Source organism: Streptococcus sp. oral taxon 431, assembly GCF_023115445.1.
GTDB lineage: Bacteria > Bacillota > Bacilli > Lactobacillales > Streptococcaceae > Streptococcus.
Genome location: NZ_JALDUI010000015.1, coordinates 1 through 57,389 on the forward strand (window position 1 = coordinate 1; position 57,389 = coordinate 57,389).

The window sequence follows — 57,389 nt, forward strand, 5'->3', positions numbered from 1 at the left end:
GTTTGTCAAGCGACGTCTAGCGCCAAAGAGCCCTACGACTTTACAAGACACCTCTACTTTAACATAAAGAAAAAGTATTGAGTACTCTCTCCCGTCGGAGATTTTCTCACTACTAATCTTAGTATGTTTTCTACACAAAAATAGGTTCCATAATATCTATAGGGGATTTACCCACTACAAATATTATAGAGCCGATAATATGCGTTTGATCATAGACAGATCTATTTCATTTTTTACTATAGTTGATTGAAATAAGATATGAACAAAGAGGTTAGGAAAGTCAAATTAATTTTTAAAAATGTTTTAGAATCCATGACGTGCTACTCTAAGTTCAATCCACTATAAAATTAAGTTTTTAACTAGCCTCTGAATGATTACTGAAGATTAACCTTGTTTTTCAAGATGTAGTAGTTTCCGAGATAGAAGACTGCGATAAGGATTAGGTCTTTGAAGATTTCATAAGTAAGCATCATATTGTAATGGGTACCAAAGTTTAAGAAGAGATCACTGAATCCAAGGACAACATGAATGACAATATAGGCTAAAACTGCAAGAGCTGTACGGTATTCATTAAAGAGTTGTCCGATTGAGATTGCCAAGTAGATGCATAGTATGCCTGCTACAGTGCTGAGGATGAATGAAATCAGAGATAAGCTGATACTGTCTAGGTACTGTTGGAACAAGTCTTTAAAAGCAAGGAAATCAACAGAATTAGGCTCAATTATCACAAGAATGATATAAATGCTCAGAACCAATACTGCTGAACTGATCAGAGACCAAATGAAGGCCCCCAAGAGTTTGGCTAGGATAATCTGGTGTTCGGAAACTGGCAAGGTCAAAGTGAGATAACCTTGTCGGTCATAGACACTACCTTTGAAGCGACGGATGATCAAAATCAAGGTTGAAATCCCAAGCGTAATCATCAAGCCACCAAATACGAGTGCAAGAAAAACAAGTAGAATAGGTTGACTTTCTTTGATGGGTAGATTGTTATAGGTCTTTGCTTGAATTCCGATAAGACCAGAAAGTGCTAACACAGCACCATAGAGGGCTAAATACCATTTGTTAACATTTTTAAATTCATAACGAACTAAATTCCAAAACATAATAATCTCCTTTATCTAGGCTTTGAATTCGTGGCGGAAGAGCTGGTCGATAGACTCTCCAGACTCATAGCGAATATCATCAACATTTCCTTGACGGACGACTTTTCCATCCTTTAGGAAGATAATCTCATCCAAGATTGGTTCGATATCTGAAATCAAGTGAGTTGAAATCAAGACAGTCGAAGTTGGAGAGTAGTTGTTAATGATGGTGTTCAAGATATAGTCACGAGCTGCGGGGTCGACACCACCGATTGGTTCATCAAGGACATATAGACGAGCATCACGACTCATGACAAGAATCAACTGAACCTTTTCTTTGTTTCCTTTTGAGAGTTTCTTGAAACGGCTGTTCTCATCGATGCCAAGGTCACGAAGGAGACCTTGAGCACGTTCCAGATTAAAATCTTGGTAGAAGGTCTTGAAATAAGTGAGAGCTTCCTTGACTTTCATTTGCTCGTTTAGATAGGTCGTATCAGGCAGATAAGAAACAATCGCTTTAGTTGCTGGACTTGGTTCCATGCCATTAATAAGGATACGCCCTTCCTCTGGCTGTAGCAAGCCGTTGATTAGTTTAATCAAGGTTGTTTTTCCAGAACCGTTTGGGCCAAGGAGGCCAACGATTTTTCCAGCTGGAATTTCAAGGGAAACATTTGTAAGAGCAGGGCTTGCTCCATAGGATTTTGACACATTTTCAAATGCTAACAAGGTCATAGTTTAAACTCCTTCAATATAATCTCTCAAAACAGTCGGTAGTTCTTCTTTTTCATAGCCGAATTCTACCATGCCTGTTACAAACTGTTGCAGCTGTTCTTCTGACAGTTGCTTACGGGATTGGAGGATCAAGTCCAAATCCTCTGTGACAAAGCGTCCAGATGTTCGCTTGGTATAGACAAAGCCTTCTCTCTCCAAGTCCGATAGGGCGCGCTGGATGGTGTTGGGATTGACACCTGCCTCGCTAGCCAATTCTCTAACGGTTGGAAGCTGTTGATTGGGCTCGAGTTTATGGGAAATAATCTGCAATTTGATTTTCTCCATAATCTGCACATAAATGGGTTTATTGTTATCAAATGTCCAAGACATCACGATCTCCTTTCTAATCACCTTTGTGTTAATTCAATAATACAACAAAACAAAAAACTTGTCAAGCCAAAAGGAGAATTATTTTGGGAATCTCTTAAAAAATGGTATAATGAAAAGAAAACGACAAGGAGGGAAAGGTATGCGTTGTCCAAAATGTGGCGCTACAAAATCAAGTGTGATCGATAGTCGCCAGGCTGAAGAAGGAAATACAATCAGAAGAAGACGTGAGTGTGAAGAGTGTCAGCATCGTTTTACAACCTATGAACGTGTTGAAGAGAGAACACTAGTTGTGGTCAAAAAAGATGGTACACGGGAACAATTTTCAAGAGATAAAATCTTTAACGGGATTATTCGTTCAGCCCAGAAACGTCCAGTGTCCAGTGATGAAATTGGCATGGTGGTCAATCGCATCGAACAAAAACTCCGTAGTCGCAATGAAAATGAAATTCAGAGTGAGGTTATTGGCTCTTTGGTTATGGAAGAGTTGGCAGAGTTAGATGAGATTACTTATGTACGTTTTGCCAGTGTTTACCGTAGCTTTAAGGATGTGAGTGAGCTTGAAAGCCTACTCCAGCAGATTACACAATCCTCTAAAAAGAAAAAGGAAAAATAAATGAAGCCAAATGACCGTTTTTCTTTTGTAAAGAATAATCGGGTGTCGCAAGATACCTCATCAATGGTGCAGTGCTACCTCCCGATTATCGGTCAGGAGGCGCTGAGCCTCTATCTTTATGCTGTGACTTTTTGGGATGATGGTCAAAAGGAGCACCTCTTTGCAGCCATGCTCAATCATCTGAATTTTGGGATGGATACCCTGTTAAAGGCTTTTAAAACTCTAACAGCCATGAAATTGGTGACTCTCTATCAGCAGAGGGAGTCCTATAACTTGTTACTTCATCCTCCCCTATCGACTCAAGAATTTTTACAACATACAGTTTATCGGACCTTATTAGAAAAAATGATTGGGGATAGTGCGGTTGCAGCCATGAGACAGGAAAGTGTTGAAGGGGAACTTATCTCGGTGGCCTTGAGTCAAATCTTTCCTCAGTTATCCGAGTCTGCGAGTCAAGAACCCTCTAGCAGTCAGCCCGCAGCAGATGATTTTGATTTGGAGCATTTCCGTCAGCTCATGGCCCGTGATGGTCTTCGTTTTCAAGATGAGACTTCGGATGTTTTGACCTTGTTTGCAATAGCAGACGAGCAGAGGTGGACTTGGTTTGAAACTTATCAAGTAGCTAAAGCGACAGCAGTGTCGCAAGTGATTTCTGTCAAACGCATCCGTGAAAAGATAGCGCAAAAGCCTGTGACTTCTGACTTTAGTCCCAAGGAGGCAACCATTATCCGAGAGGCTAAGAAAAAGACAGCCTTGCAGTTCCTTGCTGAGATTAAGCAGACTCGCAAGGGAAGTATTACCCAGACTGAACGGGACCTGCTCCAGCAGATGGCGGCCTTGGGCTTGCTGGATGAAGTAATCAATGTTATCTTGCTCCTGACCTTTAATAAGGTTGATTCGGCCAATATCAATGAAAAATACGCCATGAAGGTGGCTAATGACTACGCTTATCAAAATATCCGTAGTGCAGAGGAGGCAGTTCTACGTATTCGTGAACGTGGCCAAAAAGCAAAAACGCAAAAGCAGAATCAGAATGCCCCAGCAAAAACCAATGTGCCTAAATGGAGCAATCCTGAATATAAGAATGAAACTAGCGAAGAAACTCGCTTAGAACTAGAACGTAAGAAAAAAGAAATGTTAGCTCGATTAGAAAAAGGAGGAGACTAGATGGAAAGTGTCGGAGACGTACTCAAGCGTCAACCAAGCCGATTTCAGTATCAGGATTTAGTCCAGCAAATTGTGAAGGACCCTGATGTTGCAGCCTTTATCCAGAAAGAATCTCTCAGTCAGGAGGAGTTAAACCGTAGTATTTCCAAGTTTAACCAATACATTACCGAGAGAGATAAGTTCCTCCGAGGAGATACAGACTATATCGCGCGTGGGTACAAACCTATCCTAGTCATGAACCATGGCTATGCAGATGTTTCCTATGAAGAGACTCCCGAGCTAATCGCAGCAGAAAAAGAAGCAGCAATTAAGAACCGTCTCAGACTGATCAATCTTCCAGCTAGTCTAAAAAAAGCTAGCCTAGCTCAAGTTGACTTAGATGATGAAGGGCGCTTGCCAGTTTTTGAAAAGTTATTCGCCTTTGTTGACCAATATCCTGCCATCCGTAAGGGTCTCTATCTCTATGGAGATTTTGGGGTTGGGAAGAGCTTTATGGTCGCTGCCCTAGCCCATGATTTGTCAGAAAAACGTGGTGTTTCATCAACGCTCCTCCACTATCCTAGCTTTGTCATCGATGTCAAAAATGCTATCGGTGATGGTAATGTCAAGACTTTGGTGGATGAGATTAAACTAGCTGAAGTCCTGATTTTAGATGATATTGGTGCTGAGCAATCAACAGCTTGGGTGCGTGACGAGATCCTGCAGGTCATTCTCCAATATCGCATGCAGGAAGATTTACCGACCTTTTTCACCTCCAACTTCAACTTTGAAGATTTGGAGAAGCATTTCGCTAAAGGGAAAAACGGAAATGACGAAACTTGGGAAGCTAGACGCGTCATGGAACGCATCCGTTATTTAGCAGAGGAAACAAGACTTGAAGGAGAAAACCGCCGATGACAGAAACAATCAAATTAATGAAGGCTCATACTTCAGTGCGCAGATTTAAGGAGCAAGGGATTCCCCAAGAAGATTTAAATACCATTTTGTCTGCAGGACAAATGGCTTCTTCTTGGAAAAATTTCCAATCGTATTCTGTGATTGTAGTTAGAAGTCAAGAAAAGAAGGATGCTTTATTTGAGCTAGTTCCTCAGGAAGCGATTCGCCAGTCTGCAGCATTTTTGCTCTTTGTTGGTGACCTAAACCGTGCAGAAAAAGGAGCTCGTCTCCATACGGATGTTTTCCAACCTCAAGGGGTGGAAGGACTCCTCATCACTTCAGTAGATGCTGCGCTTGCTGGGCAAAATGCCTTGCTTGCGGCAGAAAGTCTAGGCTATGGTGGAGTGATTATCGGTTTGGTGCGTTACAAGTCTGTTGAGTTGGCAGAATTGTTCAAGCTTCCAGACTATACCTATCCAGTCTTTGGGATTGCACTCGGTGTGCCAAATCAACAGCATGATGTGAAACCAAGACTGCCCCTAGAAAATGTTGTCTTTGAGGAAGAATACCAAGAACAGTCAACTGAGGCAATCGAAGCCTATGACCGAGTACAGACTGAATATGCAGGTGCGCGTGCCACTACAACTTGGAGTCAACGTTTGGCAGAGCAATTCGGCAATCCAGAACCAAGCTCGACTAGAGAAAATCTTGAGCAGAAGAAGTTATTGTAGAAAGTGAGAAAACATGGCCTTACCAACTGTTGCCATTGTGGGACGTCCCAATGTTGGGAAATCAACCCTATTTAACCGTATCGCGGGAGAGCGCATCTCAATCGTAGAAGATGTTGAAGGTGTAACGCGAGATCGTATCTATGCCACAGGTGAGTGGCTCAATCGTTCTTTTAGTATGATTGATACTGGGGGAATCGATGATGTCGATGCGCCTTTCATGGAACAAATCAAGCACCAGGCAGAAATTGCCATGGAAGAAGCAGATGTTATCGTCTTTGTCGTGTCTGGTAAAGAAGGAATTACAGATGCGGACGAATACGTTGCCCGTAAACTTTATAAAACTCATAAACCAGTCATCCTAGCCGTTAACAAGGTTGACAATCCAGAGATGCGAAATGATATCTATGATTTCTATGCTCTAGGATTGGGTGAACCGCTACCGATTTCATCTGTTCATGGTATCGGGACAGGGGATGTACTGGATGCTATTGTGGAAAATCTCCCACATGAAGTCAAAGAAGAAAATCCAGATGTTATTAAATTTAGCTTGATTGGTCGTCCAAATGTTGGAAAATCTAGCTTGATTAATGCTATCTTGGGTGAAGACCGCGTCATTGCCAGCCCTGTAGCTGGTACTACTCGTGATGCCATTGATACCCATTTTACAGATGCTGACGGCCAAGAGTTTACCATGATTGATACTGCTGGTATGCGTAAATCTGGTAAAGTCTATGAAAATACTGAGAAATACTCTGTCATGCGTGCCATGCGTGCTATTGACCGTTCAGATGTAGTTTTGATGGTCCTCAATGCCGAAGAAGGTATTCGTGAGTATGACAAGCGTATCGCTGGATTTGCCCACGAAGCTGGTAAAGGGATGATTATCGTGGTCAATAAGTGGGATACTCTTGAAAAAGATAACCACACCATGAAAAACTGGGAAGAGGATATCCGTGAGCAGTTCCAATACCTGCCTTACGCACCGATTATCTTTGTTTCAGCTTTAACCAAGCAACGTCTCCACAAACTGCCTGAGATGATTAAGCAAATCAGCGAGAGCCAAAATACCCGTATCCCATCAGCAGTCTTGAATGATGTGATTATGGATGCCATTGCTATCAATCCAACGCCGACAGACAAAGGGAAACGCCTCAAGATTTTCTATGCGACTCAAGTGGCAACCAAACCACCAACCTTTGTTATCTTTGTGAATGAAGAAGAACTCATGCACTTCTCTTACCTACGTTTCTTGGAAAATCAAATCCGCAAGGCCTTTGTCTTTGAAGGAACACCGATTCATCTGATCGCAAGAAAACGGAAATAAAAAAGCAGAATCTGGAAGGATATTTCCAGATTTTTTGCTATAATAAAATAAGGAACGCGTTGGAGAGGTAAGGAGATGGAAAAACTATTAAAATTCTTGATTTTGGCACCCTACTTCTACTTTTTTCGTTGGCAAGGGAAGGTACAGCCAGGAAGTAAGTACTTTTCTGTCTTTTACTATTTTTATTGGTTTTATATGCCTCTAGCAGCCTTGTTTAGTCTAGTTTTCACTCTTTTTTCGCTAGTCTTATTTAACTTTATTTTACAAGAACCAAGGGATCTTGCTAGATGGATGATATGGCTACTTTTAGTCCTTTTATCCTTAGTCAATGACTGGAAAATCTATGCTTGTCTAAAATTTATGAATAAGCTACGATTGGAAAAGAAAAAATCCAGTCTTCCTTGAAAGAAATAGGCAAACTTGTATCTGATAGAAAATGATGGTCAATTTTTCATGGAAAAACTAGCTAGAAGCATTAATGAAGAAAACTAGCCTCGGAATAGGAATTTTAAGGGAACTAATCACCTTGGTTAGCCCTTTTTTCGTCCTAAGGGAAAACGGAATATTTCTTGAAAAAATTGGGCAAATATGCTACAATAAAAAGAACATTCTAAAATATTCAGAATTTAAAGTAAGGAAAAAAATGGCAAATTTACTAAAAACAATCATCGAAAATGATAAAGGAGAGATTCGTCGTCTGGAAAAGATGGCGGACAAAGTCCTAAAATATGAAGATGAAATGGCTGTGTTAACTGACGAGCAATTGCAAGCAAAAACAGAAGAATTCAAACAACGCTACCAAAATGGTGAGACTCTTGACCAACTTTTGTATGAGGCGTTTGCTGTTGTACGCGAGGGAGCTAAGCGTGTTCTTGGTCTTTTCCCGTATAAGGTTCAGGTTATGGGGGGAATCGTTCTTCATCATGGTGACGTTCCTGAGATGCGTACTGGTGAGGGGAAAACCTTGACAGCGACTATGCCTGTATACCTCAATGCTCTTTCAGGTAAAGGGGTTCACGTAGTTACGGTCAATGAATACCTTTCTGAACGTGACGCGACTGAGATGGGTGAGTTGTACTCATGGCTTGGCTTGTCAGTAGGGATCAACTTGGCAGCCAAATCTCCAATGGAGAAAAAAGAAGCCTATGAGTGTGATATCACTTACTCAACCAACTCAGAAATCGGATTTGACTACCTCCGTGATAACATGGTCGTTCGTGCGGAGAATATGGTTCAACGTCCACTCAACTACGCCTTGGTCGATGAGGTTGACTCAATCTTGATCGACGAAGCTCGTACTCCTTTGATCGTTTCAGGAGCCAATGCAGTTGAAACCAGCCAACTCTACCATATGGCTGACCATTTTGTGAAGTCTTTGGATAAGGATGACTATATCATTGATATTCAGTCTAAGACAATTGGTCTATCTGATTCTGGTATTGACAAGGCTGAAAGCTACTTTAAACTAGAAAATCTCTACGATATCGAAAACGTAGCCTTGACTCACTTTATAGACAATGCCCTTCGTGCTAATTACATCATGCTTCTCGATATTGACTATGTGGTCAGCGAAGAGCAGGAAATCTTGATTGTCGACCAATTTACCGGTCGTACCATGGAAGGTCGTCGTTATTCTGATGGTTTGCACCAAGCGATTGAAGCTAAAGAAGGTGTGCCAATCCAAGATGAAACCAAGACTTCAGCTTCTATCACCTACCAAAACCTCTTCCGTATGTACAAGAAGTTGTCTGGTATGACAGGTACTGGTAAGACTGAGGAAGAAGAATTCCGCGAAATCTACAATATTCGTGTTATTCCTATCCCAACAAACCGTCCAGTTCAACGTATTGACCATCCAGATGTACTTTATGCTAGTCTTGAAGCTAAATTTAAGGCTGTTGTCGAAGATGTAAAAGCTCGCTATCAAAAAGGTCAACCTGTCTTGGTTGGTACGGTTGCTGTTGAAACCAGTGATTATATTTCTAAAAAATTGGTAGCTGCAGGTGTTCCTCACGAAGTATTGAATGCCAAGAACCACTACAAAGAAGCTCAAATCATCATGAATGCTGGCCAACGTGGTGCAGTTACAATCGCGACCAACATGGCCGGTCGTGGTACTGATATTAAGCTAGGTGAAGGTGTTCGTGAACTTGGTGGACTTTGTGTCATTGGTACAGAACGCCATGAAAGTCGTCGTATCGATAACCAACTTCGTGGACGTTCAGGACGTCAAGGAGATCCAGGGGAATCTCAATTCTACCTTTCTCTTGAAGATGATTTGATGAAACGTTTCGGTTCAGAGCGCTTGAAGGGTGTCTTTGAACGTCTCAATATGTCAGACGAAGCGATCAAATCTCGTATGTTGACACGTCAGGTTGAAGCAGCACAAAAACGTGTTGAAGGAAACAACTACGACACCCGTAAACAAGTCCTTCAATACGATGATGTCATGCGTGAGCAACGTGAGATTATCTACTCACAACGTTACGATGTCATCACTGCTGATCGCGACTTGGCTCCTGAGATTCATGCAATGATTAAACGCACTATTAATCGTGTTGTTGATAATCATGCGCGTGCTAAACAAGATGAAAAACTAGAAGCTATCTTGAATTTTGCAAGATACAACTTGCTTCCAGAAGATTCAATTTCACTTTCAGACCTAGAAGGTTTGTCAGACCAAGCAATCAAAGATGAACTTTACCAACGTGCCTTGAAAGTCTACGATAGCCAAGTTGCTAAGCTTCGAGATGAGGAAGCTGTTAAAGAATTCCAAAAAGTCTTGATCCTACGTGTTGTAGACAACAAGTGGACAGACCATATCGATGCTCTTGATCAGTTGCGTAATGCTGTTGGCCTTCGTGGTTACGCACAAAACAACCCTGTCGTTGAGTATCAAGCAGAAGGTTTCCGTATGTTTAATGATATGATTGGTTCGATTGAGTTTGATGTGACTCGTTTGATGATGAAAGCACAAATTCATGAACAAGAGCGTCCACAAGCAGAGCGTCATATCAGTACGACAGCGGCTCGTAATATTGCTGCACAACAGACTGAGCTTCCTGCAGATTTGGATCTTAGCCAAGTGAAGCGTAATGACTTGTGTCCATGTGGTTCTGGTAAGAAATTTAAAAACTGTCACGGTAAACGACGTTAAGAATGACTAATTTTCAGGCGGATGCCTAGTGAAAAGTGAATTTTCGCTTGGCGTCCGTTTGCTTTATAAGGAGGATGAATCATGGTATTTACAGCCAAAAGCCCTAAAATTAATATTGAAGAAGTTCGTAGTTTGTCTAAATTAGAAGGACAAGCACTTGCCAATAAACAACAACGCGATCAAGAACTTGAAGCGATTATTCGTGGTGAAGATCAACGCATTTTGTTAGTGATTGGTCCGTGTTCGTCTGACAATGAAGAAGCAGTTCTTGAGTATGCCAAGCGTTTGGCAAAACTGCAAGAAGAAGTAAAAGACCGCGTCTTTATGGTCATGCGTGTCTACACTGCTAAACCACGTACTAATGGTGATGGCTATAAGGGCTTGATTCACCAACCAAATGCTAAAGAAGCACCTAGTCTCATCAATGGGATCAAGGCGGTTCGTCACCTGCATTACCGTGTTATTTCTGAAACAGGAATGACGACAGCGGATGAGATGTTGTACCCAGAAAACCTTCCCTTGGTAGATGATTTGATTTCTTATATGGCGGTTGGAGCTCGTTCGGTTGAAGATCAACAACACCGTTTTGTAGCTAGTGGAGCAGATTTTGCGACAGGTTTTAAAAATCCAACGTCTGGAAATCTCAATGTCATGTTCAACGGTATTTATGCGGCTCAAAACAAACAAAGTTTCCTTTTCCTAGGGAAAGAAGTTGAAACGACTGGAAATCCTCTATCGCATGCCATTCTCCGTGGTGCTCTCAATGAATACGGGAAAAACATTCCGAACTATTACTATGATAATTTGATGGATACCATTGCCCAGTATGAAAAGATGGGCCTTGAAAATCCATTTATCATCATTGATACCAACCATGACAACTCAGGTAAGCAGTACATGGATCAGATTCGTATCGTACGTCAGACCTTGATTAACCGCGACTGGAATGAAAAGATTAAAAAATATGTCCGTGGTTTCATGATTGAGTCTTATCTAGAAGATGGTCGTCAAAATGAACCAGAAGTCTTTGGAAAATCCATCACTGATCCATGTCTTGGATGGGAAAATACTGAATCTCTTGTTCGCGAAATCTACCAAAGACTAGGAGAATAGTATGGCATTTATTGAAAAAGGTCAAGAAATCGATATTGAAGCGATTAAGGCGGAAACCCAGCTGTCTGCAGAAGCCTTGCAACATAAGGAAAGCCGAGACCAGGAACTGGCTGATATCCTATCTGGTAAGGATGACCGTATCCTTTTGGTCATTGGACCTTGTTCATCTGACAATGAAGAAGCAGTGCTTGAATATGCTCGCCGTTTGGCAGACTTGCAGAAAAAAGTTGCAGATAAGATTTTCATGGTCATGCGTGTTTACACAGCCAAGCCACGTACCAATGGAGATGGCTACAAGGGTTTGGTTCATCAGCCAGATACTTCTAAAGCACCAAGTTTGATTAATGGTTTGCAGGCTGTTCGTCAGCTTCATTATCGTGTTATTACAGAAACTGGATTGACTACAGCGGATGAAATGCTTTATCCATCCAATCTAGTCTTGGTTGATGACTTGGTGAGCTACCATGCAGTGGGTGCGCGTTCAGTAGAAGATCAGGAACACCGTTTTGTAGCTTCAGGGATTGATGAACCAGTGGGTATGAAAAATCCAACCTCTGGAAATCTGTCTGTTATGTTTAATGCCATCTATGCTGCACAAAACAAGCAAACATTTCTTTACCATGGACAAGAAGTTGAGACTTCAGGTAATCCCCTAGCTCACGTTATCCTTCGTGGAGCTATGAATGAATATGGGAAGAATGAACCAAACTTCTACTATGAAACTCTCTTAAATGCTATCGGGCGTTATGAGTCTATGGGGCTTGAAAATCCCTTTATCATGATTGATACTAACCATGATAATTCAGGGAAACAATATATGGAGCAAGTTCGAATTGTTCGCCAAGCACTGCTCAATCGTGACTGGAATGAAAAGATTAAGAAAACAGTTCGAGGTTTCATGATTGAATCCTACTTGGCAGATGGTCGCCAAAATCAACCAGAAATCTTTGGTTGTTCCATTACAGACCCATGTCTAGGATGGGAGAACACAGTAGCCCTGGTAGAAGAAATCTATACTACCTTAACAAAATAAGTGAAAAGGATGGAGTTGGGGGTATCTCAACTCCTTTTGACGAAAATGATAGTTGGACACGGAATTGATATTGAAGAATTAGCTTCCATACAAAATGCAGTTGAAAAAAGAGAAGGATTTGCACGGCGTGTCTTGACAGACAAGGAAATGGAGCGCTTTGCCAGTCTCAAAGGTCGTAGACAAATCGAGTATTTGGCTGGGCGTTGGTCAGCAAAAGAGGCTTTCTCAAAGGCTATGGGAACGGGAATTGGGAAATTAGGTTTTCAGGACTTGGAAGTTTTGAACAATGAAAGAGGGGCTCCCTACTTCAGCAAATCCCCATTTTCAGGAAAAGTGTGGCTATCGATCAGCCATACAGATCAGTTTGTGACAGCTAGTGTTATTTTGGAGGAAGATTATGAAAACTAGTCCACATAGACCAACCAAGGCCCTCATCGATCTGGGTGCTATCCGCTACAATATCCAACAAATGGGAGAGCACATTCCCAAAGATACCCTAAAATGGGCGGTTGTGAAAGCCAATGCCTACGGACACGGAGCGGTAGCTGTTGCTACGGCTATCCAGGATGATGTCGATGGTTTTTGCGTTTCTAATATCGATGAAGCCCTCGAACTCCGTCAAGCAGGAATTTCTAAGAAGATTCTTATTTTGGGAGTATCTGAGGTTGAATCTCTTTCATTGGCCAAGGACTTTGATATTACCTTGACAGTGGCAGGATTGGAATGGATTGAGAATCTCCTTGCTACTGATTCAGATTTATCAGGCTTAACCGTTCACCTTAAAATTGATTCAGGTATGGGACGAATTGGTTTTAGAAGTGCAAGCGAGACGGCACAAGCCCAAGCTTTACTCAAGGAACATGGAGCAAATGTTGAGGGAATCTTTACCCACTTTGCAACTGCTGATGAAAAGTCGGATAGCTACTTTAAGCAACAGTTAGAGCGTTTTAAGGAAATACTTGCTGGCTTGCAAGAAATACCAGAACTAGTCCATGCTAGTAACTCCGCAACGACTCTATGGCATGCGGAAACTATTTTCAGTGCTATTCGCATGGGAGATTCCATGTATGGTCTCAATCCAAGTGGACAAGTTTTAGAATTGCCCTATGAACTAAAACCAGCCCTGACTTTGGAAACAGCCATCGTTCATGTCAAAACAGTAGATGCTGGGGCTTGTATGGGCTACGGAGCGACTTATCAGGCAGACGGTGAGCAAGTCATTGCTACTTTGCCGATCGGTTATGCTGATGGTTGGACACGAGATATGCAGAATTTCTCAGTTCTGGTGGATGGACAATTGTACCCTATCGTAGGGCGGGTATCCATGGACCAAATCACGGTTCGTTTACCTAAGCTGTATCCATTAGGTACCAAGGTAACCTTGATTGGCTCAAACGGTGACAAGGAGATTACTGCAACAGATGTTGCGGTTTACCGTGGAACCATCAATTATGAGGTAGTTTGTCTCCTCAGTGATCGAGTTCCGAGAGAATATCATTAAAAGAGAGAAGGAAAGGAGAGGAGCATGAATTTACATCAACCCTTGCATGTCTTGCCTGGAGTGGGACCAAAGTCAGCAGAGAAATATGCCAAACTAGGAATTGAAAACCTGCAAGATCTCTTGCTCTACTTTCCTTTCCGTTATGAAGATTTTAAGACCAAGCAGGTGCTAGAACTAGAAGACGGTGAGAAGGCAGTCCTATCTGGTCAGGTAGTAACACCAGCTAGTGTTCAATATTATGGTTTTAAGCGCAATCGCCTACGCTTTAGCCTCAAGCAGGGAGAGGTTGTATTTGCAGTTAACTTCTTTAACCAACCTTATCTGGCTGACAAAATCGAGCTAGGAGCGACTCTAGCTGTCTTTGGAAAGTGGGATCGCGCTAAGGCTAGCCTCACAGGGATGAAGGTTTTGGCCCAAGTGGAGGATGATCTTCAACCAGTCTATCGTTTGGCTCAAGGAATTAGTCAAACAGCCCTGGTTAAGGTGATTAAGACTGCCTTTGATCAAGGATTGGATCTTTTGATTGAGGAAAATCTCCCCCAAACTTTGCTAGACAAATATAAGCTCATGTCACGTTGCCAAGCTGTTCGTGCTATGCACTTTCCTAAGGATTTGGCAGAATACAAACAAGCCCTTCGTCGAATCAAGTTTGAGGAACTTTTCTATTTCCAAATGCAATTACAGACCCTCAAGTCTGAAAATAAGGTTGATGGAAGTGGATTGGTCCTGAATTGGTCGCAAGAAAAACTAACTGCGGTTAAAGAAAATTTGCCTTTTGCCTTGACCCAAGCCCAAGAAAAGAGCCTGCAAGAAATCCTGACAGATATGAAGTCGGACCATCATATGAATCGACTCTTGCAAGGGGATGTTGGTAGTGGGAAAACAGTGGTAGCAGGTCTAGCGATGTACGCAGCCGTAACGACTGGTTATCAGGCTGCCCTCATGGTTCCAACAGAGATTCTCGCAGAGCAGCATTTTGAAAGTCTAGAAAGTCTCTTTCCTGATTTGAAACTAGCTCTCCTAACAGGTTCATTAAAAGCTGCAGAAAAACGCACGGTTTTAGAGATCATTGCTAAGGGCGAGGTCGATGTGATTATCGGAACTCATGCTCTGATTCAAGATGGGGTAGACTATGCTAAACTCGGCTTGATTATCATCGATGAACAACACCGCTTCGGTGTGGGACAAAGACGTATTTTACGTGAAAAAGGAGAAAATCCAGATGTCCTCATGATGACGGCGACTCCGATTCCACGGACCTTAGCCATCACAGCCTTTGGGGATATGGATGTTTCCATTATTGACCAGATGCCTGCTGGGCGCAAACCAATCGTAACTCGCTGGATCAAGCATGAGCAATTACCACAGGTCCTGACTTGGTTGGAGAATGAGATTCAAAAAGGCTCCCAAGCCTATGTTATTTCGCCCTTGATTGAAGAATCTGAAGCCCTAGATCTTAAAAATGCTATTGCTTTATCGGAAGAATTGACGGCTCATTTTGCAGGAAAAGCAAAAGTTGCTCTCTTACACGGGAAGATGAAGAGTGATGAAAAAGACCAGATTATGCAGGAGTTCAAAGATAGAAAGACTGATATTCTGGTCTCTACAACGGTTATCGAGGTTGGGGTCAATGTGCCAAATGCGACCGTCATGATTATCATGGATGCTGATCGTTTTGGTCTTAGTCAACTTCATCAGCTCAGAGGGCGTGTAGGTCGTGGTGATAAGCAGTCCTACGCAGTTCTCGTTGCTAATCCTAAGACTGATTCTGGGAAAGACCGCATGCGTATCATGACAGAAACGACCAATGGTTTTGTCCTTGCAGAAGAAGATTTGAAAATGCGCGGTTCGGGTGAGATTTTTGGAACCAGACAGTCAGGTCTACCAGAGTTTCAAGTGGCTGATATTATCGAGGACTTCCCAATACTTGAAGAAGCACGTAAGGTGGCTAGCTATATCAGTACCCTTCCTAACTGGCAGGAGGATCCAGAGTGGCATATGATTGCCCTAAATCTAGAAAAGAAAGAACATTTAGATTAATACTCTTCAAACCACGTCAACGTCGCCTTGCCGTATATGTAGGATACTGACTACGTCAGTTCCATCTACAACCTCAAAACAGTGTTTTAAGCTAACTTCGTCAGTTCTGTCCACAACCTCAAAACGGTGTTTTGAGCAACCTGCGGCTTGCTTCCTAGTTTGCTCTTTGATTTTCATTGAGTATAAGCTTTCTCTAAGGAAAAATTAAGCTAGCTTTCAGGTTTGGCCCTTATACTAGAGTCATCAAAAAGAAACGAGGACTCTCACATGACAATGACAATTAAAGTAAATTATCAAAAAACGTTTCAACAGGAGCAAGCACCTTCTCCTAAATACTAAGTAAAAGAGCGATAACGCTCTTTTTGTCTGGGAATTCTCAGGTAAGGGATTCTGATAAATTATTCATTGAATGTATAACCTTAAACATCGTTCCAAACGAGGTCTTAGTCTATCTGGTGAACTGAAAGCAGTGTTTTGAGAAAGCTGTGACTAGCTTTCTAGTTTGCTCTTTCGTTTTCATTGAGTCGAAAGTTACTTTTAGTTTTTTCTAAGGAAAATATAAGCTATGTTTTAGGAAGGGATTTTATACTAGGTTCATCAAAAAGAAACGAGGACTCTCACATGACAATGACGATTAAAGTAAATTATCAAAAAAACTTTCAAGAAGTAGTAGAGGCAGACAAGCTTGCTACAAAATAGTAGTTATTAAGGGCGATAGAGCCCTTTTTAAATACTTGCTTTAGGTGAAATATAATAGACTTTTAGTATAAAGAATCAGTAGAATCACGCTATACCAATTTTTACTCTTGACAAGTGAAAGAAACAAGTATATACTGTTTTTGCTGATTCTATAAAAGAGAAATCAGACTATACCAATTTAAGGGGAAAGCACAGCTTGTCTGTGTCGTATATACTATGTGTGGAATTGTTGGTGTTGTTGGAAACACAAATGCAACTGATATTTTGATTCAAGGACTTGAAAAGCTCGAATACCGTGGTTATGATTCTGCGGGAATTTTTGTCCTAGGTGGTGCTGAAAATCACCTGGTTAAGGCGGTCGGTCGTATCGCAGAATTGTCTGCTAAGACAGCTGGTGTGGAGGGAACAACTGGTATCGGACATACTCGTTGGGCGACTCACGGAAAACCAACAGAAGATAACGCTCACCCACATCGCTCTGAGACAGGACGTTTTGTCTTGGTCCACAATGGGGTGATCGAAAACTATCTTGAAATCAAGGAAGAATACCTTGCAGGACACAACTTCAAGGGACAAACAGATACAGAAATCGCCGTTCACTTGATTGGAAAATTTGCGGAAGAAGATGGCTTGTCAGTTCTTGAAGCCTTCAAAAAAGCTCTTCACATCATCCGTGGTTCTTATGCCTTTGCCTTGATCGACTCTGAAAATCCAGATGTCATCTATGTTGCCAAGAACAAATCACCTCTTTTGATTGGTCTTGGAGAAGGCTATAACATGGTCTGCTCAGACGCCATGGCTATGATTCGTGAGACCAATCAATACATGGAAATCCATGACCAAGAGTTGGTAATCGTGAAAGCTGATAGCGTCCAAGTACAAGACTATGATGGCAACAGTCGTGAGCGTACCAGCTACACTGCTGAACTTGACTTGTCAGATATCGGTAAGGGAACTTACCCTTACTACATGCTCAAGGAAATTGATGAGCAACCAACTGTTATGCGTAAACTCATCCAAGCCTACACAGATGATGCTGGTCAAGTAGTGGTAGACCCAGCTATCATCAAGGCTGTTCAAGATGCAGACCGCATCTACATCCTTGCAGCTGGGACATCTTACCACGCAGGATTTGCTTCTAAGAAGATGCTGGAAGAACTGACCGATACGCCAGTTGAACTTGGTATCTCCTCTGAGTGGGGGTATGGTATGCCGCTTCTCAGCAAGAAACCACTCTTCGTTTTTATCAGTCAATCTGGTGAAACAGCTGACAGCCGTCAGGTTTTGGTCAAGGCCAATGAAATGGGAATCCCAAGCTTGACAGTGACAAACGTTCCAGGATCAACTCTGTCACGTGAAGCCAACCATACTATGTTGCTTCATGCAGGTCCTGAAATTGCCGTAGCGTCAACTAAGGCTTATACAGCCCAAATAGCAGCCCTTGCCTTCCTTGCAAAAGCGGTTGGTGAAGCAAATGGCAATGAAAAAGCCAAAGCCTTTGACTTGGTTCATGAATTGTCTATCGTGGCTCAGTCTATCGAATCAACTCTTTCAGAGAAAGAAACGATCGATGCAAAAGTTCGTGACCTCCTTGAAACAACACGCAACGCCTTTTACATCGGACGTGGTCAAGACTACTATGTGGCTATGGAAGCGAGTCTCAAACTCAAAGAGATTTCTTACATCCAATGTGAAGGTTTTGCGGCTGGAGAACTCAAGCATGGAACCATTGCCTTGATCGAAGATGGAACACCTGTTTTGGCCCTCTTATCAGATCCAGTTCTTGCTAACCACACTCGTGGAAATATCCAAGAAGTGGCAGCTCGTGGTGCTAAGGTCCTCACCATCGCAGAAGAAAATGTTGCCAAAGATACAGACGATATCGTTCTTACAACCGTACATCCATACCTCTCACCAATTTCAATGGTCGTACCAACACAATTGGTCGCTTACTTTGCAACCCTCCACCGTGGACTTGATGTGGACAAACCACGTAACCTTGCCAAGTCAGTAACAGTAGAATAAACCAAAAGTTTAAATCATAACCAAAAGTGAACTAGATAGTTTTCTGGAAATCAGAATGCTGTCTTGTTCATTTTTTTATATACTTAATAAAATCAATGACCAAACTAAGGTGCTTAGGTAGATGTCTCACAGAATAGCTTTGAGGTTTTAGATAAGAGTGACGCAGTCAGTCTTATTACACCAAGTTGATATTGTAGAGAAAATGGATCAACCTCAGCCAAGGTAGTTCAAGTCAAGATTGAAGAGGATTGATTCATACTCTTCGAAAATCTCTTCAAACCGCGTCAACGTCGCCTTGCCGTAGGTATGGTTACTGACTTCGTCAGTTCTATCCACAACTTCAAAACAGTGTTTTGAGCTGACTTCGTCAATTCTATCCACAACCTCAAAACAGTGTTTTGAGCTGACTTCGTCAATTCTATCCACAACCTCAAAACAGTGTTTTGAGCTGACTTCGTCAGTTTCATCTATAACCTCAAAGCAGTGCTTTGAGCAACCTGCGGCTAGTTTCCTAGTTTGCTCTTTGATTTTCATTGAGTATCACTCCTTTTAAGGATTCATTAGAAATAAATCTAAAATTAAATGTTATCTCAGTTTCTATTAAAATGAGAATTCTTTTTGAAAGATATGCTTGTGAAAGACTTGCAAGCTATAAAAAAACTCTAAGAGCTGGATGATAAGGATCCAACTCTTAGAGGAGTGAGTGTCGTATTTTACTTGCGATACAAACGATCGTATTGGTAGTAGGGATCAAAGGTTACATTGATTCCTAGTTTGCGAAGAACATTCTTGTCTTCGTCTGTTAGGATAATCGTAGAGTGAGCTTCGCTTCCTTTGAGATTTCCGAGTTCTTTCATGGCACGATCTGCATCAGGATTTTGCATAGCTGTGATGGCAAGTGCAATGAGAATTTCGTTAGAATGAAGACGCGGATTGCGACTACCCAAGTGATTGATTTTCAAACCTTGAATTGGTTTCACCACTTCTGGTTCAATTAATTTTGTTTCAGCATCAATGTTAGCGGACATCTTGATAGCATTGATCAATGCAGCCGCTGTTGGACCAAAGAGTTCTGAGTTCTTACCAGTAACGATTTCACCAGAAGGTAATTCAAGAGCTAGGGCAGGTCCGCCTGTTTCTTCTGCTTTTTGTCGTGCAGCGACAGCAACCTTGCGGTCAGCTGGAGTGATGCCGAGGTCATTCATGAGAAGCTCAATCTTCTTCACAGCAGTTTCTCCAACCTTCTCAGCTTTGAAGTCAAGAACTGTCTGGTAATAGCGACGGATAATTTCCTGTTTAGATGCTTCAATGGCAGCGTCGTTATCAGTGATTGCAAAACCAACCATATTGACACCCATGTCAGTTGGAGATGCATATGGAGATTCACCCAAGATACGTTCTAGCATGCGCTTAAGAACAGGAAAAATCTCGATATCACGATTGTAGTTGACCGTGGTTTCTCCATAAGTTTGGAGATGGAATGGGTCAATCATGTTGACATCATCTAGGTCTGCTGTAGCAGCTTCATAAGCTAAATTTACTGGATGATGAAGTGGGAGATTCCAAACTGGGAAGGTTTCAAATTTGGCATAACCAGACTTGATACCATTGATTTGGTCGTGGTACATGTTAGACATACAAGTTGCCAACTTACCTGAACCAGGCCCAGGAGCAGTCACGACAATCAAGTTACGACTAGTTTTGATATAGTCGTTTTTCCCCATACCTTCAGGAGAGATGATGTGATCCATATCTGTCGGATACCCCTTGATAGGGTAGTGAAGATAAGAGTCGATTCCATTTTTCTCTAATTGATTACGGAAGGCATCTGCTGCCGGTTGGCCTGCATATTGAGTAATGACAACTGAACCAACAAAGATACCAAGTTCATTGAATTTATCGATCAAACGAAGCACTTCTTGGTCATAAGAAATGCCCAAGTCTCCACGAGCTTTTGAGTGCTCGATATTGCTAGCGTTAATAGCGATAACAACCTCAACTTGCTCCTTCAATTCTTGCAAGAGTTTGATTTTGTTATCTGGTTCATATCCAGGAAGGACACGAGCAGCGTGGAAATCTTCTAACATTTTGCCACCAAACTCCAAGTAGAGTTTGCCGTCAAATTGGTTGATGCGCTCCAAGATATGGTCGCGCTGTAGATTTAAATATTGTTCAGAACTAAAAGCTTGTTTTTTCATTTTTTTACCTCTGAGCTCTATTATATAAAAAAAATGGAAGATTAGAAACTAGAGAGTCGCGAAAGTGAGAAAAAAAGATAAAGCAAACGCTTGCATAATTTTGATAAAAGGTCTATGATGGAGTAAAGTCAATTTTAAATAGAGGTAAAAAGATGCAAGAAAAATGGTGGCATAATGCAGTCGTCTATCAAGTATATCCAAAAAGTTTTAAGGATAGCAATGGAGATGGGATTGGTGATTTGCCTGGGATTACCAGTAAGCTAGACTATCTAGCTAATTTAGGGATCACAGCGATCTGGCTTTCTCCAGTCTATGATAGCCCCATGGATGACAATGGTTACGATATTGCAAATTATCAAGATATCGCCGCTATTTTTGGAACCATGGAAGATATGGATGAGCTGATTGCTGAGGCTAAAAAACGAGATATCCGAATCATTATGGATTTGGTGGTCAATCATACATCAGATGAGCATGCTTGGTTTATTGAAGCTTGTGAAAATCCTGATAGTCCTGAGCGAGACTACTATATCTGGCGTGATGAACCTAACGAATTGGAGTCAATTTTCAGTGGCTCTGCCTGGCAATACGATGAAAAGTCTGGTCAATACTATCTCCATTTTTTCAGTAAGAAGCAACCGGACCTCAATTGGGAAAATGAAGAACTTCGCCAAAAAATCTATGAGATGATGAATTTCTGGATTGATAAAGGGATTGGTGGATTCCGTATGGACGTCATTGACATGATTGGGAAAATTCCTGATCAGAAGATTGTCAACAATGGTCCTATGCTTCATCCCTACCTCAAGGAAATGAATCAGGCTACTTTCGGCGACAAAGAGCTCTTGACAGTAGGGGAGACTTGGGGAGCAACACCAGAGATTGCCAAACTCTATTCAGATCCTAAAGGACAAGAACTGTCTATGGTCTTCCAGTTTGAACATATCTGTCTTCAGTATCAGGAAGGGAAACCTAAGTGGCAGTATCAAAAAGAGCTAAATGTAGCGAAGTTAAAAGAAATTTTCAACAAATGGCAGACAGAGTTGGGAGTTGAAGATGGCTGGAATTCCCTCTTCTGGAACAATCATGACCTTCCTCGAATAGTCTCTATCTGGGGAAATGACCGAGACTACCGCGAAAAATCTGCCAAAGCGTATGCAATCTTACTTCATCTCATGAGAGGGACTCCTTATATTTACCAAGGAGAAGAAATTGGGATGACCAATTTCCCGTTTGAAACGCTTGATCAAGTAGAGGATATTGAATCCCTCAATTATGCGCGTGAAGCTCTTGAAAAAGGCGTTCCGATAGAAGAAATTATGGATAGCATTCGCGTGATTGGTCGTGACAATGCCCGTACGCCAATGCAGTGGGATGATACAAAAAATGCTGGTTTCTCAGATGGTCAACCTTGGCTTGCAGTCAATCCAAATTACGTAAAGATAAATGTAGAAGAAGCTTTAGCAAATCCAGATTCTATCTTCTATACCTATCAAAAATTGGTAAACATTCGTAAGGAAAATAGCTGGTTGGTTCGTGCTGATTTTGAACTTCTTGATACGGCTGAAAAAGTCTTTGCTTATATCCGTAAAGATGGAGACCGTTATTTCCTAGTTGTGGCCAATTTGTCCAACCGACAGCAAGAGTTTGCAGTAGAAGGGTCAGTTAAGTCTATCTTGATTGAAAATACCTCAGTAGAAGCAGTTTTGACTACACAGAGCTTGGCTCCTTGGGATGCCTTCTGCGTCGAATTAGCCAATTAAACCTAAAACTCAAGTATCTTAGATGCTTGAGTTTTTTCTAAAATAAGTGTATAAATTTCTTAAAAAAATATTAGTTTGAATTTTCTAAAAAATCACCTGAAAATCCTTGCTTTTATATAAAAATAGGGTATAATGGTGAAAAATAGTATTTTAAAGGAGAATACCGATGAAATCGAAAAAGTGGCTCGCAGTAGCAGGGATAACGATGAGCGCAGCTCTTCTTTTGGCAGCTTGTGGCAAGACTGAGAAAAAAGCAGATGCTCCAACAACATTTTCGTATGTATATGCCATTGATCCAACAACATTGGACTATAGCGTTACTAGTAAAAGTTCAACATCAGACGTCATTGCTAACTTGGTCGATGGACTCTTGGAAAATGACAAATATGGGAACTTGATTCCATCGCTTGCTGAAGACTGGTCTGTTTCACAGGACGGTTTGACCTACACCTACAAGCTACGTAAAGGTGTCAAATGGTATACTTCAGAAGGAGAAGAGTATGCTGAAGTCAAGGCCCAAGACTTTGTGACAGGTTTGAAGCATGCTGCAGATGGCAAATCAGATGGCCTAACTCTTATCCAAGACTCTATCAAAGGTTTGGCAGAGTACGTTAGTGGTGAAACAAATGACTTCTCAACAGTCGGTGTTAAAGCAGTTGACGATTATACAGTCGAGTATACCTTGAACAAACCAGAAAGCTTCTGGAATTCTAAGGTGACAACAGCGACTATGCTCCCTGTTAATGAAGAATTCTTAAATTCTCAAGGAAAAGATTACGGTGCGGCAGCTCCCTCAGGTATTCTCTACAATGGTCCATATATTTTGAAGAACTTCACTTCAAAATCCGTGATCGAGTACGAAAAGAATCCAAACTACTGGGATAAAGACAATGTTAAAATTGATCACGTCAAGCTGACTTTCTACGATGGTTCTGACCAAGAATCATTGATTCGTAGCTTTGCGTCAGGCTCATATACGACAGCTCGTCTCTTCCCAACTAGTTCAAGTTTTGATTCAACTAAGAAAGAATACGGCGATAAGATTGTTTATAGCCCGCAAGAAGCGACAAGCTATTACTTTACTTTCAACGTAAATCGTCAGTCTTACAATAAAACAGCTAAGACAGATGATGCCCAAAAAACATCAACTAAAGAAGCGCTTCTCAATAAAAACTTCCGTCAAGCTATCAACTTTGCTCTAGACCGTCACGCCTACTCTGCACAGATGAATGGTGAAGAAGGTGCAGACAAGATTATCCGTACTAGCCTTGTGCCTTATGACTATGTTCAAGTTGGTGAAAAGACCTTCGGTGAATTGGCTCAAGAACAACTGGTAACATACGGAGACCAGTGGAAAGATGTAGCTTTGACAGATGGTAAAGATACCCTTTACAATCCGACAAAAGCAAAAGCTGCCTTTGAAAAAGCAAAATCAGAATTGCAAGCTAAAGGTGTAACCTTCCCAATTCATTTGGATATTCCAGTTGAGCAGACTGATGTCATTGCTGTACAGCAGACCAACTCCCTTAAACAGTCTGTCGAAGCAGCACTTGGAAGTGAAAATGTTGTCATCGATGTACTGCAAATGACTGACAATGAGAAAATGAGCATTACATCTCAAGCTAAAGTTCCTTCTCAAAAAGACTATGACTTGAATGGAACTGGTTGGGGGCCAGACTATCAAGACCCGGCAACTTATCTCAATATCCTAGATGCTAAGAAGGGTTCTGCCCTTAAACACTTGGGTATCACAAAAGGAAAAGATCCAGAAGTTATGGCTCAAGTTGGACTTGATGAGTACAAGAAACTCTTGGATGATGCAGCATCAGAAACGAGCGATCTCAACAAACGCTATGAAAAATATGCCAAAGCACAAGCATGGGTTTCAGATAGCTCACTCCTTATCCCTGTAGCATCTTCAGGTGGTTCTCCGACAGTTAGTCGTACAGTGCCATTTACAAAAGCATACTCTCAAGTTGGTATCAAGGGTGATCCATTTGTATTCAAAGGCTTAGAGTTGCAAAACGATATTGTAACCACTAAAGAATACGAAGAAGCTCTCAAGAAATGGCAAAAAGAGAAAATCGAAACAAATGCCAAATACCAAAAAGAACTAGCAAATCACGTTAAATAGTCTTTTGTAATGAATAAAGAAATCCTGTTTCAAAGCAGGATTTCTTTATTTTATCCTTTTATTGGCGAATGGACAAATAAGGATATAACTTTACTTTTGGGACAAAATTTGTTAAAATATAGTCATGTTACAAAACCTAACATATAAGGAGAAAATAAAACATGAAACTTAAAAAACGTTTGATTGGAGCGGGTTTGACACTTGCTGCTACGGTCCTATTGACAGCATGTGGCCAGTCAGCATCAGACGGCAAAACATACTCGTCTACCTTTGGTGCAGATCCAACAACCTTCAACTATCTCTTGGACTACGCTGGTGATAACACTGCTATTGTAACCAACTTGGTAGATGGTTTGCTTGAAAATGATAACTATGGAAACCTCATTCCTGCCCTTGCAGAAGATTGGAGTGTTTCTAAGGATGGTTTAACTTATACCTACAAACTTCGTCAAGATGCCAAGTGGTTTACAGCTGACGGTGAAGAATACGCTCCCCTTAAAGCACAAGACTTTGTAACTGGTATCAAGTACGCTGCTGATAATAAGGGTCAAGCCCTAGACTTGATTCAGAACTCTATCAAGGGCTTGGATGATTATGTAACAGGTGCAAATACTGACTTCTCAAATGTTGGGGTCAAAGCCTTAGATGACTATACTGTCCAATATACCTTGACACGACCAGAACCATTCTGGAACTCAAAAACAACCAACAGTATCTTATTCCCTGTAAACGAAGAATTCCTTGCTTCTAAAGGTAAAGACTTCGGAACCCTGAAATCAGATAGCATTCTTTATAGCGGACCATATTTGTTAAAAGATTTTACATCTAAGTCTTCTATCGAATATGTGAAAAACCCACATTACTATGACCAAGAAAAAGTAACGATTGAAAAGGTAAAATTGGCCTACTTTGATGGTTCAGACCAAGACTTGACAATTCGTAACTTTGAAAGTGGTGCTTACTCATCTGCAGGTGTTTATCCAAATAGCTCAAACTTCGCTAAGACCAAGGAAAAATACAAGGACAATATCGTTTATAGCTTGCAAGATGCAACATCTTGGTACTATAACTTTAACGTCAACCGTGGTGCTTATAACCACACTGCAAAAACAAGCGATGAGCAAAAACAAGCAACTCAAGCTGCAGTTTCGAACAAAAACTTCCGTCAGGCAATTAACTTCGCCATTGATCGTACAGCTTACTCAGCTCAATCAAACGGTGAAGAAGCAGCTAAGAACACTCTTCGTAACTCGCTTGTACCACCAACTTTCGTACAAGTTGGAGACAAGACTTTTGGTGAAACAGTTGCTTCCAAATTGGTCAACTATGGTACACAATGGTCAAATATGAATCTTGAAGATGCTCAAGACGGTTATTTCAATAAAGAAAAAACACAAGCCAAGTTTGCAGAAGCTAAAAAAGAATTAGAATCCCAAGGTGTGAGCTTCCCAATTCATTTGGACTTGCCTGTAGACCAGGTTAACAAGACCTTGCTTTCTGGAACAAACTCAATTAAACAATCAATCGAATCAACGCTCGGTTCTGAAAATGTAGTGGTTGATGTTATCCAATTGTCGACAGATGATTATACAAATGCAACAGTTCAAGCACCAACTCCAGCTGATCATGACTATGATTTGAACTTGGATGGATGGTCAGCTGACTACCAAGATCCTTCAACTTACCTCAATCCTTTCAACGCTGAAGATGGATTCTATCTCAAGATTTTAGGACTTGATCCAAGCAAGGATGCTGATAAGATTACAAGTATCGGTTTGGACCAATTTACTCAAAAATTAAAAACAGCAGATGCAGAAAATACAGACGTAGCGAAACGCTATGAAAACTACGCAGATGCACAAGCTTGGTTGATTGATAGTTCCCTTCTAATCCCAGTTGTGTCAAACGGTGGTGGAGCTTCGGTGACACGCGTGACACCATTTACACGTGCTTACTCACTAGTTGGTATCAAAGGAACTGGAAGCAACTACAAGTACATGAGATTGCAGACAGATGTTGTTACAAGCTCTCAATTTGCTGAAGCCAAGGCTAAATGGGAACAAGAACGTAAAAATTCTGTCGAGAAGAGTCAAAAAGACTTTGAAAGTCACGTGAAATAAGTTTAAGAAGATAGGTTGGGTAAAAACTCAATTTGAAAATGAAATTGAGTGAAGCTTTCAAGTATAAAATGCATAGTATAAAGTTTTTGAACACTTAATACTATGTGTTTTTTTATTTTGAAGACTTTTACCCTGCCTCTTGTTTTTTTATTATAGTAGATTGAAATAAGGTATGAACAGAAAGGTTAGGAAAGTCAAACTAATTTCTAGAAATATTTTTAGCAGTTGTAGTGCACTGTTCTAGATTCAATCTACTATAATTTCTAAAAATGTTTTAGAATTCGTAGCGTACTATTCTAAGTTCATTTTACTATAACGATAAATCTTTGCTGCGATAGCGGGTTGTTTTTGAGACTCTAAAAGGCTATTTTTGTAAAACCTTGAGTTTTTCTAGTTAAAATCTTCCACTTTCTTGGTAATTATTGAAAGTTTTAGGGTGTGAGAGTATGGTATTGAGAACTTGTCAACTGATTTCTATCTCCTGGTATTTTTGTTGGCAGTCTTCTTTCAAAAAAAGATATGAGGCATTTAATGATTGAAATATAGTATTTTTGGTTTTGAGGTGAAATAAAACGGTTGCAATTCAGGTGTTGATAGCATCCGGTGTTAGTTTGTGATATAATAGAAATAAAATAATTAATAGAGGTGTAAGGTGGGGAGACGTTTAAAAGAAAATAAAACGAGCAAGTTTCAGCAAAGTTTCAATATTATTTTGTTGTTTCTATATATAGTGCTTACTTGTTTTTTGCTGTTTTTAATATTCAGATATCATATCTTAGCCGTTAGTTATTTCAATCTTATTCTAGCAGCTATTATGGTGTTCATTGCGCTAGTAGCTTTATTTTTAATATCAAATAGAAAAGCTAAGAAGTTTACTTTAATCATGCTCTTGCTATCTATTGTAGCTAGCTCACTAGCCTTGGTTGGAGTTCATCAGTTCGTTAGTTTGGCCAATCATTTAAATGCAACATCTAACTATTCTAGTTACTCCATCAGTGTTGCAGTTTTGGCGGATAGTGAGATTGGTAATGTGTCCCAACTATCCAGTGTGACAGCTCCGACAAAAACAGATGCGGAGAATATCAAAAAATTGCTTGATGATATTAAGACAAGTCAGAATAAAGACCTAAAGGTTGAGGATAGTTCTTCTTACCTTGCGGCTTATAAGAGTCTCTTAGCTGGAGAGACCAAGGCAATTGTTTTGAATAGTGTCTTTGAAAATCTGATTGAACAAGAGTATCCAGATCACGCCAAAAAAATCAAGAAAATTTATACCAAAGAACTAACCAAAACTGTTGAGGCACCTAAGTCTTCTCAAAACAAGGCTTTTAATATCTATATTAGTGGGATTGACACATACGGACCGATTAGCTCCGTTTCTCGTTCGGATGTCAATATCATCATGACGGTTAATCAAGAAACCAAGAAAATTCTCTTGACAACGACCCCTCGTGATGCTTACGTGCCCATAGCTGATGGAGGCAATAACCAAAATGATAAATTGACCCATGCAGGTATTTATGGTGTGGATGCTTCGATTCATACTTTGGAAAATCTTTATGGAATTGACCTAAATTACTATGCACGACTCAACTTCACCTCCTTCTTGAAATTAATTGATCTCTTAGGTGGTGTCGATGTTTATAATGACCAAGAGTTTACATTACTTCAAGGGAAATATCACTTCCCTGTTGGGAATGTCCACCTAGACTCTGAGCAGGCCCTAGGCTTTGTACGTGAGCGTTATTCATTAGCAAACGGTGATGGAGATCGTGGACGTAACCAACAGAAAGTCATTTCGGCTATTATCCAAAAACTAACTTCGACAGAAGCTTTGAAGAATTTTGATGGTATTATGGAGAGCTTACAGGATTCTGTCCAAACCAATATGCCTCCTGAAACAATGGTTAGCTTAGTGAATACCCAACTAGCAAGTGGAGGGAAATATACTGTTATCACTCGAGATTTAAAGGGAACTGGTCGTATGGGTCTTCCTTCCTATGCTATGCCTGATAGTGAACTCTATATGTTAGAAGTTGATCCAAACAGCCTAGAGACACTCAAAACAGAAATTAAAGATATCATGGAAGGAAAATAAGATGATTGATATCCATTCACACATAGTTTTTGATGTAGATGATGGTCCTAAGGATAAGACAGAAAGTATAGCGCTTCTGAAGGAGGCCTATGCTCAAGGAGTCCGTACCATCGTTTCGACTTCCCATCGTCGAAAGGGGATGTTTGAAACACCAGAAGAGGATATATTAAGAAATTTTAAAGTTGTCAAGGAGTTGGCTAAAGAGGTTGCTCCTGATTTAACCATCTTGTATGGAGCAGAGATTTATTACAGCAGTGATGCTTTAAACAAATTAGAGAATCAGCAGATTCCACAACTAAATGGCACCCGTTATGCCTTGATAGAATTCAGCATGAATACCCCTTATCGTGAAATCCATAGCGCATTGACCAATGTTTTGATGTTGGGAATAACCCCTGTTATTGCCCATATAGAACGTTATGATGCTTTGGAAAACAACGAAAAAAGGGTGCGAGACCTCATCAACATGGGATGTTATACACAGGTCAACAGTTCGAGTATCCTTAAACCAAAATTGTTTGGTGATACTTATAAATTCATGAAAAAACGGGCTCGCTATTTCTTAGAGAGGGATTTGGTTCATATAGTTGCTAGTGATATGCACAATCTAGACGGTCGCCCTCCTTATATGAAGGAAGCCTACGAAATAGTGAGTAAAAAGTATGGCCAAGATAAGGCTCGGGAACTCTTTATATTAAATCCCGAAAAAGTCATTAAAGATCAAATTATTTAGGAGTTATAATGAAAGAAAAAGATACTATTGAAATCAATGTTATTCAGTTGTTAAAGGCACTATGGAAAAAGAAACTGCTAATCCTTCTTGTAGCCATCGTAGCAGGAGCTGCTGCATTTGCATATAGTAGTTTTGTTGTTAAACCTGAGTATAGAAGTACAACTCGGATCTATGTAGTTAATCGAAACCAAAGTGATAAACCGGGATTGACAAATCAAGATCTACAAGCAGGAGCTTACCTGGTTAAGGACTATCGTGAGATCATTCTTTCCCAAGATGTCCTAGAGAAAGTAGTTGCTGATCTTGGCTTAAACATTAATGCGAAAATATTAGCTAAGAAGATTCAAGTAACGGTTCCCGCAGACACACGTATCGTATCTATTTCAGTTAGTGATCACAAGCCTGACGAAGCAAGTCGAATTGCAAATGCTCTTCGAGATGTTGCGGCACAAAAGATTATTGCGGTCACCCGTGTTTCTGACGTAACTACCTTGGAGGAAGCACGTCCAGCAACTGGACCGTCTTCACCAAATATTCGTCGAAATACCATTATGGGAGTTGTAGCAGGTGCAGGATTAGTGATTGTAGTGGTCTTGTTGCTTGAACTATTTGATGATCGTGTCAAACGTCCAGAAGATATTGAGGATGTTATGAAAATCTCACTCCTTGGAGTCATTCCAGATTTTGATAAATTAAAGTAAGGGAGAACCTATGGCAAAGTTAGAATTAACAAAACAAAAACTTGATTCTGCCAAAAAAGCAGAAGAATATTACAATGCTTTACGTACCAATATACAGTTGAGTGGAGATAACTTAAAGGTTATAACGATTTCCTCTGTTGAACCAAGCGAAGGAAAATCGACAACTTCTACAAATATTGCCTTGGCTTTTGCGCGTGCAGGCTACAAGACACTCCTGATTGATGCTGATATCCGAAATTCAGTTATGTCTGGAGTATTCAAGTCAAGAGAACGAATCACAGGTTTAACTGATTATCTTGCTGGTACGCAAGATTTATCCCATGGTCTTTGTGAAACAAGCATTGATAATTTATTTGTGATCCAATCAGGGTCACCTTCTCCAAATCCAACAGCTCTTCTTCAAAGTGCCAATTTTGGATTGATGATTGAAACACTACGGAAATATTTTGACTATATTATCGTTGATACGGCACCGATCGGAGTCGTAATCGATGCAGCCATTATCGTGCAAAAATGCGATGCATCGATTTTGGTTACAGAAGCTGGTGGAACAAAAAGAAGAGATGTTCAAAAAGCTAAGGTTCAGTTAGAACAAACAGGGATCCCATTTTTGGGGATTGTTTTAAATAAATTTGATGTTAAACGAGAAAAATATGGATCTTACGGTTCTTATGGGTATAAATAGTTTGTGATGTTTTTACGTGAGTATACCACCAGTTTTTCCTTTGGAGTTCATTTGATTTCTGATTTTAAAAAAGTCAATGGTATTTCGCTTGTGAATTCAATGAAAAAGGTTGGTTGTCTAAAAATATAGTTTGATTACTTCAGGCGTAGTTTAATAGTGCAATTGTTTCTGATGTTCTAAGTTGTTTGGGATAACGTTAGCTTCACGAATATTCAAATGTTATGAGTGAGGGACTAGCAACGCTGATAGAATGAAATTTTATAGATGTAGTAAAAAATTATCTGTTATATTCAGATAAAATAAATTACCTTTTCAGAAGTTAATTGAATCACCAATAACATGCTGATTTTTGTAGTTGCATGAACTGCCCAATTTAATTCGCTAAATTGGAATAAGATGAAAATTGAATTTATAGTGAGAGATAGTTTATGTATAGTATAATAAAACGATTAGGAGATATTTTTTTGTCTTTAATAGGCGTAATAATATTATGTCCGCTTTTTATAATAATTGCAATCGCGATTAAGCTTGATTCAGAAGGTCCAGTAATCTTTAAGCAGAAACGTTTTGGACGTTATAAGAAATCGTTCTATGTTTTAAAATTTAGAACAATGAAGGTAGAGTCGCCCAAATATGTGGCTACTCGAGATTTACACAACTCAGAACAGTGGATTACTAAAGTAGGAAGTTTTTTAAGAAAAACATCTTTAGATGAATTACCTCAACTGTGTAATATTCTTGTTGGTAATATGAGTATTGTGGGTCCTAGACCAGTAGCAATAAGTGAACTGGATGTTATAGAAGCTAGAGAACAGTACGGTGCAAATGATATTTTGCCAGGATTGACTGGATGGGCGCAAATCAATGGTCGGGACAATTTGTCGACAGATGTGAAGGCAAGATTGGATGGTTATTATGTGCAACACAGATCATTAACAATGGATATTAAATGTATAGTGAGAACAATACCTTATGTACTGAAACGTAAAGGAATTGTAGAGGGGAGTAAAAGAGGAAGTTAGGTTGCTACAATGAAAATTTTATTTGTTTGTCAGCATTATAAACCGGAACCTTTTAGGTTGTCAGATATTTGCGAGGATCTAGTTCAGAGAGGTCATGAAGTTGCTGTTTTAACAGGAATTCCTAATTATCCTGAAGGTGAAATATATGCGGATTATCGGAATAAAAAAAAGATGAGAGAAACTATAGAAGGCGTTGCTGTTTTTCGTTCCTATACGATTCCAAGGAGGAAAAGCACCTTATATCGCGTATTGAATTATTTTAGTTTTGCTATCAGTTCGTCGATAGGAGTTCTACTGGGAAAGTATAAAGCAAAAGATGGAACGGAATTTGATTGTGTCTTCGTAAATCAATCATCTCCAGTTATGATGGCATGGGCTGGTATGGTTTATAAAAATAAGTATAAGAAGCCCCTGTTTCTATATTGTATGGATGTTTGGCCAGATAGTTTAACTGTAGGTGGAGTGAAACAAGATGGCTTGATTTTCAAGTTGTTTAAATTTATCTCAAAAAAAGTTTATCGAGCTAGTGATTATATATTTGTCACTAGTCCATCATTTAAGAATTATTTTGTGCAACAATTTGATATATTAGAACAAAAGATTACTTATTTGCCACAATATGCAGAAGATCTTTTTATCCCTGATGAATCGAGAGTTAATAAAGAAAGTGTTGACCTAACTTTTGCTGGTAATATTGGTAAAGCACAAAATTTGGAAACTATTTTGAAAGCTGCTAGTTTGATAGAAAAGAATACCAATTTACCCAAGAAAATTCATTTTCATTTTGTTGGAGATGGTACGGAATTGCTAAGTATGAAAGCCTTAGCTCATGAATTGGAGTTGAAGAATGTTTCCTTTTATGGAAGACGTTCTTTGGAAGAAATGCCTATCTTCTATAAAAAATCAGATGCTATGTTAGTTTCTTTAATAGGAGACTCGATAGTTTCTCGTACTATACCTGGGAAAGTACAATCTTACATGGCGGCAGGGAAACCAATTATAGGTGCAATTTCAGGAGATACTAAAACAATTGTAGAAGAAGCAAAGTGTGGCTTTGTCAGTCCCGAACAAGATGTGGAACAATTGGCAAAAAATATATACAAATTCAGTATGTTATCTATAGAGGAACAAAAGGAATTAGGAAAGCAAGCTCGTTGTTACTATGAAAAGCACTTTTCAAAAGAACAGTTTATGTTCGAACTGGAGACATATTTAGAGAGGAAAAGTAAGAAGGAATAACTTAATGAGAGTACTGTTTATACTATCTGATAATATATATCTAACTCCTTACTTCAATTTTTATAAAGAATTATTGAAGAAACTGTCTATTGATTATGATGTTATATATTGGGATAAAAATATTAATGAGATTATTACAAAACAAAACTATTATCGTATTTCTTTTTCTGGTAAGGGAAAATTGAGTAAGATATTAGGTTATGTAAAATTCAGAAAAGCAATTAAAAAAAAGCTAAAAGAAAATAATTATGATGTGATATTACCTTTGCATAGTATTGTGTCTTTCATTTTAGCAGATGTTCTTCTCTTTTTCTTTAAAAATAGATATATATATGATATTCGTGATTACAGCTATGAAAAATTTTTGGTTTATCGTTTAGTTCAGAAACAGCTGGTAAAAAATTCTCTTATGAATATTATTTCTTCAGAAGGATATAAAATTTTTTTACCAAAAGGAGAGTATTTTACTACTCATAACCTCCCAAATATGATAGATCTAAACGAAGTAAAGCAGTTGAAAAATAATTGTACGTTTCCGATTCAACTTTCTTACATTGGCTTAATTCGTTTTCAAGAACAGAATAAAAAAGTTATTAATTTTTTTGCAAATGATAGTCGATTTCAGTTGAATTTTATAGGGACTAATGCAGAAGAATTAAGGGAATTTTGTCAAGAAAAAGATATAAGAAATGTTAATTTGGTGGACACATTCCAGCCAAAAGATACCTTATCTTTTTATAAGAATACAGATGTTATTTTGAATTTATACGGGAATCATACTCCCTTATTAGACTATGCTTTGTCTAATAAACTCTACTTTGCTGCATTGTTATATAAACCTATCTTAGTTTGTGAAGATACTTATATGGAAAAAGTGTCGATAGAGAATGGTTTTGGTTTCGTTTTACCTATGAAGGATGAGTCAGAAAAAGATTACTTGGTTTCGTATGTTCAAAACCTTGATAGGAAAAAGCTAATTAAGAATTGTGATAGCTTTATGGATAGAATTAGTTTAGAAAAACAAAAAACAGAAATAGAATTAGAGAAGCGAATCATAAGCTTAAGGAAGAAGAATGATTAAAGTATTGCATCTATTTACAACATTGGATAGTGGTGGAGTAGAAAGTTTTCTATTTAACTATTATTCTCACATTGATAGAAAAAAAATTCAATTTGATTTTATTGTGCCTGGAGAAGAACAAGGTTTTTTAGAGGATAAAATAAAGGAATTGGGAGGAAGAGTTTATCATGTGCCTCTATTAAGGGAAAAACCTCTACAGCAATTTCTCTCTCTTGTTAGAATAATAAAGAAAGGAGATTATGATGTAGTTCATTGCCATGGCTATAAATCTGCAATTGGTCTTATTTTATCGAAAATAATTGGCTGTAAAATTAGAATTATTCATAGTCATATGGCTTATGTAACAGAAAACAATTTTCAAAAAGTATTGCGTAAATTAATAACGATTTTGGTTAAAATACTAGCAACTCATTGGTTTGCATGTGGGGAAGATTCGGCTAAATGGTTATATGGAGAGACAGCGTATAAAAACGGAAAAGTTGAAATTGTTTTTAATGCTATTGATTTGAAAAAGTATCAATTTTCTTCAGATGTTAGAAAAAAATGTCGTAGAGAATTGGATGTGTCAAATAAATTCGTACTAGGGAATATAGCGCGCCTATCAAATCAAAAAAACCAAAGTTATTTATTTAGTATTTTAAAAGAGCTCATTTTAATCAAACCAAATGTTATGTTATTGTTAGTTGGTAATGGCGAGGATGAACAGAGATTAAAACAGGAAGTCTTAGAACTAAATCTAACCTCATATGTGCTATTTTTAGGCAGAAGAACCGATGTTTCCGATTTATTATCTGCAATGGATGTTTTTTTGCTTCCGTCTAAATATGAGGGATTACCTGTTTCACTAGTAGAGGCTCAGGCATCGGGATTACAAATTTTATCGTCAGATACGGTAACGCAAGAAGTAAATGTGACCCAAAATATTAGTTACTTACCTATCACCGAAGAGTCTGTACTTCTTTGGAAAGATAAGGTGCTGTCTTTAACATCTGAGGAGAGCAATCGTTTTACAATAAATGACAGTATGACAGATGGTCCCTACGATATTTGTTATCAAGCTAGTAAATTATTGAATCGTTATCAAGAAATGTGCGTAATAAAGGAGATATAGATGCAGACAAAGTATATTTGTAGAGTTACACTAATGGTATTAAGTTTTATATTTGCTTTCTGTTACTTGTTGTGGACTCTTGATAATTGGGATAATGGTTTCCTTATATCTAATTATGTCCCATCTATATTTTTTTGGGTTTGTTTTCTAATTATTTTTCAAATTACTGGTTTTATTTTACGAAAAGTTAGCATATATGATTTTTCTGTATGGTATCTGATTTTATCTTATTTTTTTATGTTTGGATTAATTTTCAATGAGTATATGGGGTTTCAGACTACTCTACTGTGGAGTCCTAGTCACTTCTATAACAATGAAGAGTTATTTCATTCATACATTTTTATAATTTGGATCTTGTTTTGTTATTCTGTAGGTTATTTATTTTTTTATAGTGATGGAAAGGTACATTATCATTCAGAAGTGCAAAATTATCAGGAAGATGAAGAGAACTTTTTGTACAATGCGGGTAGGATTCTAACAGGAGTGGGCTTTATTTCAAGGGTAATAACAGATTCTAAAACAGTACTAACAGTTAGAGCGGCGAATAGCTATTCAGCATATTCAGAGGCAGCTAGTTCAGGAATAATAGACGATTTAGGAGTGCTTATGCTTCCTGGTGTATTCTCCTTGTTTTATTCAGATAAGCTGTCCCGAGTTATGAAGCGTACTATTTTTTGGGTAGTGTTGTTTTACTTAATTTTGATAATGATTCTAACAGGAAGTCGTAAAATCCAGGTATTTTCAATCTTGGCGTTGATTTTAGTATACACACAATCTTTAGGGATTACTTTTTCGAAGAAAAGAGTGCTTGCATTTTTAATAGCAACTGTATTTCTATTAAACGTATTAGTTGTTATTAGGGGGCACCGTTTTGACTTAAATACCATAGGAACATACTTATTTGATTCCTTTTCTTCATTAGATTTTGTAAAAAATATACTAGGGGAAGTATTTTCAGAGTCGGGATTGACCAGCCTAACAGTAGCTTCTGCTGTAACTGTTGTTCCTAGTAGCATTCCATATGAATATGGGATGACATTTCTACGCACTATTCCATCAATTTTTCCTATTGGATGGTTAGTTGGTGATTTTTTTGATAAAGCATCAGCGACGGTTGTTATTAATAAATTTTTGGGGTTACCTGTAGGTTCTTCTTTTGTGGAAGAATTATTCTGGAACTTTGGTTACTATGGTGGCGTTTTTTTGAGTTTTGTTTTGGGAATATTTAGTGGATGGCGATTAAATTTTAGGGCTTTTCAAACAAGTAAAATCTCAAAAGTGATTTATTTTTCGGTGATTTCTCAACTATTGCTTTTAGTGAGAAGTAGTTCAATAGATGTTTATCGTCCTATTATGTATAGTTTGATTATGATATTTATTTTTAGGAGGTTGAAAAAATAGTGGTGAAAAAAATTATGTTACATGGTGCAACGGATTATGGTTCAAGTAACTACGGTGATTATCTTTACGGTGAGATTGTCTATGATTTATTAGAATCTAAAGGATACGAAGTTTCTTTTTATAATCCATCAGATTTCTTTCAAACGTATTTGAAAGAATATCGTCAAAAACAAGCGTTTACTAAAAAACAAGCAGATGCTATTTTGTATATTCCAGGAGGATATTTTGGAGAAGGGCATAATGCACGTTTTCGTGATAATTTAATCCAATTTAAGCGATTTTTACCTTTGGGAATTTGGGCTTCATATTTTAAAAAGCCTATAGGAGTTGTAGGTATTGGTGCAGGGCCTAATAACGATTCTTTGATGAATTATGGTATAAAGAGAATTATTAACAATGCTCAATTTATTACAGTTCGTGATCGAGAATCATTTGATTCTTTGAAGAGTTTGTCTCCTTCGGCTCCAGTGTATGAAGCTTTTGATTTAATTGTTTCAAGTAAATTAAGAGAAGAAAAAACAGAGCAGTTGTATCAATTGAAAAGAGAATCCAAGGATAGAAAGATAATTCTTGTTCACTATAATCATTCCAAAGAGGCTCTTGAAAAATTTGCAAAATCAGTTAATCTTTTTCTAGAAAACCATCCTAACTATTATGTTGTAGTAACTTCTGATTCCATTCTACCTTATGAAGACGAATATTATCAGGAATTTAGAAAATTAGTTAGAACTGAGGATTGTTTTCAATTCAGGTATCATTCTCCTGCAGAAATGACATCATTGTTGAAAATGGTCGATGTGGTTTTAACTTGTAAATTACATGTTGGAGTAGTGGCAACATGTTTTAATAAATCTGTGATTGCTATTGCATGCCATCCAGAAAAAACAGCACGTTATTATGAAGCTATTGGAGAGTTGCAACGTTGTGAATCTTTATTTGATTCAAGTGTTAGTAATATTGTAGAGAAACTTGAAACTTTTCATTTAAAACCAATAAAAATACCTTCAGAATTGGTGTTGAAAGCGAGAAGTAGTTTAGACTATTTAGATCTTTTTTTGGAAGGACTAGTTCGTGAAAGTTGATAGAATTTCATTTATAAAAAATACAAGTTCTCTCTACATTCTGAATATTGTTAAATTACTATTTCCTTTATTAACACTTCCCTATTTAACAAGGGTGCTTTCACTAGATGCGTATGGAATGGTTACTTATGTTAAAGCGTTAATAGCTTATGTTCAACTAGTGATTGATTTTGGTTTCATGCTGTCAGCTACAAAAAACATTGTGAATGCTTGTGCTAATCCCTCAAAGATTGGAAGGATAGTTGGAGATACTCTAGCCGAAAAAATATTTTTATCTATCATTTCGATTCTAATTTACAGCATACTGATGTGGCAAATCCCAATAATGAGAGAGAATATTCTTTTTTCAGTTCTTTATTTGCTGGCGACTGTGACTAATATTTTTATCTTTGACTTTTTATTTCGTGGAATTGAAAAAATGCATGCAGTTGCAATTCCTTATGTTGTTTCTAAAACTATCATTACAATTTTGACATTTATTGTAGTCAAAGATGATTCTTCTATTTTATGGATTCCGATATTGGAAGGAGTCGGGAATTTAGTTGCTGCAGTAGTTTCTTACGGCTTCCTTCATCATTATGGAATCAAATTATCATTTTCTGACCTCCCTGTTTGGGTTAAAGATTTAAAGGAATCATCTATTTATTTTTTATCTAATTTTGCAACTACTATTTTTGGTGTGTTTACAACAGTTATTTCGGGTTTTTATTTACAGAGTCAAGAGATTGCCTTTTGGGGGATAGCACTGCAACTGCTTTCGGCAGCGAAATCTTTATATAATCCTATTGCTAATAGTTTATATCCGCATATGATACGTACCAAAGATATACAATCTGTTAAGAAGATTAACCGAATTATGCTTGTTCTGATTATCTTTGGAGTTTTGATTGTTTTGTTCTTTTCAAATCAAATTCTTTCTATAATTGGTGGTGAAAAATATACAATTTCAGCAGATTTTCTTAAGTATTTATTACCCGCTTTTGTTGCTAGTTTTTATTCTATGATATACGGATGGCCTGTCTTAGGGGCTATTGATAAAGTGAAAGAAACTACAATGACAACTATATTAGCTTCAATTGTCCAAATTCTGGGATTAGGAATATTTATCTTGTCTGATAATTTTAGTTTAGTAACATTAGCTATTTGTTCAAGTATGTCTGAGGTGGTGTTATGGATTAGCCGTTATCTAATTTATTTTAAGAACCGTTCATTATTTGTTAGGAGTAAGTAAATATATGAAAAAAGTAGTTGTAGTGTTTGGAACTCGTCCAGAAGCTATCAAGATGTGTCCTTTGGTCAAAGAGTTAAGAACACGTAAGAATATTGAAACATTAGTTTGCGTTACAGGCCAACACCGTCAAATGTTAGATCAGGTCTTGGACACATTTGGAATTATACCTGATTTTGATTTATCTATTATGAAAGATAAACAAACTTTATTTGATGTGACCATTGGCATTTTGGAAGGAATGAAGACTATTTTAGAGTCAGAAAAACCTGATTTAGTGTTAGTTCATGGGGATACAAGTACGACATTTGCTAGTTCACTGGCGGCCTTTTATTTACAGATTCCAATTGGTCATGTTGAAGCTGGTTTGCGTACTTACGATATCTATTCACCTTATCCTGAAGAGTTTAATCGTCAAGCAGTAGGGGTTTTGGCTCAGTATCACTTTACCCCAACACAACTTTCGAAAGATAATCTTTTGAGAGAAGGAAAAACTCCAGAGAGCATATTTGTGACAGGTAATACGGCAATTGATGCTTTACAAACTACAATTCAAGAGGACTATACGCATCCTGAGTTAGAATGGATAGGAGAAAGCAGGTTTATTCTAATTACAGCTCATCGTCGTGAAAATCTTGGTGAACCGATGAGACATATGTTTAGAGCAATTAGAAGGATTATTGAAGAATATCCAGATGTCAAGGCTATTTATCCTATTCATATGAATCCTCGTGTTCGCCAAATTGCTGAGGAAGAATTAAGTGGCTGTGAACGTATCAAGATGATCGAACCTTTAGAAGTATTAGATTTTCACAACTTTTTATCAAGAAGTTATCTAATTTTAACAGATAGTGGGGGTATTCAAGAAGAGGCTCCAAGTTTAGGAAAACCTGTTTTGGTTATGAGAGATACAACTGAACGTCCAGAGGGAATTGAAGCAGGGACTTTGAAACTTGTAGGTACTGATGAGAATAATATTTATAGGCATTTTAAAGAATTATTGGAAAATGATTCAGTTTATCAAGCTATGAGTCAAGCTTCAAATCCATATGGAGATGGAACAGCTTGTAAGAAAATTGCAGACATACTAGAAGGAGAAGTGTAATATATGTCACAATTTACAGGAAAAACTCTCCTAATTACAGGAGGGACAGGTTCATTTGGGAATGCGGTTCTCAAGCGTTTTTTAGAGACAGATATTTCAGAGATTCGTATTTTTTCACGAGATGAAAAAAAACAGGATGATATGCGTCATGAATTTCAGGTAAAAGTACCAGAAGCGGCTGGGAAAATCCGTTTTTACCTAGGAGATGTGCGTGACTTGGCTTCAGTGAAAAATGCTATGCATGGTGTGGATTATGTGTTTCATGCTGCTGCTCTTAAACAAGTACCTTCTTGTGAATTTTTCCCTGTAGAAGCGGTAAAAACTAACATTTTGGGAACGGAGAATGTCCTCACTGCGGCTATCGAAGCTGGTGTAAAGCAAGTTATTTGTCTTTCTACAGATAAGGCGGCTTATCCTGTCAATGCTATGGGAACATCCAAGGCTATGATGGAAAAGATTGCTGTTGCTAAGTCCCGGACGGTAAATTCTGAGCATACAAAGATATGTGTGACTCGCTATGGGAATGTTCTATGTAGCCGTGGATCTGTAGTTCCTCTTTGGATTGAGCAAATTAAGCAAGGAAATGCTCTTACAATTACTGAACCTAGCATGACACGTTTTGTCATGACATTGGAAGAAGCAGTAGACTTGGTCTTATTTGCATTTGAAGAAGGGAAATCTGGAGATATACTAGTTCAAAAAGCACCCGCATGTACGATTGAAGTGTTGGCTAAGGCTGTATCAGAAATTTTTGCCTCAGAACAAGATATTAAGATTATAGGTATTAGACACGGAGAAAAAATGTATGAAACACTATTAACTAATGAAGAGTGCGCAAATGCAATTGATTTGGGTGATTTTTATAGAGTTCCTAGTGATAATCGTAATCTTAACTATGATAAGTATTTCAAAGATGGTAGTACAAATAGAAATTTGTTGACAGAATTCAATAGTAATAATACTGATTTGATGGATGTAGAGCAAGTTAAAAGAAAGTTGCTAGAATTAGATGAAATACAGACAGCAATTCGTCACATGGTAGCAGATGACGAAAAGAGCAAATGATGTGAAATCTTTTAAGATACATTAAAGTTTTGAAGGATGTGTAATGTGTCATTTCATCGTCGAGAGAGTTGACTATTAAAATAGCATATAATGATATAAAACAAGGGGGGACGCATGATTAAAAATGTTTTAATCACAGGAGCGAAAGGATTTGTAGGAAAAAATCTTATCTGTACTCTGGAAGCTTTGAAGGATGGGCGAGATAGAACTCGTCCTAATTTAGAGATTGGAGAGATTTTTCAATATGATCGTGATACAGATCCGATTTTATTAGAAGAATATTGTAAGAAAGCCGATTTTGTATTCCATTTAGCTGGCGTCAATCGTCCACAGAATCCTGATGAATTCATGGAGGGTAATTACGGTTTTTCCAGTAGACTATTAGAGATTTTAGAAAAGTATGAGAACACTTGTCCTGTTCTACTCTCTAGTTCTACTCAAGCTAGTTTAGAAGGCCGATTTTCAAACTCTGTATATGGACAATCTAAGCTAGCAGGGGAAGAACTATTCTTCGAATATGGAAATAAAACGGGAGCACCTGTCTTAGTTTACCGTTTCCCAAATCTGTATGGGAAGTGGTGCCGACCTAACTACAATTCTGCTGTAGCAACTTTCTGTCATAATCTAGCTCACGATTTACCTATTCAGGTAAATGATCCAAGTGTAGAATTGGAGTTGCTGTATATTGATGACTTGATACAAGAGTGTCTAACTGCATTGGAAGGAAATCCTCATCGTTGTAATTTAGATGGATTACAAATCTTACCTAGCCCATCAGGAAACTACTGTTATGTACCAACGACTCATCGTGCAACCCTAGGAGAGATTGTAGCTCTATTAGAAACATTTAAAAAACAGCCTGATAGTTTAGTTATGCCTGAAATTCCTCAAGGATCCTTTGAAAAGAAATTGTATTCTACCTACTTATCTTATTTACCAGTAGATAAGTTTAAGTTCCCTCTAAAAATGAATATAGATGAACGAGGTAGTTTCACGGAACTATTAAAAACGGAAAATGCGGGTCAATTTTCTGTCAATATTTCTAAACCTGGCATTACAAAAGGGCAACATTGGCATCATTCTAAGTGGGAATTTTTCATGGTTGTTTCTGGTCGTGCTTTAATACAAGAGCGTAGAATAGGACTGGATGAAAACGGGCAAGAGTATCCTATTCTGAACTTTGAAGTGTCGGGCGATAAGATTGAAGCAATACATATGATACCGGGCTATGCACATAATATTATTAATCTTTCTGATACAGAAAATTTAGTTACTGTAATGTGGGCTAATGAGTCATTTGATCCTAGCCGTCCAGATACTTTTTTTGAACAAGTGGAGAAATAAATGAAAATTAAGACAGATTATAGTGATATTCACTTTAAAGATAATGGAAAACTTAAGTTATTGATTATTGTGGGAACACGTCCTGAGATTATACGTCTAAGTAGTGTTATCACTAAATGTCGAAAGTATTTTGATGTTATTTTGGCACATACTGGACAAAACTATGATTATAATTTAAATGGTATTTTCTTTGATGATTTAGGTTTAGACTCTCCAGATGTATACATGGATGCTGTTGGAGATGATCTTGGTGCTACTGTAGGGAATATTATTAATACTTCATACAAATTGATGAATCAAATTAAACCAGATGCTTTATTGATTTTAGGGGATACAAATTCTTGTCTATCAGCTATTGCTGCCAAGCGTTTACATATTCCGATTTTTCATATGGAGGCTGGCAATCGCTGTAAGGATGAGTGTCTGCCCGAAGAGACTAATCGTCGGATTGTTGATATTATTTCAGATGTTAACTTAGCATACTCTGAACATGCTCGAAAGTATTTACATGAGTGTGGTTTACCTAAAGAGCGCACGTACGTAACTGGTTCTCCTATGGCAGAAGTGTTACATAAAAATTTATCTGCCATTGAGTCTTCAGATATCCATGAACGTTTGGGATTGAAAAAAGGAGGATATATCCTACTTTCAGCTCACCGTGAGGAAAATATTGATACAGATAAAAATTTTCTCTCTCTCTTCACAGCAATTAATAAATTAGCTGAAAAGTATAATATGCCAATCTTGTATTCTTGCCATCCTCGATCTAAGAAAAGATTAAAAGAGAGCAGTTTTGAATTAGATAAACGTGTGATTCAGCATGAGCCACTAGGATTCCATGACTATAATTGTTTACAAATGAATGCATTTGTTGTAGTATCTGATTCAGGAACTTTACCAGAAGAAAGTAGTTTCTTTACTAGTCAAGGCTATCCATTCCCAGCTGTATGTATTCGTACAAGTACAGAACGCCCTGAGTCCCTAGATAAGGCAGGATTTATTTTGGCAGGTATTGATGAAAATTCTCTTCTTCAAGCAGTTGAAACTGCTGTTAGCTTGGCAGAAGATGAGGATTTTGGCTTACCTGTACCAGACTATGTTGAGGAAAATGTCTCTACTAAAGTTGTTAAGATAATACAGAGCTATACAGGGATAGTGGATAAAATAGTTTGGCGGAAAAGCTAAGTTTTATATTTCATTTTATTAGCTAAATTTTAGGTTAGTTTGTCCAAAGGAATTCTTTAGGTGACTTGCAGATCGATTATTTTTTAGGATTATTGCTAATTAAATTTTCAATGAAAGTAAGTTCTTTAGGATTCGTTTTCTTTGTTCCATAGGAAATGCGTCAAACAAGGGGGGTGAATTCTTTCTATGTTATTTGCTGCGATGGAAAGAATTTTACAAACAAGACCTTAAAAAATAAATGTTGAAATATTGCTATAAAGTATATTTTGAACTAGAGATATTTTAGGATTAGTGCCTTATCACTCATGCTAAAGGATGAAATGGTTTTATTAGAGAAGTCGAACTATGTGTGCTAGACACTCGCACTAGGAAATAGATTTATAGAATTTTCTTTTGGATAGTTGCGGAAAATAGGACCAATTTTCCAGTGATTTTATAAAAAGGCGGAGGAGGTAAAAACTCAATTTGAAGATAAAATTGAGTAAATCTTTCCGTTATAAAACGTATAGTATCAAGTTTTTTTGAACATCTGATATTATGCGTTTTCTTATTTTAAGGGGGCGTTTGCCCAGTCGTTTTCTTTTATTTACCCACCGATGAAATCGTCGGATAATTATAAAAATTCAAGAAAAAGCTTGCGTAAATGTTAGAAAATTCGAGCACGAATGTATTTTTTGTGTTATAATATTCTGTGAGTAGTTATGCCTTGGTGTAGCTATTAAAAATAGAAGTGTGAAACTGGTAAGATAGAGAGGACGCAGTGTAATGACTAGGAATGGTTTTTTTACAGGCTTAGATATCGGAACTAGCTCTATTAAAGTGTTGGTTGCAGAGCTTGTAAATGGTGAAGTAAATGTAATTGGCGTAAGTAATGCCAAAAGTAAAGGTGTCAAAGATGGGATTATCGTTGACATCGAAGCAGCAGCGACGGCTATTAAGTCTGCAATTTCTCAAGCAGAAGAAAAAGCAGGAATTTCAATCAAGTCTGTAAACGTTGGTTTGCCAGCTAATTTGCTACAAGTTGAGCCAACTCAAGGCATGATTCCGGTGACATCAGATACAAGAGAAATTACAGATCAAGATGTTGAAAATGTGGTTAAATCAGCTTTGACTAAAAGTATGACTCCAGACCGTGAAGTTATCACCTTTATTCCAGAGGAATTTGTCGTAGATGGATTCCAAGGAATTCGTGATCCTCGCGGAATGATGGGTGTGCGTTTGGAAATGCGCGGTCTCTTGTACACTGGCCCACGTACGATTCTCCATAATCTTCGTAAAACTGTAGAGCGTGTAGGCATTCAAGTTGATAACGTGATTATTTCACCTCTTGCAATGGTTCACTCTGTCTTGAATGAAGGTGAACGTGAGTTTGGTGCGACTGTTATCGACATGGGTGGTGGCCAAACGACGGTTGCCACTATTCGCAATCAAGAACTTCAATATACAAATGTTAACCAAGAGGGTGGCGATTATGTCACAAAAGACATTTCAAAAGTTCTTAAGACTTCTAAGAAAATTGCAGAAGGTCTAAAATTGAACTATGGTGAAGCTTATCCACCGCTAGCAAGCAAAGAAACTTTCCAAGTTGAAGTGATCGGTGAAGTTGAACCAGTTGAAGTGACCGAAGAATACTTGGCTGAGATTATTTCGGCAAGACTTAAGCACATTTTTGAGCAAATTAAGCAAGATTTGGAAAGACGTCACCTATTAGACTTGCCAGGAGGTATTGCTTTGATTGGTGGAAATGCCCTCCTTCCAGGCGTCGTTGAATTGGCCCAAGAAGTATTTGGAGTCCGTGTTAAGTTATTCGTACCAAATCAAGTTGGGATTCGTAATCCTGCTTTTGCCCATGTCATTAGCTTGTCAGAATTCGCTGGAAGCCTTACTGAAGTGAATGTTCTAGCTCAGCGAGCAATTCGAGGGGAAAATGCTTTAAGCCACCAGCCACTTGACTTTAGAAGTTCAGCTCAACCTGTTTCACCTGTTTCTCCACGACCAGTATTTAATACAGTGACAACTTCTGAGCCTGAAACAACTCAATCTGTTGAACCAGTAGCTCCTCTTCAATCAGAAGAAAAGAGCAAAGGTAAATTAACGGATCGTTTCCGTAGCTTGATTGGAAGCATGTTTGACGAATAAAATAGAGGAATATAAATATGACATTTTCATTTGATACAGCAGCAGCACAAGGTGCAGTAATTAAAGTAATCGGTGTCGGCGGTGGTGGTGGAAATGCCATCAACCGTATGGTTGACGAAGGCGTTTCTGGCGTTGAATTTATCGCAGCTAACACAGATGTGCAAGCTTTGAGCAGTACAAAAGCTGAGACAGTTATCCAGCTCGGTCCTAAATTGACTCGCGGACTTGGTGCAGGAGGTCAACCTGAAGTTGGTCGTAAAGCTGCGGAAGAAAGCGAAGAAGTATTGACAGAAGCAATCAGCGGTGCTGATATGGTCTTCATCACTGCTGGTATGGGTGGAGGTTCTGGTACAGGTGCTGCACCAGTTATCGCTCGTATTGCAAAAAGTCTCGGTGCTTTGACAGTTGGTGTTGTTACTCGTCCATTTGGTTTTGAAGGAAGCAAACGTGGACAATTTGCTATCGAAGGGATTAACGAACTTCGTGAGCATGTTGATACACTCTTGATTATCTCAAACAATAATTTGCTAGAAATCGTCGACAAGAAAACTCCACTTCTTGAAGCATTGAGTGAAGCAGACAACGTTCTTCGTCAAGGTGTACAAGGGATTACAGATTTGATCACAAATCCTGGTTTGATCAACTTGGACTTCGCAGACGTTAAGACTGTTATGGCTAACAAAGGCAATGCCCTTATGGGAATTGGTATTGGTAGCGGTGAAGAACGTGTTGTAGAAGCTGCTCGTAAAGCAATCTACTCTCCACTTCTCGAAACAACTATCGATGGTGCTGAGGATGTTATCGTTAACGTAACTGGTGGTTTGGACTTGACTTTGATTGAAGCTGAGGAAGCATCAGAAATTGTTAACCAAGCAGCTGGTCATGGTGTTAACATCTGGCTTGGAACATCTATTGATGAGACTATGAAAGACGAAATCCGCGTGACTGTTGTTGCGACAGGAGTACGTCAGGACAAAGTTGAGAAAGTTGTAACTGCTCAACCACGCCAAGCAGCCTACCGTGAACCTGCTCGAACTAGTCATGCGCAGACTTTTGATCGTAATTTTGATATGGCTGATACAGCAGAAATTCCAACTCCAAGTTATCGTCGTCAAGAAGCTCCAAAGACATCAGCTTTTGGTGACTGGGACTTGAGACGCGATGCCATCGTTCGTCAAGGAGAGCCAGTTGTTTCTCCAGTGGAACGTTTTGAAGTTCCAGCAGCTACGGATGAAGATGAGTTGGAAACACCACCATTCTTTAAAAATCGTTAATGAAGATGAATTTAAAAGAAAATACGAACCTTGTTTTTCAACAGATATCGAATGCAGTTCAGGAAGCTGGTCGTGAAAACGACTCGGTTTCTGTGATTGCGGTGACCAAATATGTAGATGTTGAAACAGCCTCAGCTTTGGTTTCGCAAGGAGTGCAACACATTGGTGAGAACCGTGTTGATAAATTTCTTGACAAGTATCATGCTCTAAGTGATAAGAATCTTACCTGGCATTTGATTGGAACCTTACAGAGACGTAAAGTCAAGGAAGTGATTTCTTATGTGGATTATTTTCATGCTTTAGATTCATTAAAGCTAGCTCAGGAAATTCAAAAACGAGCAGACCACAAGATTAAGTGCTTTTTGCAAGTAAATATTTCTAAGGAAGAGAGCAAGCACGGTTTTTCGAAAGAAGAATTGTTAGCCCTCTTACCAGAACTTTCAGAATTAGACCAGATTGAGTATGTGGGACTGATGACCATGGCTCCATTTGAAGCAACTAGTCAAGAGTTACTAGAGATATTTAAAGAAACGCAAGAATTGCAAAAAAACATTCAAGAAAAACATCTCCCCAATATGCCGATGACAGAACTAAGTATGGGTATGAGTCGAGACTTCAAAGAAGCGATTCAATGTGGTTCAACTTTCGTTCGAATCGGCACAGCATTTTTTAAGTAGGAAATAACCATGTCACTAAAAAATAAATTTGAAAAGTTTATAGATTATTTCACTGAAGATGGAGAAGAAGTGGCACCAAACGTTGCTGAATTAAAGCCTGAAAAAACGCTAACATCAGTTTCTGCCCCCATGGAAGAACTTCCACAAGCTCAACAACTTCCCCAGCCTTCACAAGTGAATTCAAAGGAAAAAAACATTACGCGCCTTCATGCTCGTCAGCAAGAATTAGCGATGAAGAGTCATCGTAGTACAGAAAAGGTAACCATTGATGTTCGTTATCCTCGTCGCTACGAAGATGCAACGGATATCGTTGATTTACTAGCAGGTAATGAAAGTATTTTAATCGATTTCCAATACATGACTGAAGTACAAGCGCGTCGTTGTCTAGACTATTTAGATGGAGCTCGTCATGTACTTGCTGGTGAATTAAGAAAGGTTGCAAATACCATGTACCTTTTGACACCAGTAGGAGTTGTGGTTAACATCGAAGATATTCGTTTGCCTGAGGGAACTCATGGTGAAGAGTTTGATTTCGATATGAAGAGAAAACGAGTGAGATAATGATATTTCTAGTTCGCTTTATTCAAAACGCTACAGATATCTATTCTATGATACTTGTAGCGTTTGCTCTCTTATCCTGGTTTCCAAATGCCTATGAGACTAGAGCAGGTCGTTTGTTGACTAATTTAGTCAAACCGATTCTTCAACCCTTGAGACGTCTGCCGCTAAGTATTGGTGGTTTAGATTTTTCAGTTTGGGTGGCTGTCGTTTTAGTTCATTTACTTGGAAACTATCTGATCCGTTTTCTTTTAATACTAGCATGAGAAAAGATATCTATCAGCATTTTTCAGTCGAGGATATTCCTTTTATTGATAAAGGTTTGGAGTGGCTTAGGCAGGTTGAAGAGCACTACGCTCCCATCTTAACTCCTTTTATCAACCCCCATCAGGCCTTTATTTTAAAGACATTTGGCAATCATCAAGGGATTCAAGTTTTTTCTAGCAATGATTTTGTAGCTAGCGAGTATAGTCGTGTACTACTTGCACCAGATTATTTCATACCGACTTTGACGGATTTTGAAATGGAATTGCTTGAGATTGTTTATTCTAGTAAGTTTGACCAATTGACACATTCCAGGATTTTAGGAACTGTTCTGAATCGTTTAGGAATCGATCGCAAGTTGTTTGGTGATATATTGGTAACGGAAAATAGAGCTCAAATCATTGTGGACCGGAAATTCACTTCCCTCTTCCAAGACGGGATTCAAAAGATTGCCAAACTACCTGTCAAGCTAGAAGTCGTATCTTTTGAAGATCTGGTAGAGGCCGAGAATGATTATCAGGAAAAGGAAGTTTTGGTTCCGAGTATGCGCTTGGATGCTTTCTTGTCAAATGTTCTGAAATTGTCTCGCTCGCAGACAGCTGATTTGTTAGAAAGAAAATATGTTCAGGTAAATTATCATCTGGTTGAAAAATCTGATTATCAAGTTAAGATTGGTGATTTAGTAAGTGTCAGACGTTTTGGAAGGATTAGTGTTCTGAGAGAAAATGGTCAAACAAAAAGGGATAAGAAGAAATTGACAATACAATTATTATTAAGTAAGTGAGGGGAAAATATGCCAATTACATCGTTAGAGATTAAGGATAAAAGCTTTAGTACTAAGTTTAGAGGTTTTGATCCTGAAGAAGTTGATGAATTTCTCGATATTGTAGTTCGAGACTATGAAACATTGGTTCGAAGTAACCATGATAAAGAGCAACAAATTAGAAATTTAGAAGAGCGTTTGTCTTATTTTGATGAGATGAAAGATTCATTGAGTCAGTCTGTGTTAATTGCTCAAGATACTGCTGAGCGAGTTAAACAAGCAGCTACTGAACGCTCTCATAATATCATTCATCATGCTGAACAGGAATCACAACGTTTGCTTGATGAAGCTAAGTACAAAGCAAATGAAATTTTACGTCAAGCAACTGATAATGCTAAGAAGGTTGCGATTGAGACAGAAGAACTGAAGAATAAGAGTCGCGTCTTCCATCAACGCTTGAAATCTACAATTGAAAGTCAATTGGCCATCGTTGATTCATCTGATTGGGAAGAAATTTTACGTCCAACAGCAACTTATTTACAAACCAGTGATGAGGTCTTTAAAGAGGTGGTTAGAGAGGCTTTGGGGGAAAATATTTCAGCATTTCATGAGGAGGAAGCCAATGATTTGACTCGTCAGTTTTCACCTGAAGAGGTTGCTGAGCTCCAAGCACGTATAGAAGCAACTAATCGTGAATTGATGGAAGCACAGGATGAATCAACTTTATCTGACTTATCTTCGTTAGTAAATAATGAAATGAGTTCTGAGTCTAAAGAGGATTCAGAATAACAATTTCTCAACATTTGTAATTGTAAAATCTGAGAACAAGATCTTATCAAACATATTTCCAGCGAGTAGGAGATGGTGGAAGTCCTACAATCCCTGTTGATAAGATTATCCTCTCAAGTTATCAAGTCTGAAGTTAGTAGGATTTGACGTTCCCCACGTTACGGGAAAAGAGGGAGAAAGACTAGTTCTTTTTCCGAACAAAGGTGGTACCACGATTTTCGTCCTTTTTAGCGAGTCGTGGTTTTTATTTTGTCTATATAAAAAAGGAGATATCATGAAACTCAAAGAAACTTTAAATCTTGGGAAAACTGACTTCCCAATGCGTGCAGGCCTTCCAACCAAAGAGCCAGTCTGGCAAAAAGAATGGGAAGAAGCAAAATTGTACCAACGCCGTCAAGAATTAAATGAAGGAAAACCTCATTTCACTCTTCATGATGGACCTCCATACGCTAACGGAAATATCCACGTTGGTCATGCTATGAACAAGATTTCAAAAGATATCATTGTTCGTTCTAAGTCTATGTCAGGATTCTACGCACCATACATCCCAGGTTGGGATACACACGGACTACCAATCGAGCAAGTTTTGGCTAAACAAGGTGTTAAACGTAAAGAGATGGACTTGGTTGAGTACTTGAAACTTTGCCGTGAATACGCTCTTTCTCAAGTAGATAAACAGCGTGAAGACTTCAAGCGCTTGGGTGTTTCAGGTGACTGGGAAAATCCTTATGTGACTTTGACTCCTGACTATGAAGCAGCCCAAATCCGTGTCTTCGGTGAGATGGCAAACAAAGGTTATATCTACCGTGGTGCTAAGCCAGTTTACTGGTCTTGGTCATCTGAGTCAGCTCTTGCTGAAGCGGAGATTGAATACCACGACTTGGTATCAACATCACTTTACTATGCCAACAAGGTTAAAGATGGCAAAGGTGTTCTAGATACAGATACTTATATCGTTGTCTGGACAACTACTCCATTTACTATCACAGCTTCTCGTGGTTTGACAGTTGGTGCAGATATTGATTACGTTTTGGTTCAACCTACTGGTGAAGCTCGTAAGTTTGTGGTCGCTGCAGAATTATTGACTAGCTTGTCTGAGAAATTTGGCTGGACTGATGTTCAAGTTTTGGCGACTTATCGTGGTCAAGAATTGAACCATATCGTGACAGAACACCCATGGGATACTGCAGTAGATGAACTCGTTATCCTTGGTGACCACGTTACAACTGACTCTGGTACAGGTATCGTCCATACAGCTCCTGGTTTTGGTGAGGACGACTACAATGTTGGTGTGGCTAATGGTCTTGAAGTTGCTGTGACAGTTAACGAACGTGGTATCATGATGGCTAATGCTGGCGCTGAGTTTGAAGGTCAATTCTACGACAAGGTAGTGCCAACTGTCATTGAAAAACTAGGCAACCTCCTTCTTGCTCAAGAAGAAATCTCTCACTCCTACCCATTTGACTGGCGTACGAAAAAACCAATCATCTGGCGTGCAGTTCCACAATGGTTTGCTTCAGTATCAAAATTCCGTCAAGAAATCTTGGATGAAATTGAAAAGGTTAAATTCCACTCAGAATGGGGTAAAGTCCGTCTTTACAACATGATTCGTGACCGTGGTGACTGGGTTATCTCTCGTCAACGTGCTTGGGGTGTTCCACTTCCGATCTTCTATGCTGAAGATGGCACGCCAATCATGACAGCTGAAACGATTGAACATGTAGCTCAACTCTTTGAGGAACATGGTTCAATTATCTGGTGGGAACGTGATGCTAAAGACCTCTTGCCAGAAGGATTTACACATCCAGGTTCACCAAATGGTGAGTTCAAGAAAGAAACAGACATCATGGACGTTTGGTTCGACTCAGGTTCATCATGGAATGGTGTCGTGGTTAACCGTCCAGAACTCAAATACCCAGCCGACCTCTACCTTGAAGGTTCTGACCAATACCGTGGTTGGTTCAACTCTTCTCTTATCACATCTGTGGCTAACCATGGTGTGGCACCATACAAACAAATCTTGTCACAAGGTTTTGCCCTTGATGGTAAAGGTGAGAAGATGTCTAAATCTCTTGGAAATACCATTGCTCCAAGCGATGTTGAGAAACAATTTGGTGCTGAAATCTTGCGTCTCTGGGTAACAAGTGTTGACTCAAGCAACGATGTACGTATCTCTATGGATATCTTGAGCCAAGTTTCTGAAACTTACCGCAAGATCCGTAACACTCTTCGTTTCTTAATTGCTAACACATCTGACTTTAACCCAGCTGAGGATGCAGTAGCTTACGAAGAACTTCGTTCAGTTGACAAGTACATGACCATCCGCTTTAACCAGCTTGTGAAGACCATTCGTGATGCTTATGCCAACTTTGAATTCTTGACGATTTATAAGGCTTTGGTGAACTTTATTAACGTTGATCTGTCTGCTTTCTACCTTGATTTTGCCAAAGATGTTGTCTACATCGAAGGTGCCAAATCACTCGAACGTCGTCAAATGCAAACAGTATTTTATGACATCCTTGTCAAAATTACTAAGCTCTTGACGCCAATCCTTCCTCACACTGCGGAAGAAATCTGGTCATATCTTGAGTTTGAAACTGAAGACTTCGTTCAATTATCAGAATTGCCAGAAGCTCAAACCTTTGCGAACCAAGAAGAAATCTTGGACACATGGGCAGCCTTCATGGACTTCCGTGGTCAAGCTCAAAAAGCCTTGGAAGAAGCTCGTAATGCCAAAGTCATCGGTAAATCACTTGAAGCTCACTTGACAGTTTATCCAAATGAAGTGGTACAAACCCTTCTTGGAGCTGTTGATAGCAATGTAGCTCAACTTTTGATTGTGTCTGAGTTGACCATCGCAGAAGGTGCAGCTCCAGAAGGTGCAGTAGCCTTTGAAGATGTAGCTTTCACTGTAGAACGTGCAGCTGGTGAAGTGTGTGACCGTTGCCGTCGTATCGACCCGACAACAGCAGAACGTCATTACCACGCAATCATCTGTGACCACTGCGCAATCATCGTAGAAGAAAACTTTGCGGAAGCAGTCGCAGAAGGATTTGAAGTAAAATAAAAGTAAAAAATGGCGAGGGTAGTCCAAAGGGTAATTTGAAAAGAAAGGCCAATAGCACTCTCCAACATTAAACGCATAATATCAAGATTTTTGCAAGTCTGGTATTATGCGTTTTTTTATTGTAATGCCCTTTTTACCAAGTATCTTTTTTGTATAGTGGATTGAATCCATAATATAGTAGATTGAATCTAAAATCATACATTATGACTGCTAAAAATATTTCTAGAAATTAGTTTGACTTTCCTAATCGAATTGTTCATACCTTATTTCAATCAAATATAGTATAGCACACTGTTGCTTCTAAAATATGGATAGAAATTGATTTGATTTCCCTAGTCAATTTGTTCAGATTTTATTTCATTTTACTATAAAATAAAATTGCTCTTTTTTGTTAGCAGGCTGCTTAAGAAATATCTAAGCCCGTGTATAAATTTGGAATTCTAGCAGCTAATCAACGTATTCTAGGAAGCTAAGGAAAGAGTTTCTAACAAAACATATAATATATATGTTTGTGTGGTGAAAATTTTTGCTCTTTTTGATTTTAAAAGAACATCAAGTTTTTAAGAAAAAAACTAACAAAATAGAGAAAAACTATATTTAGATATTATAAAAACCTATATGTATACATTTGGAATATAATAAACCGAAAGAAATCGAAAGAATAAATTTGATTTATCTAAGTAAAAAGATTATAATAAAATTGTATTTATACTACTACATAAACACAAAAGGAGAATATTTGATGTATTTTAATCGTAAAAATGCGGAACAGAAGAACTGGCGTATGATCAAAAAAGGGAAACATTTCTTGTTTGGTTGTTCGCTAGTCTTTGCGGTTGGAGCTACACTAGCTACTCCAACGGTTCACGCTGACAGTGTAGAAGCTAAGACAGAAGCTACAAATTCAGCAACACAAAATGAACCTACTGCAGAGGCGACGACCTATGCGGCACCAGCTGCAACTAGCCCAGTTGCGACTGAAGCAGTAGAAGCAAATTCAGCAACAACTGTCGTTTCAGCTGACAAATCTCAACTAGAAGCTGTTTTGACACAAGCTAAAGCTAAAAACTTGGATGGTCAAGAAGCTTCAGTTAAAGCTGAAGTAGCAGCTGCAATTGCAGAAGCAGAAGCATTAGTTGCGAACGGATCTGTAAGCCAAGATCAAATCAACCAAAGTGTTGAACGTTTGACTCAAGCTGTGGCAAGTGTGAAGGAAGTTACTGAAGCAGCAATTGAGAAAACATCGGAAGCAACTACAGAATCTTCAGCAACTCCTAAAGTAAGAAGCAGACGTGCGACTACTGAAGGAACAACTCGTTCAATTGATGAAACTAACCTTGCTCGTGCTATCGTAACCAAGGAAAACTTTGAAAGTTTCTTCCAAGAAGGTGGAACTGCAAGTTATGAAAAATCTTCAGGAACTATTAAGTTGACAGAAGATGTATCAGGACAGGCTGGTAATGCCTACCTACGTTTTAAAATCGATCCTAGCCAAGATTTCTCTTTCACTGGTAAAGTAGATATTGGTAATAAATATGAAGGACACGAAGTGGATGGTCGTGCTGGTGGTGACGGAGTCGGTTTTGTCTTCCATACAGGTAAGCAAAGTCAACTAGGTCTTTCTGGTGCATCAATCGGTATGGGTGGAATTAATGCAGCTTTTGGTTTCAAACTTGACTCATGGTGGAATAAAGGTACTCCAAAACCTGAAATCAAATCAATGGCAGATCCTTCATACAACCGTGGAGATACGAATCATGCGTTCGGTGCGTTTTATTCATCAAACAATCAAGGAAGAGTAAATTCTATTACAGAGATGAAACCTTTAAATCCAGCACCAAATGGACAATGGGTTGATTTCAAGATTAACTATAATGGAACTAAAAAAGAATTCACGGTAACATACGGTAGCCAAACTTGGACAACAAAACTTGATAAATCTAGCCGTAGTATGACAAATGAAGCCAAGAATGCTTTGACTGCTAGAAATGCTACCTATGCCCTCTCATTTGTCGGAAGTACAGGTTCTGGTACAAACTTGCAACGTGTTCAGATTGAAAAATTTGAGTTTACAGCGCCACAAATCGTCCACATGAAATTTGTTGATGAAAGTGGTCAAGAAATCGAAGCAAGTAGTGCGATTCCAGGTGACGAAAATGAAGTTATTAATCTGAGCACTCAAGACAAAAAGATTGCAGCAGTTGAAGCTAAAGGGTATACACTGAAAGAAATTGATTCTAGCAAGGCTCCTTCATACATTAAAGAAAACAACACAGTTACCCTAACTCCAGGTGGTCAATTGTTGACTTATGTATTTAAAGTAAAAGATACCACACCACCAGCAGCCCCAACTGTAAATTCAGTTACAGCAGGCGCTACAGCGGTAACGGGTACAGCCGAAGCAGGCTCAACCGTAGAAGTAACTCTTCCAGGTGGGTCTAAAGTATCCGCGAAAGCCGACCAAGATGGAAGCTACAGTGTTCCAGTAAGTGCCTTGAAGGAAGGCGACACCGTATCTGTGACTGCGACAGATGACGCTGGTAACAAGTCAACACCGACATCAGTAACGGTACCAGATAAAACGGCCCCAGCAGCCCCAACTGTGAACCCAGTTAAGGCAGGTGCTACAGCCATCACAGGTACAGCCGAAGCAGGTTCGACAGTAGAAGTAACCCTTCAAGATGGACAAAAATCCTCTGCAAAAGCTGGAGAAAATGGTGAGTTTTCAATTCCAGTTCCAGCTTTGAATGCTGATGATCAAATTAGTGTTACAGCAACAGATGTAGCTAAAAACACATCAACTCCAACTAAAGTTACTGTAAAAGAGACAGTTCGTCCGACCTTACACATTCCATATGATGATCCTGCGACACAAGCCATTTATGTTTACTCTGGTGAAGAAAATAATATTGAGCTAAAGGTAACTGATAATTCAGGTAAGATTGTAAAAGCTTATCTAGCTTTACCACAAGATAACCGCAGTGGGCTTGGTGCAGAAGACACTACCTTCTTAAACGGTAGAACTAAAGGTGGTTTGTATCTTAAGACTGAAGGTATTCATGTAGAAACTACTGCTACAGAGTCAACTCCAGCTATCGTTCGCGTAACTGGTGAAGTTCCTAAAAACACTTACACAGAAAGTAGTGGACAATTCACTCGTTACCTCTTTGCTGAAGATGCGGCGGGTAATACAGGTTATGAACATGTTGGTGATGCGACTACACCAGGACAACTTGGGCGTATCCGTTTTATGTGGAAACCACAGTCATTCAAATATACTGCAGTAGCTCCATCAACACCGATTAAATCAAATACTGTTCCAGAAGCGAGTGTCCTTGAAAAAGCTGTTAAAGATGCGAACCCAACTTTCAGCGATAAGATTGAAAGTGTTTCTGTAGATGGTACTAATGTTAAGGTGACTTATAAAGATGGAAGTACAGATGTCATTCCAGCAGACTCAGTATTCAAAATTGAAGCAACAGCACCTGCAGTAACACCAGTTAAAAATCCATCAAGCCTAACTCAACCAGAAAAAGATGCAGTTAAGAAAGCAGTAGAAACAGCGAACCCAAGTGCAACTAAGGTTGAAGTAGGAACCGATGGTACAACAACACTAACCTACTCAAATGGTTCGACAGCTAAATTGACCCCAGCACAAACTGTCAGTCAGGCAGACGTTACACCTCCAGTAGCACCAACTGTAAATGCAGTTAAGGCAGGTGCTACTAGTATTACTGGTACAGCTGAAGAAGGCTCAACCGTAGAAGTAACCCTTCCAAATGGAACAAAAGCAACAGCAACAGCTGACAAAGATGGTAACTTCAGCGTTCCAGTTAGCGGATTGGAAGAAGGTCAAACAGTCTCTGTCACAGCGAAAGACGCTTCAAACAATACATCAACTCCAACTACAGCAACAGTAGCGAAAGCTGATGATAAGACAGCTCCAGATGCACCAGTTGTGAACCCAGTTAAAGCTGGTGATAAAGCAGTTACAGGTACAGCCGAAGCAGGTTCAACAGTTGAAGTAACACTTCCAGATGGCACTAAAGCAACAGCAACAGCTGACAAAGATGGTAACTTCAGCGTTCCAGTTAGCGG

45 protein-coding genes are annotated in these 57,389 nt (G+C 38.8%); 39 read left to right on the forward strand and 6 right to left on the reverse strand.

The genetic code is table 11. The features are described 5' to 3' along the window. Positions 1–374 precede the first annotated feature (374 nt). The 3 genes from M1R56_RS07860 to M1R56_RS07870 are packed head-to-tail and all read right to left on the reverse strand — an operon-like array spanning position 375 to position 2,186. Positions 375–1,106, reverse strand: coding sequence for a hypothetical protein (locus M1R56_RS07860; RefSeq protein ID WP_248035511.1), 732 nt, complete (start codon positions 1,104–1,106; stop codon positions 375–377). Between the two features lie 15 nt (positions 1,107–1,121). Continuing rightward, a complete protein-coding gene (locus M1R56_RS07865) occupies positions 1,122–1,817 on the reverse strand; it encodes an ABC transporter ATP-binding protein (RefSeq protein ID WP_000173159.1) in 696 nt (231 codons plus the stop codon). 3 nt (positions 1,818–1,820) lie between these two features. After that, the gene (locus tag M1R56_RS07870; protein ID WP_248035513.1) at positions 1,821–2,186 is read right to left on the reverse strand and encodes a GntR family transcriptional regulator; all 366 of its coding nucleotides are present in this window, start codon (positions 2,184–2,186) and stop codon (positions 1,821–1,823) included. Between the two features lie 139 nt (positions 2,187–2,325). Between M1R56_RS07870 and nrdR the strand changes: the two genes are divergently transcribed. The 11 genes from nrdR (at position 2,326) to recG (ending at position 15,741) form a co-directional block, all read left to right on the forward strand. Next, entirely contained in the window at positions 2,326–2,799 is a 474-nt protein-coding gene (nrdR, locus tag M1R56_RS07875) for a transcriptional regulator NrdR (protein WP_001203674.1), read from the forward strand. Next, entirely contained in the window at positions 2,800–3,966 is a 1,167-nt protein-coding gene (locus tag M1R56_RS07880) for a DnaD domain protein (protein ID WP_248035516.1), read from the forward strand. Next, positions 3,967–4,863 carry a primosomal protein DnaI gene (gene dnaI / locus M1R56_RS07885; protein ID WP_248035518.1) on the forward strand — a complete coding sequence of 299 codons (897 nt, stop codon included), beginning with the start codon at positions 3,967–3,969 and terminating at the stop codon, positions 4,861–4,863. After that, positions 4,860–5,573: an NADPH-dependent oxidoreductase gene (locus M1R56_RS07890; RefSeq protein WP_248035521.1), complete on the forward strand. Its 714-nt coding sequence runs from the start codon at positions 4,860–4,862 to the stop codon at positions 5,571–5,573. The genes dnaI and M1R56_RS07890 overlap by 4 nt, the downstream gene beginning before the upstream one ends. Before the next feature lie 13 nt (positions 5,574–5,586). Then, a complete protein-coding gene (gene der, locus M1R56_RS07895) occupies positions 5,587–6,897 on the forward strand; it encodes a ribosome biogenesis GTPase Der (RefSeq protein WP_248035523.1) in 1,311 nt (436 codons plus the stop codon). A 643-nt stretch (positions 6,898–7,540) separates the two neighbouring features. Beyond that, a complete protein-coding gene (gene secA, locus M1R56_RS07905; protein ID WP_248035526.1) occupies positions 7,541–10,054 on the forward strand; it encodes a preprotein translocase subunit SecA in 2,514 nt (837 codons plus the stop codon). Between the two features lie 81 nt (positions 10,055–10,135). After that, positions 10,136–11,167 carry a 3-deoxy-7-phosphoheptulonate synthase gene (locus M1R56_RS07910; RefSeq protein ID WP_045762820.1) on the forward strand — a complete coding sequence of 344 codons (1,032 nt, stop codon included), beginning with the start codon at positions 10,136–10,138 and terminating at the stop codon, positions 11,165–11,167. A gap of 1 nt (position 11,168) precedes the next feature. Further along, entirely contained in the window at positions 11,169–12,200 is a 1,032-nt protein-coding gene (locus M1R56_RS07915; RefSeq protein ID WP_248035529.1) for a 3-deoxy-7-phosphoheptulonate synthase, read from the forward strand. A 45-nt stretch (positions 12,201–12,245) separates the two neighbouring features. Further along, complete coding sequence (gene acpS / locus M1R56_RS07920; RefSeq protein WP_248035617.1) at positions 12,246–12,608, forward strand: holo-ACP synthase; 363 nt, start codon at positions 12,246–12,248, stop codon at positions 12,606–12,608. Further along, positions 12,598–13,701, forward strand: a complete 1,104-nt coding sequence (alr, locus tag M1R56_RS07925) for an alanine racemase (RefSeq protein WP_248035531.1) — start codon at positions 12,598–12,600, stop codon at positions 13,699–13,701. Before acpS ends, alr begins: the two co-directional genes overlap by 11 nt. Before the next feature lie 24 nt (positions 13,702–13,725). Next, the gene (gene recG, locus M1R56_RS07930) at positions 13,726–15,741 is read left to right on the forward strand and encodes an ATP-dependent DNA helicase RecG (RefSeq protein WP_248035533.1); all 2,016 of its coding nucleotides are present in this window, start codon (positions 13,726–13,728) and stop codon (positions 15,739–15,741) included. 6 nt (positions 15,742–15,747) lie between these two features. Here the strand turns inward: recG and M1R56_RS07935 are convergent, their stop codons facing one another. Further along, the gene (locus M1R56_RS07935; RefSeq protein ID WP_248035536.1) at positions 15,748–15,918 is read right to left on the reverse strand and encodes a hypothetical protein; all 171 of its coding nucleotides are present in this window, start codon (positions 15,916–15,918) and stop codon (positions 15,748–15,750) included. Positions 15,919–16,656: 738 nt separating this feature from the next. On the opposite strand from M1R56_RS07935, the gene glmS reads away from it, so the two are divergent. Beyond that, positions 16,657–18,465, forward strand: coding sequence for a glutamine--fructose-6-phosphate transaminase (isomerizing) (gene glmS, locus M1R56_RS07940; RefSeq protein ID WP_248035538.1), 1,809 nt, complete (start codon positions 16,657–16,659; stop codon positions 18,463–18,465). Between the two features lie 213 nt (positions 18,466–18,678). Here the strand turns inward: glmS and M1R56_RS07945 are convergent, their stop codons facing one another. Together M1R56_RS07945 and M1R56_RS07950 are read right to left on the reverse strand one after the other, a co-directional pair. Then, on the reverse strand, positions 18,679–18,999 hold the full coding sequence (locus M1R56_RS07945) for a hypothetical protein (protein ID WP_248035541.1): 321 nt from the start codon (positions 18,997–18,999) through the stop codon (positions 18,679–18,681). 179 nt (positions 19,000–19,178) lie between these two features. Next, positions 19,179–20,663 (reverse strand): DUF1846 domain-containing protein, encoded by a 1,485-nt coding sequence (locus tag M1R56_RS07950; RefSeq protein ID WP_049549034.1) that lies wholly within the window; start codon positions 20,661–20,663, stop codon positions 19,179–19,181. A 152-nt stretch (positions 20,664–20,815) separates the two neighbouring features. Here M1R56_RS07950 and M1R56_RS07955 point away from each other — a divergent pair, with 152 nt between their 5' ends. The 27 genes from M1R56_RS07955 to M1R56_RS08085 all read left to right on the forward strand — a co-directional run. Next, complete coding sequence (locus M1R56_RS07955; protein ID WP_248035543.1) at positions 20,816–22,426, forward strand: alpha-glucosidase; 1,611 nt, start codon at positions 20,816–20,818, stop codon at positions 22,424–22,426. A gap of 166 nt (positions 22,427–22,592) precedes the next feature. Next, positions 22,593–24,560 carry a peptide ABC transporter substrate-binding protein gene (locus M1R56_RS07960; RefSeq protein ID WP_248035545.1) on the forward strand — a complete coding sequence of 656 codons (1,968 nt, stop codon included), beginning with the start codon at positions 22,593–22,595 and terminating at the stop codon, positions 24,558–24,560. Between the two features lie 161 nt (positions 24,561–24,721). After that, entirely contained in the window at positions 24,722–26,680 is a 1,959-nt protein-coding gene (locus M1R56_RS07965) for a peptide ABC transporter substrate-binding protein (RefSeq protein ID WP_248035547.1), read from the forward strand. A 652-nt stretch (positions 26,681–27,332) separates the two neighbouring features. Further along, positions 27,333–28,778, forward strand: coding sequence for an LCP family protein (locus tag M1R56_RS07970; RefSeq protein WP_248035549.1), 1,446 nt, complete (start codon positions 27,333–27,335; stop codon positions 28,776–28,778). A 1-nt stretch (position 28,779) separates the two neighbouring features. Beyond that, on the forward strand, positions 28,780–29,511 hold the full coding sequence (gene cps4B / locus M1R56_RS07975; RefSeq protein ID WP_248035555.1) for a capsular polysaccharide biosynthesis protein Cps4B: 732 nt from the start codon (positions 28,780–28,782) through the stop codon (positions 29,509–29,511). Positions 29,512–29,519: 8 nt separating this feature from the next. Continuing rightward, on the forward strand, positions 29,520–30,212 hold the full coding sequence (locus M1R56_RS07980) for a Wzz/FepE/Etk N-terminal domain-containing protein (RefSeq protein WP_248035558.1): 693 nt from the start codon (positions 29,520–29,522) through the stop codon (positions 30,210–30,212). Positions 30,213–30,222: 10 nt separating this feature from the next. Beyond that, positions 30,223–30,897, forward strand: a complete 675-nt coding sequence (locus tag M1R56_RS07985; protein ID WP_248035562.1) for a tyrosine-protein kinase — start codon at positions 30,223–30,225, stop codon at positions 30,895–30,897. Between the two features lie 428 nt (positions 30,898–31,325). Beyond that, complete coding sequence (locus M1R56_RS07990) at positions 31,326–31,919, forward strand: sugar transferase (RefSeq protein ID WP_248035565.1); 594 nt, start codon at positions 31,326–31,328, stop codon at positions 31,917–31,919. Positions 31,920–31,928: 9 nt separating this feature from the next. Then, positions 31,929–33,158 carry a glycosyltransferase family 4 protein gene (locus M1R56_RS07995; RefSeq protein WP_248035568.1) on the forward strand — a complete coding sequence of 410 codons (1,230 nt, stop codon included), beginning with the start codon at positions 31,929–31,931 and terminating at the stop codon, positions 33,156–33,158. Between the two features lie 4 nt (positions 33,159–33,162). After that, positions 33,163–34,239 (forward strand): capsular biosynthesis protein, encoded by a 1,077-nt coding sequence (locus M1R56_RS08000; RefSeq protein ID WP_248035571.1) that lies wholly within the window; start codon positions 33,163–33,165, stop codon positions 34,237–34,239. After that, positions 34,232–35,350: a glycosyltransferase family 1 protein gene (locus M1R56_RS08005; RefSeq protein WP_248035574.1), complete on the forward strand. Its 1,119-nt coding sequence runs from the start codon at positions 34,232–34,234 to the stop codon at positions 35,348–35,350. Before M1R56_RS08000 ends, M1R56_RS08005 begins: the two co-directional genes overlap by 8 nt. Next, a complete protein-coding gene (gene wzy, locus M1R56_RS08010) occupies positions 35,351–36,751 on the forward strand; it encodes an O-antigen polysaccharide polymerase Wzy (protein WP_248035580.1) in 1,401 nt (466 codons plus the stop codon). It abuts the gene before it with no gap. A gap of 2 nt (positions 36,752–36,753) precedes the next feature. Next, a complete protein-coding gene (locus M1R56_RS08015) occupies positions 36,754–37,833 on the forward strand; it encodes a polysaccharide pyruvyl transferase family protein (protein ID WP_248035583.1) in 1,080 nt (359 codons plus the stop codon). Further along, a complete protein-coding gene (locus M1R56_RS08020; RefSeq protein WP_248035585.1) occupies positions 37,823–39,064 on the forward strand; it encodes an oligosaccharide flippase family protein in 1,242 nt (413 codons plus the stop codon). Before M1R56_RS08015 ends, M1R56_RS08020 begins: the two co-directional genes overlap by 11 nt. A 4-nt stretch (positions 39,065–39,068) precedes the next feature. After that, positions 39,069–40,166, forward strand: coding sequence for a UDP-N-acetylglucosamine 2-epimerase (non-hydrolyzing) (cps4I, locus tag M1R56_RS08025; RefSeq protein ID WP_248035589.1), 1,098 nt, complete (start codon positions 39,069–39,071; stop codon positions 40,164–40,166). Between the two features lie 3 nt (positions 40,167–40,169). Further along, positions 40,170–41,231 (forward strand): nucleoside-diphosphate sugar epimerase/dehydratase, encoded by a 1,062-nt coding sequence (gene cps4J / locus M1R56_RS08030; RefSeq protein WP_248035592.1) that lies wholly within the window; start codon positions 40,170–40,172, stop codon positions 41,229–41,231. Positions 41,232–41,345: 114 nt separating this feature from the next. Beyond that, positions 41,346–42,575: a capsular polysaccharide biosynthesis protein CapF gene (gene cps4K / locus M1R56_RS08035; protein WP_248035595.1), complete on the forward strand. Its 1,230-nt coding sequence runs from the start codon at positions 41,346–41,348 to the stop codon at positions 42,573–42,575. Continuing rightward, entirely contained in the window at positions 42,576–43,760 is a 1,185-nt protein-coding gene (cps4L, locus tag M1R56_RS08040; RefSeq protein ID WP_248035597.1) for a UDP-N-acetylglucosamine 2-epimerase (non-hydrolyzing), read from the forward strand. It begins immediately after the preceding gene. Positions 43,761–44,525: 765 nt separating this feature from the next. Then, complete coding sequence (gene ftsA / locus M1R56_RS08045) at positions 44,526–45,899, forward strand: cell division protein FtsA (protein ID WP_248035600.1); 1,374 nt, start codon at positions 44,526–44,528, stop codon at positions 45,897–45,899. A gap of 17 nt (positions 45,900–45,916) precedes the next feature. Next, positions 45,917–47,173: a cell division protein FtsZ gene (gene ftsZ, locus M1R56_RS08050; RefSeq protein ID WP_248035602.1), complete on the forward strand. Its 1,257-nt coding sequence runs from the start codon at positions 45,917–45,919 to the stop codon at positions 47,171–47,173. Between the two features lie 5 nt (positions 47,174–47,178). Next, the gene (locus tag M1R56_RS08055; protein ID WP_248035604.1) at positions 47,179–47,850 is read left to right on the forward strand and encodes a YggS family pyridoxal phosphate-dependent enzyme; all 672 of its coding nucleotides are present in this window, start codon (positions 47,179–47,181) and stop codon (positions 47,848–47,850) included. 9 nt (positions 47,851–47,859) lie between these two features. Beyond that, the gene (locus M1R56_RS08060) at positions 47,860–48,411 is read left to right on the forward strand and encodes a cell division protein SepF (RefSeq protein WP_075231297.1); all 552 of its coding nucleotides are present in this window, start codon (positions 47,860–47,862) and stop codon (positions 48,409–48,411) included. Continuing rightward, positions 48,411–48,674 (forward strand): YggT family protein, encoded by a 264-nt coding sequence (locus M1R56_RS08065; RefSeq protein ID WP_248035607.1) that lies wholly within the window; start codon positions 48,411–48,413, stop codon positions 48,672–48,674. The genes M1R56_RS08060 and M1R56_RS08065 overlap by 1 nt, the downstream gene beginning before the upstream one ends. After that, positions 48,671–49,456, forward strand: coding sequence for an RNA-binding protein (locus tag M1R56_RS08070; protein WP_248035610.1), 786 nt, complete (start codon positions 48,671–48,673; stop codon positions 49,454–49,456). Before M1R56_RS08065 ends, M1R56_RS08070 begins: the two co-directional genes overlap by 4 nt. A 9-nt stretch (positions 49,457–49,465) precedes the next feature. Beyond that, on the forward strand, positions 49,466–50,224 hold the full coding sequence (locus M1R56_RS08075) for a DivIVA domain-containing protein (protein WP_075231300.1): 759 nt from the start codon (positions 49,466–49,468) through the stop codon (positions 50,222–50,224). Between the two features lie 274 nt (positions 50,225–50,498). Further along, positions 50,499–53,291 (forward strand): isoleucine--tRNA ligase, encoded by a 2,793-nt coding sequence (gene ileS / locus M1R56_RS08080; protein WP_248035612.1) that lies wholly within the window; start codon positions 50,499–50,501, stop codon positions 53,289–53,291. A gap of 742 nt (positions 53,292–54,033) precedes the next feature. Beyond that, a partial coding sequence (locus tag M1R56_RS08085) for an Ig-like domain-containing protein (protein ID WP_248035615.1) occupies positions 54,034–57,389 on the forward strand: 3,356 nt, incomplete at its 3' end.

What these genes read in the sequence shown, in the direction of transcription:
- M1R56_RS08075 (WP_075231300.1), top strand. Translation starts at nt 49,466, where the DNA reads ATGCCAATTACATCGTTAGAGATTAAGGATAAAAGCTTTAGTACTAAG.
- M1R56_RS07965 (WP_248035547.1), top strand. Translation starts at nt 24,722, where the DNA reads ATGAAACTTAAAAAACGTTTGATTGGAGCGGGTTTGACACTTGCTGCT.
- acpS (WP_248035617.1), top strand. Translation starts at nt 12,246, where the DNA reads ATGATAGTTGGACACGGAATTGATATTGAAGAATTAGCTTCCATACAA.
- M1R56_RS07950 (WP_049549034.1), bottom strand. Translation starts at nt 20,663, where the DNA reads ATGAAAAAACAAGCTTTTAGTTCTGAACAATATTTAAATCTACAGCGC.
- M1R56_RS07860 (WP_248035511.1), bottom strand. Translation starts at nt 1,106, where the DNA reads ATGTTTTGGAATTTAGTTCGTTATGAATTTAAAAATGTTAACAAATGG.
- M1R56_RS08000 (WP_248035571.1), top strand. Translation starts at nt 33,163, where the DNA reads ATGAGAGTACTGTTTATACTATCTGATAATATATATCTAACTCCTTAC.
- M1R56_RS07880 (WP_248035516.1), top strand. Translation starts at nt 2,800, where the DNA reads ATGAAGCCAAATGACCGTTTTTCTTTTGTAAAGAATAATCGGGTGTCG.
- M1R56_RS07960 (WP_248035545.1), top strand. Translation starts at nt 22,593, where the DNA reads ATGAAATCGAAAAAGTGGCTCGCAGTAGCAGGGATAACGATGAGCGCA.
- M1R56_RS07890 (WP_248035521.1), top strand. Translation starts at nt 4,860, where the DNA reads ATGACAGAAACAATCAAATTAATGAAGGCTCATACTTCAGTGCGCAGA.
- M1R56_RS07935 (WP_248035536.1), bottom strand. Translation starts at nt 15,918, where the DNA reads ATGAAAATCAAAGAGCAAACTAGGAAGCAAGCCGCAGGTTGCTCAAAA.
- secA (WP_248035526.1), top strand. Translation starts at nt 7,541, where the DNA reads ATGGCAAATTTACTAAAAACAATCATCGAAAATGATAAAGGAGAGATT.
- M1R56_RS07910 (WP_045762820.1), top strand. Translation starts at nt 10,136, where the DNA reads ATGGTATTTACAGCCAAAAGCCCTAAAATTAATATTGAAGAAGTTCGT.
- M1R56_RS07990 (WP_248035565.1), top strand. Translation starts at nt 31,326, where the DNA reads ATGTATAGTATAATAAAACGATTAGGAGATATTTTTTTGTCTTTAATA.
- M1R56_RS08055 (WP_248035604.1), top strand. Translation starts at nt 47,179, where the DNA reads ATGAATTTAAAAGAAAATACGAACCTTGTTTTTCAACAGATATCGAAT.
- cps4B (WP_248035555.1), top strand. Translation starts at nt 28,780, where the DNA reads ATGATTGATATCCATTCACACATAGTTTTTGATGTAGATGATGGTCCT.
- M1R56_RS07945 (WP_248035541.1), bottom strand. Translation starts at nt 18,999, where the DNA reads ATGAAAATCAAAGAGCAAACTAGGAAACTAGCCGCAGGTTGCTCAAAG.
- M1R56_RS07955 (WP_248035543.1), top strand. Translation starts at nt 20,816, where the DNA reads ATGCAAGAAAAATGGTGGCATAATGCAGTCGTCTATCAAGTATATCCA.
- ftsZ (WP_248035602.1), top strand. Translation starts at nt 45,917, where the DNA reads ATGACATTTTCATTTGATACAGCAGCAGCACAAGGTGCAGTAATTAAA.
- M1R56_RS08065 (WP_248035607.1), top strand. Translation starts at nt 48,411, where the DNA reads ATGATATTTCTAGTTCGCTTTATTCAAAACGCTACAGATATCTATTCT.
- M1R56_RS07995 (WP_248035568.1), top strand. Translation starts at nt 31,929, where the DNA reads ATGAAAATTTTATTTGTTTGTCAGCATTATAAACCGGAACCTTTTAGG.
- cps4I (WP_248035589.1), top strand. Translation starts at nt 39,069, where the DNA reads ATGAAAAAAGTAGTTGTAGTGTTTGGAACTCGTCCAGAAGCTATCAAG.
- glmS (WP_248035538.1), top strand. Translation starts at nt 16,657, where the DNA reads ATGTGTGGAATTGTTGGTGTTGTTGGAAACACAAATGCAACTGATATT.
- cps4K (WP_248035595.1), top strand. Translation starts at nt 41,346, where the DNA reads ATGATTAAAAATGTTTTAATCACAGGAGCGAAAGGATTTGTAGGAAAA.
- recG (WP_248035533.1), top strand. Translation starts at nt 13,726, where the DNA reads ATGAATTTACATCAACCCTTGCATGTCTTGCCTGGAGTGGGACCAAAG.
- M1R56_RS07870 (WP_248035513.1), bottom strand. Translation starts at nt 2,186, where the DNA reads ATGTCTTGGACATTTGATAACAATAAACCCATTTATGTGCAGATTATG.
- der (WP_248035523.1), top strand. Translation starts at nt 5,587, where the DNA reads ATGGCCTTACCAACTGTTGCCATTGTGGGACGTCCCAATGTTGGGAAA.
- M1R56_RS07980 (WP_248035558.1), top strand. Translation starts at nt 29,520, where the DNA reads ATGAAAGAAAAAGATACTATTGAAATCAATGTTATTCAGTTGTTAAAG.
- M1R56_RS07865 (WP_000173159.1), bottom strand. Translation starts at nt 1,817, where the DNA reads ATGACCTTGTTAGCATTTGAAAATGTGTCAAAATCCTATGGAGCAAGC.
- alr (WP_248035531.1), top strand. Translation starts at nt 12,598, where the DNA reads ATGAAAACTAGTCCACATAGACCAACCAAGGCCCTCATCGATCTGGGT.
- cps4L (WP_248035597.1), top strand. Translation starts at nt 42,576, where the DNA reads ATGAAAATTAAGACAGATTATAGTGATATTCACTTTAAAGATAATGGA.
- ftsA (WP_248035600.1), top strand. Translation starts at nt 44,526, where the DNA reads ATGACTAGGAATGGTTTTTTTACAGGCTTAGATATCGGAACTAGCTCT.
- wzy (WP_248035580.1), top strand. Translation starts at nt 35,351, where the DNA reads ATGCAGACAAAGTATATTTGTAGAGTTACACTAATGGTATTAAGTTTT.
- ileS (WP_248035612.1), top strand. Translation starts at nt 50,499, where the DNA reads ATGAAACTCAAAGAAACTTTAAATCTTGGGAAAACTGACTTCCCAATG.
- cps4J (WP_248035592.1), top strand. Translation starts at nt 40,170, where the DNA reads ATGTCACAATTTACAGGAAAAACTCTCCTAATTACAGGAGGGACAGGT.
- M1R56_RS07915 (WP_248035529.1), top strand. Translation starts at nt 11,169, where the DNA reads ATGGCATTTATTGAAAAAGGTCAAGAAATCGATATTGAAGCGATTAAG.
- dnaI (WP_248035518.1), top strand. Translation starts at nt 3,967, where the DNA reads ATGGAAAGTGTCGGAGACGTACTCAAGCGTCAACCAAGCCGATTTCAG.
- M1R56_RS08070 (WP_248035610.1), top strand. Translation starts at nt 48,671, where the DNA reads ATGAGAAAAGATATCTATCAGCATTTTTCAGTCGAGGATATTCCTTTT.
- M1R56_RS07985 (WP_248035562.1), top strand. Translation starts at nt 30,223, where the DNA reads ATGGCAAAGTTAGAATTAACAAAACAAAAACTTGATTCTGCCAAAAAA.
- M1R56_RS08060 (WP_075231297.1), top strand. Translation starts at nt 47,860, where the DNA reads ATGTCACTAAAAAATAAATTTGAAAAGTTTATAGATTATTTCACTGAA.
- M1R56_RS08005 (WP_248035574.1), top strand. Translation starts at nt 34,232, where the DNA reads ATGATTAAAGTATTGCATCTATTTACAACATTGGATAGTGGTGGAGTA.
- nrdR (WP_001203674.1), top strand. Translation starts at nt 2,326, where the DNA reads ATGCGTTGTCCAAAATGTGGCGCTACAAAATCAAGTGTGATCGATAGT.